This is a genomic window from Nocardia niigatensis NBRC 100131, assembly GCF_000308655.1.
In the GTDB taxonomy this organism is placed as follows: Bacteria; Actinomycetota; Actinomycetes; order Mycobacteriales; family Mycobacteriaceae; genus Nocardia; species Nocardia niigatensis.
The window spans coordinates 229,899-287,569 of sequence record NZ_BAGC01000044.1; the positions used below are offsets into that span (position 1 = coordinate 229,899).

54 protein-coding genes and 2 tRNA genes (1 of these 56 only partly in view) are annotated in these 57,671 nt (G+C 67.7%); 30 read left to right on the plus strand and 26 right to left on the minus strand.

From position 1 onward, the window contains the following. Positions 1–334: 334 nt before the first annotated feature. The 6 genes from ON33_RS21865 (at position 335) to ON33_RS42820 (ending at position 4,231) form a co-directional block, all read left to right on the plus strand. The gene (locus tag ON33_RS21865; protein ID WP_083869178.1) at positions 335–709 is read left to right on the plus strand and encodes an acyl carrier protein; all 375 of its coding nucleotides are present in this window, start codon (positions 335–337) and stop codon (positions 707–709) included. Continuing rightward, positions 706–1,221 carry an AMP-binding protein gene (locus ON33_RS43490; protein WP_157184659.1) on the plus strand — a complete coding sequence of 172 codons (516 nt, stop codon included), beginning with the start codon at positions 706–708 and terminating at the stop codon, positions 1,219–1,221. The genes ON33_RS21865 and ON33_RS43490 overlap by 4 nt, the downstream gene beginning before the upstream one ends. A gap of 17 nt (positions 1,222–1,238) precedes the next feature. Beyond that, positions 1,239–1,565 carry an MMPL family transporter gene (locus tag ON33_RS39850; RefSeq protein WP_373281054.1) on the plus strand — a complete coding sequence of 109 codons (327 nt, stop codon included), beginning with the start codon at positions 1,239–1,241 and terminating at the stop codon, positions 1,563–1,565. Further along, positions 1,562–2,659, plus strand: a complete 1,098-nt coding sequence (locus tag ON33_RS21880; protein ID WP_040860847.1) for an NAD(P)/FAD-dependent oxidoreductase — start codon at positions 1,562–1,564, stop codon at positions 2,657–2,659. The genes ON33_RS39850 and ON33_RS21880 overlap by 4 nt, the downstream gene beginning before the upstream one ends. 61 nt (positions 2,660–2,720) lie before the next feature. Beyond that, positions 2,721–3,782: a flavin-containing monooxygenase gene (locus ON33_RS21885; RefSeq protein WP_218001485.1), complete on the plus strand. Its 1,062-nt coding sequence runs from the start codon at positions 2,721–2,723 to the stop codon at positions 3,780–3,782. Further along, positions 3,773–4,231: an NAD(P)/FAD-dependent oxidoreductase gene (locus ON33_RS42820; RefSeq protein ID WP_218001486.1), complete on the plus strand. Its 459-nt coding sequence runs from the start codon at positions 3,773–3,775 to the stop codon at positions 4,229–4,231. Before ON33_RS21885 ends, ON33_RS42820 begins: the two co-directional genes overlap by 10 nt. A gap of 86 nt (positions 4,232–4,317) precedes the next feature. Here ON33_RS42820 and ON33_RS21890 read toward each other — a convergent pair. The 3 genes from ON33_RS21890 to ON33_RS21900 form a co-directional block, all read right to left on the minus strand. Further along, positions 4,318–4,391 (minus strand) — tRNA-Met (locus ON33_RS21890). A 64-nt stretch (positions 4,392–4,455) separates the two neighbouring features. Further along, a complete protein-coding gene (locus tag ON33_RS21895; protein WP_040860848.1) occupies positions 4,456–6,453 on the minus strand; it encodes a YhgE/Pip domain-containing protein in 1,998 nt (665 codons plus the stop codon). Between the two features lie 93 nt (positions 6,454–6,546). Then, a complete protein-coding gene (locus ON33_RS21900; protein ID WP_085996814.1) occupies positions 6,547–7,305 on the minus strand; it encodes a PP2C family protein-serine/threonine phosphatase in 759 nt (252 codons plus the stop codon). A gap of 370 nt (positions 7,306–7,675) precedes the next feature. On the opposite strand from ON33_RS21900, the gene ON33_RS44460 reads away from it, so the two are divergent. Both ON33_RS44460 and ON33_RS21905 read left to right on the plus strand, forming a co-directional pair. Beyond that, positions 7,676–7,984, plus strand: a complete 309-nt coding sequence (locus ON33_RS44460; protein ID WP_373281049.1) for an alpha/beta fold hydrolase — start codon at positions 7,676–7,678, stop codon at positions 7,982–7,984. A 291-nt stretch (positions 7,985–8,275) separates the two neighbouring features. Further along, positions 8,276–8,557 carry a hypothetical protein gene (locus tag ON33_RS21905; RefSeq protein WP_040860849.1) on the plus strand — a complete coding sequence of 94 codons (282 nt, stop codon included), beginning with the start codon at positions 8,276–8,278 and terminating at the stop codon, positions 8,555–8,557. Here the strand turns inward: ON33_RS21905 and ON33_RS21910 are convergent. Beyond that, a complete protein-coding gene (locus ON33_RS21910; RefSeq protein ID WP_051152609.1) occupies positions 8,554–9,486 on the minus strand; it encodes an MmyB family transcriptional regulator in 933 nt (310 codons plus the stop codon). The two genes, ON33_RS21905 and ON33_RS21910, sit on opposite strands and share 4 nt — an antisense overlap. Positions 9,487–10,060: 574 nt before the next feature. On the opposite strand from ON33_RS21910, the gene ON33_RS38410 reads away from it, so the two are divergent. From ON33_RS38410 to ON33_RS38420, 3 genes are all read left to right on the plus strand, one after another. Continuing rightward, positions 10,061–11,737 carry a toll/interleukin-1 receptor domain-containing protein gene (locus ON33_RS38410; protein ID WP_051152610.1) on the plus strand — a complete coding sequence of 559 codons (1,677 nt, stop codon included), beginning with the start codon at positions 10,061–10,063 and terminating at the stop codon, positions 11,735–11,737. Positions 11,738–11,839: 102 nt separating this feature from the next. Beyond that, positions 11,840–12,424: a hypothetical protein gene (locus ON33_RS38415; RefSeq protein WP_051152611.1), complete on the plus strand. Its 585-nt coding sequence runs from the start codon at positions 11,840–11,842 to the stop codon at positions 12,422–12,424. Then, positions 12,342–13,154: a WD40 repeat domain-containing protein gene (locus ON33_RS38420; protein ID WP_157184660.1), complete on the plus strand. Its 813-nt coding sequence runs from the start codon at positions 12,342–12,344 to the stop codon at positions 13,152–13,154. The genes ON33_RS38415 and ON33_RS38420 overlap by 83 nt, the downstream gene beginning before the upstream one ends. Before the next feature lie 73 nt (positions 13,155–13,227). Here the strand turns inward: ON33_RS38420 and ON33_RS21920 are convergent. Then, positions 13,228–13,301: transfer RNA gene (locus ON33_RS21920), tRNA-Met, on the minus strand. Positions 13,302–13,832: 531 nt separating this feature from the next. On the opposite strand from ON33_RS21920, the gene ON33_RS21925 reads away from it, so the two are divergent. Next, positions 13,833–14,372, plus strand: a complete 540-nt coding sequence (locus ON33_RS21925; protein WP_040860850.1) for a transglycosylase family protein — start codon at positions 13,833–13,835, stop codon at positions 14,370–14,372. A gap of 117 nt (positions 14,373–14,489) precedes the next feature. Here the strand turns inward: ON33_RS21925 and ON33_RS42825 are convergent, their stop codons facing one another. Continuing rightward, positions 14,490–14,750: a hypothetical protein gene (locus ON33_RS42825; protein ID WP_157184661.1), complete on the minus strand. Its 261-nt coding sequence runs from the start codon at positions 14,748–14,750 to the stop codon at positions 14,490–14,492. An 18-nt stretch (positions 14,751–14,768) separates the two neighbouring features. Between ON33_RS42825 and ON33_RS42830 the strand changes: the two genes are divergently transcribed. After that, positions 14,769–15,044, plus strand: coding sequence for a hypothetical protein (locus tag ON33_RS42830; RefSeq protein ID WP_157184662.1), 276 nt, complete (start codon positions 14,769–14,771; stop codon positions 15,042–15,044). 22 nt (positions 15,045–15,066) lie between these two features. Here the strand turns inward: ON33_RS42830 and ON33_RS21935 are convergent, their stop codons facing one another. Beyond that, complete coding sequence (locus tag ON33_RS21935) at positions 15,067–18,051, minus strand: UPF0182 family protein (protein WP_040860852.1); 2,985 nt, start codon at positions 18,049–18,051, stop codon at positions 15,067–15,069. Between the two features lie 181 nt (positions 18,052–18,232). Here ON33_RS21935 and ON33_RS21940 point away from each other — a divergent pair, with 181 nt between their 5' ends. Beyond that, on the plus strand, positions 18,233–18,841 hold the full coding sequence (locus ON33_RS21940) for a PPA1309 family protein (protein ID WP_040860853.1): 609 nt from the start codon (positions 18,233–18,235) through the stop codon (positions 18,839–18,841). A 6-nt stretch (positions 18,842–18,847) separates the two neighbouring features. Here the strand turns inward: ON33_RS21940 and ON33_RS21945 are convergent, their stop codons facing one another. Beyond that, positions 18,848–19,873 carry a YlbL family protein gene (locus tag ON33_RS21945; RefSeq protein WP_218001487.1) on the minus strand — a complete coding sequence of 342 codons (1,026 nt, stop codon included), beginning with the start codon at positions 19,871–19,873 and terminating at the stop codon, positions 18,848–18,850. An 85-nt stretch (positions 19,874–19,958) separates the two neighbouring features. On the opposite strand from ON33_RS21945, the gene ON33_RS21950 reads away from it, so the two are divergent. From ON33_RS21950 to ON33_RS21960, 3 genes are all read left to right on the plus strand, one after another. Further along, positions 19,959–21,389, plus strand: a complete 1,431-nt coding sequence (locus tag ON33_RS21950) for a zinc-dependent metalloprotease (RefSeq protein ID WP_040860855.1) — start codon at positions 19,959–19,961, stop codon at positions 21,387–21,389. Positions 21,390–21,518: 129 nt separating this feature from the next. After that, positions 21,519–22,379 (plus strand): TOMM precursor leader peptide-binding protein, encoded by an 861-nt coding sequence (locus tag ON33_RS21955; RefSeq protein WP_040860856.1) that lies wholly within the window; start codon positions 21,519–21,521, stop codon positions 22,377–22,379. Between the two features lie 44 nt (positions 22,380–22,423). Then, positions 22,424–23,812: an ABC1 kinase family protein gene (locus ON33_RS21960; RefSeq protein WP_051152641.1), complete on the plus strand. Its 1,389-nt coding sequence runs from the start codon at positions 22,424–22,426 to the stop codon at positions 23,810–23,812. Positions 23,813–23,893: 81 nt separating this feature from the next. Here the strand turns inward: ON33_RS21960 and ON33_RS21965 are convergent, their stop codons facing one another. The 6 genes from ON33_RS21965 to ON33_RS21990 form a co-directional block, all read right to left on the minus strand. Continuing rightward, complete coding sequence (locus ON33_RS21965; RefSeq protein WP_083869180.1) at positions 23,894–24,235, minus strand: WhiB family transcriptional regulator; 342 nt, start codon at positions 24,233–24,235, stop codon at positions 23,894–23,896. 113 nt (positions 24,236–24,348) lie between these two features. Continuing rightward, positions 24,349–24,711: a hypothetical protein gene (locus tag ON33_RS21970; protein WP_040860858.1), complete on the minus strand. Its 363-nt coding sequence runs from the start codon at positions 24,709–24,711 to the stop codon at positions 24,349–24,351. 153 nt (positions 24,712–24,864) lie between these two features. Next, positions 24,865–27,021, minus strand: coding sequence for an ATP-dependent DNA helicase UvrD2 (locus ON33_RS21975; RefSeq protein ID WP_051152613.1), 2,157 nt, complete (start codon positions 27,019–27,021; stop codon positions 24,865–24,867). A 171-nt stretch (positions 27,022–27,192) separates the two neighbouring features. Then, positions 27,193–27,660 carry a MarR family winged helix-turn-helix transcriptional regulator gene (locus tag ON33_RS21980; RefSeq protein ID WP_040860859.1) on the minus strand — a complete coding sequence of 156 codons (468 nt, stop codon included), beginning with the start codon at positions 27,658–27,660 and terminating at the stop codon, positions 27,193–27,195. Continuing rightward, the gene (locus ON33_RS21985; RefSeq protein ID WP_040860860.1) at positions 27,660–28,085 is read right to left on the minus strand and encodes an EVE domain-containing protein; all 426 of its coding nucleotides are present in this window, start codon (positions 28,083–28,085) and stop codon (positions 27,660–27,662) included. Before ON33_RS21985 ends, ON33_RS21980 begins: the two co-directional genes overlap by 1 nt. Further along, the gene (locus ON33_RS21990) at positions 28,082–28,504 is read right to left on the minus strand and encodes an SRPBCC family protein (protein ID WP_040860861.1); all 423 of its coding nucleotides are present in this window, start codon (positions 28,502–28,504) and stop codon (positions 28,082–28,084) included. Before ON33_RS21990 ends, ON33_RS21985 begins: the two co-directional genes overlap by 4 nt. A 150-nt stretch (positions 28,505–28,654) precedes the next feature. Between ON33_RS21990 and ON33_RS21995 the strand changes: the two genes are divergently transcribed. Beyond that, on the plus strand, positions 28,655–28,885 hold the full coding sequence (locus ON33_RS21995; protein ID WP_040860862.1) for a mycoredoxin: 231 nt from the start codon (positions 28,655–28,657) through the stop codon (positions 28,883–28,885). Positions 28,886–28,945: 60 nt separating this feature from the next. Here the strand turns inward: ON33_RS21995 and nudC are convergent, their stop codons facing one another. From nudC to ON33_RS22015, 4 genes are all read right to left on the minus strand, one after another. Continuing rightward, the gene (gene nudC / locus ON33_RS22000; RefSeq protein WP_040860863.1) at positions 28,946–29,866 is read right to left on the minus strand and encodes an NAD(+) diphosphatase; all 921 of its coding nucleotides are present in this window, start codon (positions 29,864–29,866) and stop codon (positions 28,946–28,948) included. Between the two features lie 26 nt (positions 29,867–29,892). Beyond that, positions 29,893–30,951, minus strand: coding sequence for a potassium channel family protein (locus ON33_RS22005; RefSeq protein ID WP_040860982.1), 1,059 nt, complete (start codon positions 30,949–30,951; stop codon positions 29,893–29,895). A gap of 119 nt (positions 30,952–31,070) precedes the next feature. Continuing rightward, positions 31,071–34,823 carry an ATP-dependent helicase gene (locus ON33_RS22010; RefSeq protein ID WP_083869181.1) on the minus strand — a complete coding sequence of 1,251 codons (3,753 nt, stop codon included), beginning with the start codon at positions 34,821–34,823 and terminating at the stop codon, positions 31,071–31,073. Next, positions 34,823–38,398 carry an ATP-dependent helicase gene (locus ON33_RS22015; protein ID WP_040860864.1) on the minus strand — a complete coding sequence of 1,192 codons (3,576 nt, stop codon included), beginning with the start codon at positions 38,396–38,398 and terminating at the stop codon, positions 34,823–34,825. Before ON33_RS22015 ends, ON33_RS22010 begins: the two co-directional genes overlap by 1 nt. A 107-nt stretch (positions 38,399–38,505) precedes the next feature. On the opposite strand from ON33_RS22015, the gene ON33_RS22020 reads away from it, so the two are divergent. The 3 genes from ON33_RS22020 to ON33_RS22030 are packed head-to-tail and all read left to right on the plus strand — an operon-like array spanning position 38,506 to position 40,401. Continuing rightward, a complete protein-coding gene (locus ON33_RS22020) occupies positions 38,506–39,291 on the plus strand; it encodes an alpha/beta fold hydrolase (protein ID WP_040860865.1) in 786 nt (261 codons plus the stop codon). Between the two features lie 13 nt (positions 39,292–39,304). After that, positions 39,305–39,607 (plus strand): MGMT family protein, encoded by a 303-nt coding sequence (locus tag ON33_RS22025; protein ID WP_040860866.1) that lies wholly within the window; start codon positions 39,305–39,307, stop codon positions 39,605–39,607. A 35-nt stretch (positions 39,608–39,642) separates the two neighbouring features. After that, positions 39,643–40,401, plus strand: coding sequence for a VOC family protein (locus ON33_RS22030; RefSeq protein ID WP_040860867.1), 759 nt, complete (start codon positions 39,643–39,645; stop codon positions 40,399–40,401). Between the two features lie 37 nt (positions 40,402–40,438). Here the strand turns inward: ON33_RS22030 and ON33_RS22035 are convergent, their stop codons facing one another. Together ON33_RS22035 and ON33_RS22040 are read right to left on the minus strand one after the other, a co-directional pair. Then, on the minus strand, positions 40,439–40,723 hold the full coding sequence (locus tag ON33_RS22035; protein ID WP_281033228.1) for a WhiB family transcriptional regulator: 285 nt from the start codon (positions 40,721–40,723) through the stop codon (positions 40,439–40,441). Between the two features lie 49 nt (positions 40,724–40,772). Continuing rightward, entirely contained in the window at positions 40,773–41,213 is a 441-nt protein-coding gene (locus tag ON33_RS22040) for a hypothetical protein (RefSeq protein ID WP_174391555.1), read from the minus strand. A gap of 260 nt (positions 41,214–41,473) precedes the next feature. Here ON33_RS22040 and ON33_RS22045 point away from each other — a divergent pair, with 260 nt between their 5' ends. Beyond that, entirely contained in the window at positions 41,474–42,316 is an 843-nt protein-coding gene (locus tag ON33_RS22045; protein ID WP_245550654.1) for an alpha/beta fold hydrolase, read from the plus strand. A gap of 68 nt (positions 42,317–42,384) precedes the next feature. Here the strand turns inward: ON33_RS22045 and ON33_RS22050 are convergent, their stop codons facing one another. Further along, positions 42,385–43,182, minus strand: a complete 798-nt coding sequence (locus ON33_RS22050; RefSeq protein WP_245550655.1) for an MmyB family transcriptional regulator — start codon at positions 43,180–43,182, stop codon at positions 42,385–42,387. Between the two features lie 337 nt (positions 43,183–43,519). Between ON33_RS22050 and ON33_RS22055 the strand changes: the two genes are divergently transcribed. After that, entirely contained in the window at positions 43,520–45,274 is a 1,755-nt protein-coding gene (locus ON33_RS22055; protein WP_040860869.1) for an NTP transferase domain-containing protein, read from the plus strand. Positions 45,275–45,404: 130 nt separating this feature from the next. Here the strand turns inward: ON33_RS22055 and ON33_RS22060 are convergent, their stop codons facing one another. From ON33_RS22060 to ON33_RS43495, 3 genes are all read right to left on the minus strand, one after another. Beyond that, positions 45,405–46,187 (minus strand): helix-turn-helix transcriptional regulator, encoded by a 783-nt coding sequence (locus ON33_RS22060; RefSeq protein WP_085996815.1) that lies wholly within the window; start codon positions 46,185–46,187, stop codon positions 45,405–45,407. A 626-nt stretch (positions 46,188–46,813) separates the two neighbouring features. Then, positions 46,814–47,326, minus strand: coding sequence for a hypothetical protein (locus tag ON33_RS41475; RefSeq protein WP_040860870.1), 513 nt, complete (start codon positions 47,324–47,326; stop codon positions 46,814–46,816). Between the two features lie 125 nt (positions 47,327–47,451). Then, a complete protein-coding gene (locus ON33_RS43495; RefSeq protein WP_245550656.1) occupies positions 47,452–47,922 on the minus strand; it encodes a YdeI/OmpD-associated family protein in 471 nt (156 codons plus the stop codon). 294 nt (positions 47,923–48,216) lie between these two features. On the opposite strand from ON33_RS43495, the gene ON33_RS22075 reads away from it, so the two are divergent. The 7 genes from ON33_RS22075 to ON33_RS41485 all read left to right on the plus strand — a co-directional run bounded on the left by ON33_RS22075 (position 48,217) and on the right by ON33_RS41485 (position 56,178). Further along, complete coding sequence (locus ON33_RS22075) at positions 48,217–51,936, plus strand: nitrate reductase subunit alpha (RefSeq protein ID WP_040860871.1); 3,720 nt, start codon at positions 48,217–48,219, stop codon at positions 51,934–51,936. Positions 51,937–52,129: 193 nt separating this feature from the next. Beyond that, complete coding sequence (gene narH, locus ON33_RS22080) at positions 52,130–53,902, plus strand: nitrate reductase subunit beta (protein ID WP_083869182.1); 1,773 nt, start codon at positions 52,130–52,132, stop codon at positions 53,900–53,902. After that, positions 53,899–54,075 (plus strand): hypothetical protein, encoded by a 177-nt coding sequence (locus ON33_RS41480; RefSeq protein ID WP_157184663.1) that lies wholly within the window; start codon positions 53,899–53,901, stop codon positions 54,073–54,075. Before narH ends, ON33_RS41480 begins: the two co-directional genes overlap by 4 nt. Continuing rightward, positions 54,072–54,752, plus strand: a complete 681-nt coding sequence (narJ, locus tag ON33_RS22085; RefSeq protein WP_040860872.1) for a nitrate reductase molybdenum cofactor assembly chaperone — start codon at positions 54,072–54,074, stop codon at positions 54,750–54,752. Before ON33_RS41480 ends, narJ begins: the two co-directional genes overlap by 4 nt. Beyond that, on the plus strand, positions 54,749–55,483 hold the full coding sequence (gene narI, locus ON33_RS22090; protein WP_040860873.1) for a respiratory nitrate reductase subunit gamma: 735 nt from the start codon (positions 54,749–54,751) through the stop codon (positions 55,481–55,483). The genes narJ and narI overlap by 4 nt, the downstream gene beginning before the upstream one ends. 126 nt (positions 55,484–55,609) lie before the next feature. Beyond that, a complete protein-coding gene (locus tag ON33_RS22095; protein WP_040860990.1) occupies positions 55,610–55,915 on the plus strand; it encodes a hypothetical protein in 306 nt (101 codons plus the stop codon). A 26-nt stretch (positions 55,916–55,941) separates the two neighbouring features. Next, positions 55,942–56,178: a hypothetical protein gene (locus tag ON33_RS41485; protein ID WP_157184664.1), complete on the plus strand. Its 237-nt coding sequence runs from the start codon at positions 55,942–55,944 to the stop codon at positions 56,176–56,178. On the opposite strand, the gene ON33_RS22100 is transcribed toward ON33_RS41485, so the two are convergent. Beyond that, positions 56,124–56,789: a hypothetical protein gene (locus tag ON33_RS22100; RefSeq protein WP_051152615.1), complete on the minus strand. Its 666-nt coding sequence runs from the start codon at positions 56,787–56,789 to the stop codon at positions 56,124–56,126. The two genes, ON33_RS41485 and ON33_RS22100, sit on opposite strands and share 55 nt — an antisense overlap. An 86-nt stretch (positions 56,790–56,875) precedes the next feature. Next, positions 56,876–57,671 carry the 3' portion of a DoxX family protein gene (locus ON33_RS22105; RefSeq protein WP_157184665.1) on the minus strand. 491 nt of this gene lie beyond the right edge of the window, so the window shows 796 of its 1,287 coding nt (coding positions 492–1,287); the start codon falls outside the window, past its right edge; it ends in the stop codon at positions 56,876–56,878.

The following is a 57,671-nucleotide window of genomic DNA, read 5'->3' on the forward strand; positions in this document are numbered from 1 at the left end:
CGGAGGTGAACGGCCCGGGTGTCCACCGATCGGTGGACACCCGGCCCGGGTCAGCGGTCGATCGACCGATAGCCGGGCACTATATCTCCGACCCACCTGCAGAATTGTGAGATTTCGGTTCAACCCATCCGATTGGGCAGGTTGTTCATCCGTGGATACACGAAAGATTGCAACGAGTGCGCATTGTTCGCCAGGTAGAACCTGTACTAGTTTAGGGTAACTTTTAGTCACGCGAATCGCGTGACCTTCGTCACAGTTGCAGTCGGTCGAATGCCGTGTGTAGAGTCCGCTAGGCGCCGGAAATTGACACTGAAACAAGTCATGTAATTGGGGGATGAAAGGCGACTCGTTTACGCCTTTGATGGCGCGAATAAATCTATGGATAATACGGCTTCAATTCAGCCGGGGGGTGGGCTCGATCGAAATTGATATGGCTACTGATTTGATTACTATCGACGATGTCCGGCTCATGGTTCACGAAGGGCTCAAGGGGAGCCTCTCGCCTGACTACGACATTTCTGAGACCACTCGTATCGAAGACCTGGGACTGACAAGCCTGCAGGTCGCTGAAATTATCATGAGAATCGAGGACGAGCTCGATATCGACCTCGATTCCACACTGCTCGCTGCGGTTCAAACCGTGGGCGAATTACTTGTAGCAGTGGACCTTTCTGCCTGTCACCAAGAACAACGAGGCATCAGAATTTGAACAGGATCGACGTCGAAGCCCAAGGTCCGGACCAGTTCTGGATTCGCCTTTTTGAAACGTCACTCACTTACGAGCATCGACTGTATTTCTGGGAGAGTGGCGCTTACCGGAGTTACACGCGAGCGGAGTTGATGGCCGGTGGCCGCTCGGTGGCACGCGAGCTGATCGATCGGGGCGTCCGGCGTGGCGACATCGCGGCAGTTGTCCTGAACAACTCGGCCCAGGCGGTCTCGACGCTGATGGGGTGCTGGCTCGCCGGTGTCACGCTGGCTTCGCTGCCCGAACGGGCAGTCGGCAGCGATGTCGGCACCTATAGGGAGCAGATCGAGGCGATTTGCGCCCAGCTGCGGCCGGCGGCCGCATTCTGCGCGGCGGACGTCCTGGGCAGCCTCGGACCCGAGACCATCAGCGCAGCCACGTTCACCGGCTTCGACGAGGTGCTCGCCGAGCCTGCCGACCGCGCGGTCGAGGCCCGGTTCCTCGACTACGACCAGCCGGTCTTCATCCAGTAGGCGCTGTCGCCCTGGGAATCGGGCAGACCGGCCGGGTCGTCACGGCTGCGGCATTGCTGATGGCGATCGTCTTCGCCGCACTGACGGCATCCTCGGTCGCGATCATGCGCATGCTGGGTCTGGGGCTGGCGCTGGCGGTGATTCTCGATACCACAGTGATTCGCATGCTGCTGATGCCCTCGTTCATGAAATTGATGGGCCCTGCGAACTGGTGGGCGCCGCGGCCGCTGCGGGCATTCCATGGCCGCTTCGGCCTCGACAGAGACGTGGATCCGGTGCCGCACTCCGAGCGCAGCAGCGGCGACGAGCGTATCGATGCAAATTCAGTTGGAGGACGATCGTGAACGTTGTGATAGTTGGCGCCGGCTATGCGGGGACAATCGCCGCGAACCGGTTGAAGAAGAAGTCGCCGAACGTGGCGATAACCGTGGTCAACCCACGATCGGAATTCATCGAGCGGGTCCGCCTGCACGAGGAGATCGCCGGCACCGGCGCCGCGGCGACACCGCTCGCGGCGATGCTCTCCGACGGCATCGCCCTCCGGACCGGCTCCGTGCGGAAGGTCGGCGACGGCGTGGTCACACTCGACGACGGCGAAACCCTCTCCTACGAATACCTGTTTCTCGCGGTCGGCAGCACGGTCACGCCGATCCCGGGCGCAACGCCGGTAGGCACCTGGGAGGGTGCGGTCCGGGCTCGGGAGTGCCTGGCCGCGCTACCGGCCGCGGGGACCGTCACCGTCATCGGTGGTGGACTGACCGGCATCGAGACAGCCTCCGAACTGGCCGCGGCCCGGCCGGATCTGCGCGTGCGCCTGGTCGCCGAGACGGTCGGAGCGAGTCTGTCCGCCGGTGCCCGCCGGCGGGTCCACCAGGTGCTGGAACAGTTGAACGTCACGATCGTGAACGGCTCGGTCGCCGCGGTCGAGCCGGGCGGCGTGGTCCGGCTCGAATCCGGTACCGAATTCGCCTCCGACCTCACCCTGTGGGCCGTGGTGTCCGGGATTCCCGATCTCGCCGCCAGCAGCGGACTCACGGTCAACGATGAGGGGCGCGCCGTGGTCGACCAGTATCTGCGCAGCGTCGACGATCAGCAGATCTTCGTGATCGGTGACTGCGCGGCCGTACCGGGCGCCCGATTGTGCTGTGCCACCGCCTCACCGCAGGGTGCCCACGCGGCCGACACGCTCGCGCGGATCCTGGCGGACAAGAAGCCGAAGCCGTATTCGATGGGCTACACCGGCCAGGCCCTGAGCCTGGGCCGGAAGAATGGCCTGGTACAGGCCAGCAGCCGCGACGGCCAGGTCCGCTGGCTCTACATCAGCGGCCGGATCGCCGCGGTGTCGAAGGAATACATCTCCCGGTACGCGAAATTCGGCTCGCGCACCGCGACCTATGCGTGGCTGCCCGGCAAGCGCACTCGAACGCAAAGGTCGTGACGAATCGGCGAAATGCATGGCGTACAGCGAATTCCGGGCTCTGTCGCAAGGAGATGTTTCAGTGGTTGATCGCGAAGTTGTCATCGTCGGTGCGGGGTTCCCCGGCATCGGCCTCGGCATCCAGTTACGCAAGGCGGGCTTCACCGACTTCGCGATCCTGGAGGCCGCCGACGATCTCGGCGGCGTCTGGCACCACAACAGATACCCGGGAGTCGCTGTCGACATTCCCTCGACGACATACTCCTATTCCTACGAGCCGAATCCGTCCTGGTCGCGATTGTTCGCGCCCGGCGACGAACTCGCGGCCTACGCCAAGCGTTGCGCCGCCAAGTACGGCGTCGTGAACCACATCCGGCTCAACACCCGCGTCGAGGCGGCGACATACGACGAGCGTCACCACCAGTGGAACGTACGGACGGGCAGGGGACCGCTCACGGCACGCTTCCTGGTCTCGGCGGTGGGGCCGCTCGACCAGCCGAAGTACCCGGACATTCCGGGGCTGGACACCTTCGCCGGGCGAACCGTGCACACCGCGCGCTGGGACCCGGATCTCGAGTTGCGTGGCAAGCGGGTCGCCGTCATCGGAAGCGGCGCCTCCGCGCTGCAGCTGGTTCCCGAGATCGCGCCCGAGGTGAGACGACTCCTCGCCTTCCAGCGGACACCGATCTGGGTGATCCCGAAACCGAACAGCACCATCCCACCGCCGATGCGGCGATTGTTCGAACACGCCCCGGTCGTCCAACGTGTACTGCGGATGGCGACCTCGCTGGCGGCCGAACTGGTGATGACCGCCGGCATCGCGTACCACATGCGCATACCGCTGTTCGTTCGCAGCGTCGAGAAGCTGTGCCTGTGGCACCTCCGGAGGCAGGTTGCCGACCCCGAGGTCCGCGCGCGGCTGACACCGCGGTACGGCCTCGGGTGCAAGCGCCCTTCCTTCTCCAACACCTACCTGCGAACCTTCAACCGCGACAACGTCATCCTCATTACCGACCGCATTCTGCGCATCGTCCCCGAGGGCATCGTCACCGCGACGGCCGACCGATCCTCGGGCGTGGTGACCGAGACGCTGCACGAGGTCGAGATCCTCTTGCTCGCAACGGGTTCAAGACGATGCAACTAGGAGTGGTTCCGCCGTTCCCGCTCCACGGCACAGACGGCATCGATGTCGGGCAGTGGTGGGATGAGAACCGCTACCAGAACTACGAGGGCATCTCGAGTCCGCTGGCGCCCAATTTCTGGCTGATGAGCGGGCCGTGGTCCGCCGCCGGGGCGTCCTGGTTCAGCGTGATCGAGTCCGGGAGCCGGCACATCGTGCGCTGCCTCCGCGAGGCACGGCGGCGTGGGGCCACCCAGGTGGTCGTCAAGCAAGAGCCCCACGACGCCTACATGCGGAGCATGCGCGAGAAGGTCCGGCACACCTCGTTCGCACAGCCCAGCTGCTCGCACGCCAACAGTTACTACTTCGACCGGCACGGTGAAGCACCCTTCATGCGCCCCATCTCGGGACCCGCGCTCGAGGTCGCCAGCCGCACTTTCAACCTCGGTCACTACCGGTACGAGCGGATCTGAAACCTCCGTCCCCGTCCGTCGGCATCGAGCCTCGGGTGACATGAGAACGGCCCCGGAACCAGTGGTTCCGGGGCCGTTCTCTGTAGTAGCGGGGACAGGATTTGAACCTGCGACCTCTGGGTTATGAGCCCAGCGAGCTACCGAGCTGCTCCACCCCGCGTTGGTACGGATAACATTACACACGGGTGTGGAGTGGAACCTAATCGTCTGGTCAGGACAGGTTTTCAGGGGTGCGGCGGGATGAGGTGGAGGGATCGGGGCGTGGGGGCGGCGGGGTTCGGATCGGTGGTGCGCGCGGTGTAGCGGCGGGCGGCGATCATGATCGCCAGTGCGGCGGCGAGCAGGACGAGCAGGACCGTGACGGAGGTCCAGAACATGCGGTCGTAGAGAGCGATGTCGGCGCGGATGATGGCTCGGCGGGCGAAGGTCATCGGAGCGATGTCCTTGAAGGGGCGGAACAGGAGTGGAGTGGTGCCGGCCGGGAAGACCCCGCCGAAGGCGAAGATCTGGAACATGTAGAAGGAGAAGGCGGCGATGGAACCGGCGACACGGCCGAAGAGGACCACGAACAATTGCGCGGTCACCGCCGCCACCAGGGCGACAAGGGCGATCACGGCGATCATGACCGGCCACTGTTGTGGGGACCAGCCGAGCGAGCTGCCGTAGACGGCGGTGAGGGCGGCCACGCCGAGGACGCACACCGCGCCGACCGCGGCACCGCGCAGGACCGGCGCGGCGGCGCGTCGCCAGGATGAGCGGCCGCGGGCCGTTCCGCCCAAGGGGCGCACCAGCATCCACAGAATGATGGCCGCGAGGAAGGCGCCCATCACGACCAGGACGGGGCCCGCGCCGCGGGCGATGTCCTTGTGACTGCGGTCGCCGTCGCGGACGAGCTGGCTGGGTTCCTGGTTGCGGATGTCCATGGTGACGGGCTGGGCGATGATGTCGGCCGAGGCGCCGGGGTCGGCGATGTGCGGTGCGGCGGCCGCGCCGTCGCGCAGGCCGTTGTCGAGCTGGGTTGCGCCGTCGCCCAATTGGGCGACACCGGCGCGAAGGTCGCGCCCGCCGGCGACCAGCTGGTTCAGGCCGGCGGACAGGTCGGTCGCGCCACTGCCGAGCTGCACTGTGCCGTCGCGCAATTGGGCGCTGCCGTCGGCGAGGGCGAGCACGCCGGAGCGATAGTCGGCGTTGGGGTCGGTGAGCTGACGGGCCAATTCCTTTGTGCCGTCCCGCAGCTGGGTCAGCTGACCGACGAGCGAATCCGGATCGCCGGGCCGCACCTGGCCGATGAGGTTCTTCAGCTGGGTTACCGCGTCGGCCACGGCCGGGTCCGGGTTGCGGCTCAGCTGGTCGAGCAGCGGATCCAGCTGACCCGCGAGCCGCCCCGCCGGCTGCAGCGCGTCGAGCAGCGGCGTCACGACCTGGTCCACGCCGTCGCGGATCTGCCGCGCCCCGGAGCCGAGCTGATCGGTGCCGGTGACCAATTGGTTCGCGCCGTCGGCGAGCTGGACCGCGCCGGTGTGGAGCTGGCCGGTGCCGGCGGCGAGCTGCGCCGCGCCGGTGGCGGCCTGATCGAGTCCGTCGGCGAGCCGGCCGGAGCCGTCGGCGAGCTGCGCGGTGCCCTGGGCCAATTGGGTCGCGCCCTTCGAGGCGTCACCGAGGCCGGAGCCGAGACTGTTGACGCCGACCAGGATCTGACCGGCGTAGCCGCGCCCGATGGTGGCCGCGATCTGATTCTGGGCCTCGGTGACGACACTGTTGGCCACCGCGGGTCCCAGCGTGCCGTTGAAGTCGTTGTACCAGACCATGATCCGGGCATGCTGCGGTGCGGGATCGGTGACGCTCAGGACGTTGCGGGTGAAGTCGGCGGGGATGACGACCGAGAAGGCGTACCGGCTCTCCCGCAGCCCGCGCACCGCTTCGGCGCTGCTGACCCGGTGGAATTGGAGTTCGCCGCTGGACACCAGATTGTCGAGAATCTCGGTGCCCATGTTCTGGGCCTTGCCGTCGGAGACGCCGCCGGTGTCGTCGCTGGCGACGGCGACCGGAATGTGCCTCAGGTACAGCTCCGGATCCCACATGATCCACATGTAGACCGCCGAGATCAGGGTCGGCACGACCAGCAGCAGGACGATCGCGACCCGCGTGAGCGCGGATCCCCCCGGTGCGTGGCGGACCAGGCCACCGATGCGACTGCGGATGGATGTCGATCTGTCTGCCACGGTGAACCCCGATACTGCGCACTGCCAAATTCGGGGCCCAAGCTACCTGGTCATTCGTCCAGTATGTGTGATTTCAGAGAAATGCCCGCGGGATCAGCGGGTCGCGTCGACCACGAGGGCTGTGGTGTTGTCGGTGCCGCCACGACCCAGCGCCGCGCTCACCAGGGCCTCCGCAGTGTGGCCCGCCGAAATGCTGTGGGACAGTATCGACTTGACGATCGGCATGCCGAGTTTCTTGCCGACCCCGTCGGTGCAGAGCAGCAGGCGTCCCGCACTCGATCCCGAGGCGGTGCGACCGATATCGGCCGGCTGCACGGTCCGTACCGAGGTCGTCACCAGATGCCGCATGCCGGGCAGCGGGTCGTGGCCACGGACCCGGAAATACTCGGCGACCGTGTGATCGGTGGTCATGCGATGCAGGACACGGCCGTTCCAGCGGTAGGCGCGGCAGTCACCCACCCAGGCGATATCGCAGGGGCCGTCCAGCTGACCACTGCTCGGCAGCACCGCCACCACCAGGACACTGTCGGCGCTCGACTCGGGTAGCTCGCGTAGCAATTCGCGCTGGGCCGCGAGGATTCCGGCCTGCGCGCCGTCCCCGACCGCCGCCCGCGCCGCGGTCCGGGCCACCAGCCGCGCTGCCCGGGCCGCGGCCAGATGATCCCCCACGCCGTCCGCCACCACGAAAGCGCTGCGCCCCAGCCGCGCATCGGTGAAGGTGGCGAAGGCGTCCGCGTTGATCGTGCGCCGCCCGAGCCGGCTCACCCCGGCGCCGGCCACCAGCCCGAGCCGCGCCTGCACGTCGGTGTCGACGGCGGCGGAATCTCCTACTTCGATGGCTTCGGTGTGCACGACCCGACCTCCTGGGACTCGGCCTCACGGGATGCTGTCCAGCAGCACTACCCATTCAACGGCCGAAACCCGAGTGGCGCTCCCGAATTGTCTGTGCGCTTGCTGAGGAAATCGGGCATTCACCCTATTCTGGGGGCGTGTCGCGGCGGAAACCCGGTTCCGGACCACAGCCCGGATCAAACACACCGGGGCCCGCACACACCGAACGACTGCGCAGCCCCCAGCCCGTCCTCGAGCGGCGCATGCCCTCCAAACGCGGTGCGATGGAACAACCCAACGCATGTCACGACGGCGACGCGGCGCTCACCCCGGTGTTCTGGTTCGTCCTCGGCTTGACCGGCGTCACTGCGGGCTCGGCGGAATCGCGTTGATGAGCCTGCGCTTCCACGTCGAGGCCATCGCGTTTCCGGGCACCGGGCCGCTTGTCCCACTGCCGCACGGGTTCCCGGAACTCTGGTACTCCTGGCGGCATCGGCTTCCGGCCCTCACCGCGGCGGGGTATCGCGCTGTCGCGCCGGATCTGCGCGGTCACGGCCGCACCGAAGCACCGCCGCACACCGGGGAGTCGTCTGAACGATTCGCCGCCGGGCGCGGTGCCGCTCATTACCCATCAGTCCGAAATGCCCGTTGCCACAAACGATCCCCAGCACCGGCGATAGCAGCCTTCGCCGATGGGTAGCGAACCCGCGTTCCCAGAAACCGAACCGCGGAGACCGTCCAGTGATCTAACGTTGTAGCAGCAGAGGTTTGCTGGGATCGGGAACGGGGCATCCCGCACCCTTTCCGCAATGGTTACTAGCTGATTGCTGTACGGTTTGTCTGATTTATTCAATTGGACTCGGTGACGTTGGGAAAGCGTGGGTTTCAAACACCCGAAACCGGGTAACCGGACATTTTCCCGAGTACCGACATTCGGGGTGCGGCCAGAGCCGCGGCAGCACCCCGAGGTTCGAGGGAGGTTCCAGACGTTATGACCGCTGCACTACCTTGCCCGCCAGAGTTTTCGGGCAACTTCCTGTCCCCTCTCAACGAGGACGTCCCGCCGCCGAGCTACACCGCCGACGTGCCGTGCAGCACCTACGGCCTCGAACACCACCTGCTGGTCTCGGTGCTCGCGGATGTCGCCGGCCACGACCCCTCCCTGGTCGAATTGATCGGCATCGACGGTGATCTCGGCATGACGGTGAAGGACGCCAGGACCCTCGCCAGGGCACTGTGGGCCGCGGCGGAAGCGGCGGACCGCGAGACCTAATCCGACGTCGCGGTGTTCCTCGGCCAGCCGAGGAACACCGCCCCGCCGGAAAGCCATTGCGCGCGTTCGCACCTCAGCAGGTTCGACAGCTGCGACCTCGACTGGTCCGCGGCTCGTGGCACGGCTTCGGCGGGCGGAGGCATCCACATGCCGACGAAAATCTGCACCCGATCACGCATCCCTGGACCGGGCACCAGCCAGGTGTGCGCCTGGACGGTTTTCACGCTGCCCGTCCAAGCGTCGCGCAGACGCATCGGTGCGGGTTCACGGTTGTACGCGATCTCACCGTCGTTCCATACCTTGACGAACAGCTGATCATTGCCGAACGTCGCGAACAGCTGCTTGGCCCAGGCCGTATCGGCGTCGCGGGCCGCCGACGTCCGGGCGCACCGGATCATCAGCGTGCACTCCTGCTCCCAGTCCGGCAGGGCCTCCCGCGAGCGCGGATCGTGCAGCAGCCACCGCAACAGGTTGGCGTCGGCGTGCAGCCCCGGAAACGCCTGGGCGTAGCTGGAATTGCACGCCAGTACGTTGCCGTGATGGTCGATGAACGCGGCCAGGTTCGGTTCGTGCGCGGACAGCACACTCAGCAGCTGCGGCGTCAGCAGCGTGCGCGGATCGATAACCTCCGGCTCGGCGGACACCCCGGCCGGCGGACGCGCCACCAGTTCCAGCAGATAGCGTTGCTCACTGGCCGGGATCGGCTTCACCCGCTGCAGATAGCGCAGCAGGGCCTCCACGACATCGCGGGTCGGATGGGCGCGTTCGCCCCCTTCCAGATGCGACACGTAGCTCGCGCTGACACCCGTGGCGAACGCGAGACGCTCCCGAGACAGGTGGCGGTCCTCACGCAGTCGACGCAATTCGACACCGAATGTGGGTAGTCGCAATGCCTTCGAGTCGTGATCGCGATTCGCCTTCACTGCCATCGCAAAATCCTAGTAAAGTCCGTTCGATCAGTTGACAGATTTGGAGACTTTCCCGCGAAGTCCCCGCATCACCAGTCCTGGTTACCGATTCGCCGCCAGATCCACCGACGGTTGACAGTCGGCCGGATACCGTATGCATCACCGCCACCGCGACTGCCGCAACACCAACAGCAATCATGCCGCAATCGAGCCGCCATCCATTGGTGCAACACGGTTTGCGATGGCTTCGAAGATCTCCGAGGCGAATCCCCTAACAGAGAGGGCTGGCACCACAACGGCTTTCCAGCCCAGGACCTCGGGGATCGGCCCCGCGACGACGGCAGAACACCATCCCGACCGAATGCGAATCTGTCACGCGCGCAAATATTCTGGAAACCCAGAAAGGATGCGAAAGCGCCGGCGATGAACGCTACGTCGGCGATGTCGGGGATCGCGGTCCCGCTGTACAGCGGACCGATTTCCCGGCCCGAGCGAAGTCCGTCACTTCATCACCCCATCGGTGAGTCAAGCGCCTCAAGAAAACGAGTAGTCCGGTACTCGCGAATGCACAGCTATCCGGGCGCAGTCTTGTCGCATGTACCGCGTGTTCCTGAGTCACTCCAGGCGGGACAACGCGGCCGCACAGGCCCTCTTCCGATGGCTGAACGGCGTGGATCCCAGCCTGAAAGGCCAGATCTTCCTGGACGTCAATCCCGAGACCGGGATCGCGCCGGGGGTGCGCTGGAAGTCCGAACTGTCGCGCGCGGTGGATCACTGCGAGGCGGTCGTCTGCCTGATCTCCAGGAACTGGGAGCACTCGCACGAGTGCCTCACCGAAGCCCGGCTCGCGGAATCGCTCAACAAACGCGTCTTCTGCGCCCGGGTCGACCCCGCCGCGCAGGGCCGGCAAGTGCGCGAGTGGCAGATCTGCGACCTGTTCCCCAACGGTGACAATGGTGTCACCACGGTCAATGACGACAATGGGGAACCGGTCGACCTCGCCACCGAGGGGCTGGCGCGACTACTGCGTGGGTTGCACGATGCCGGAATCGGCGCCGAACACTTCCCGTTGCCGCCGCCGGACGAGAGCACACGAGCGCCGTATCGCGGCTGGCAGCCGATGGACGATGCCGACGCTGCGGTGTTCTTCGGCCGCGACTGCCAGATCCTGCGCGGCATGGACACGCTGCGCGGGATGCGCACCGCAGGCGTGGAAGGGCTGTTCGTGATCCTCGGCCCCTCCGGTGTCGGCAAGTCGTCGTTCCTGCGCGCCGGGCTGCTGCCCCGGCTCCGCCGCGATCCCGGGAACTTCCTGGTGAGCGAGATCGTGCGTCCCGACCGCGATGCCTTGGCCGGTGATCGGGGTTTGGCCCAAGCGATTTGGCAGTTGCGAGCACAAGCCGGTCCGGGTGGTCCAGCGCTCGGCGAGGTCAAAACCGCCTGCCGCGAAGCCGACATCGCCCGGCTCACCTCGTGGATCCACGAGGCCCAACGGGAAGCGACCGATGACGGCATGGCGCCGACAGTGGTGTTGCCCATCGACCAGGGCGAGGAACTGTTCTCCGCGGAGGCCGGCACAGAAGCCACCACCTTCCTCTCGTTGCTGGGCGGACTGCTGCAGACCGACGCGATCGGCGAACTACCCCTGATCGCGGCGATGACGATTCGGGCCGATCGCTACGAATCGCTCCAGAACGCCCCCGAATTGCTGGCGGTACACACCCGGGAGTTCGGCGACCTCAAACCGATGCCGGTCACCGAGTACAAGGACGTGATCACCGGACCGGCCGCCCGCGCCACCGCGGCCGGACGACGGCTGAACCTGGACGCCGCACTGGTGGCCCGGCTACTCACCGACACGACCGGGGGTGCGGACAGCCTGCCGCTACTCGCTCTGGTGCTGTCACGGCTGTACCTCGACTACGGCAGCACCGGGCGACTCACCCTGGCCAACTACGAGGCCATGGGTGGAATGGAGCACATCGTCGAAGCCGAGATCAACACGCTGCTGGCCAGCGAACCCGCCCGGCGCGCCCAGCAGCCGGACATATTGCGCAGCGCGTTCATCCCCTGGCTGGCCACCATCGATCACGAAACCGACTCCCCCTCGAGACGAATCGCGCACTGGGACGAACTTCCACCGGAGAGCCGGACACTGATCGACGCGATGGTCGCCCGGCGACTGCTCGTGAAGGACGAGCGCGAGGGCGAGACCGTCGTCGAAGTGGCCTTGGAAAGCCTACTGCGGCAATGGGAATCGCTGGCCCAGTAGCTGGCCGAACACGCACAGGATCTCGAGGCCGCCGACAGCCTGGACCGCGCGGCCGCCGACTGGGAGCTCAACCAGCGCGGTCCGGAATGGCTGTTCGAAGGCGTGCGCCTGGCCGCGGCCGAGCAACTCGCCGACTCCCCCATGTTCCGCGAACGGGTCTGTCGCGCAAACGAATTCCTGCGGGCATCGCGGCACCACGAGGACGCCCAGGCCGAGGCCGAGCGACAACGGCAGGAGAACGAGTTACGCAATGCGCAGGAGCGCCGAGAAGAGGCCGAGGCGCACGCGGCGGCCCTGCGTTCGCGCGCCCGGGTCCTGCGCGCACTGCTCGCCGTGACGTTGACGGTGGCGCTGGTGGCCGTCACCGCATTCGTGGTGGCAGCCGTGTCCACTACGAATGCCAACGCCAAGCGCCACGAGGCCGAAGCCCTCAACCGTGACGCGCTGGCCGGGCGGCTGACCTCACAGGTACAGGCGATGCTGGCCGGCGGACGGCCTGGCACCGAACTCGAAGTGGTGACCAAAGCACTCGCGGCACACCGGCTTTCAGAGAAGGAAGGCATCGGCGCCCTGCTGAGCGTCTTGCAGAAGAAGCCGCGGACTCGTGGACAGCTCGACCGGGCGACCGTATGGCAACGCGATCGATGTCGGCGACACACGCGTGAACAGCATGGCTCTGAGCCCTGACGGACAAACGCTCGCGACGGCCACCGAGGACAAGACCGTCCAGCTCTGGGATTGGCGACACGGGAAGCCGACCGGGACGCCGCTGAGTGGCCATGAGTTCGGGGTGGAGACGGTGGCTTTCAGCGACGACGGTCGCACGCTCTATTCCCGCAGCGTCGACTCGGTGCGAATCTGGGAAACAGCCACACGGCGCTTACTCGGCACGGTGAAGACGAGGGCGTCCACCACCGCGATGGCGATCAGCCCCGATGGGCGCCGGATCGCGATCGCCGACTACAACTACATCGAGGAGTTCAACGCCAAGAGCGCCGAACCCACGGGCGCGATGATCATAAGCCGCGGCCTGCAAGCGAACGCCCTCGCTTACAGCGGCGACGGTCGCTACCTGGTCTCCGTCGGCGGCGACAACACACTGCGACTCTGGGATGTCGACTCGAAGACACAGATCGGCGAAGCGGTCAACATCGCGGCGACAGGTAGCGGCGACGAGATCCAATTCAGCCAGGACCAGCGACACATCTTCATAACAACGTATCCCGCCGTCGATCCGGACGGTGGTTCACGCGTGCACGGCGGAGGGGTCTGGACTGTACCCGCTCCCGCCGCCTGGGCGGACGAGCTGTGCACCAAGCTGGTCACGAACCCGAGCCAGGAGGAATGGAAGAAGTGGGTCTCCTCCGACCAGAGCATGGCCGCCGGATTGTGCCCGGGCAAACGTGAACCGCCCTGACCTCGCACCCGCCGGTTCTCCACTCAAAAAGGCGAAGGGCCCGGAACCTGTTGGTTCCGGGCCCTTCGCTTAGTAGCGGGGACAGGATTTGAACCTGCGACCTCTGGGTTATGAGCCCAGCGAGCTACCGAGCTGCTCCACCCCGCGTCGGTGAACACTACATTACACACGCGCTGACAGATGCTCCAAATCGCCTGATCAAGCACACTTTCGAGGACCAAGAAGTCCGGTCCAGCGAGGACGCCGGGGCGAATCAGGCCAGACGGTCGCCCGCTAAGCGGAGCAATGAAGGTGAAAATCTTCCATTTGAGAAGCTCGCGCGCACGTCGGCCACTCCAAGGGCCCTGAAACGTGACTGGTGTCACAAATTCCTGGTGAGTTGAATCACATCACGGCGAGATAACAGACCGCTCGGGTTTAGCGTTTGCAGCATAGCTAACCTGCATCAACGCCATTTTTCGAGTCATTCGCTTCATGCAATTCTTGAGTTATCAAGACGTGATCTGCCGAGATTTCCTCGTTATCGTCAGTTGCGGCCCGGATCAAACCTGAGATGGGCTCCGACCCGAACCGCTGCACTCCGGAAACCCTGTCCCGCGGTCGGGCACCCCGACTCCTGGGGACAGGGACACGGTGGAGTTTCTGCACCGGGCCGGTCGGCACAGGGAGGGAAAAGACATGAAACAGAACCGGAAGATCAACACCCGCGCCCTCGGCTTCGCCGCCGTCACCGGCGCACTTGTTGCCGTCCCGTTCGGCTTCACCGCAACCGCTTCCGCCGCCCCGACTCACGACTGGGACGGCGTCGCCCAGTGCGAGAGCGGCGGCAACTGGGGCATCAACACCGGCAACGGCTACTACGGCGGTCTGCAGTTCTCGCAGAGCACCTGGGCCGCCAACGGCGGTGTCGGCAACGCCTCCAATGCCAGCAAGGCCGAGCAGATCCGCGTGGCCGAGAACGTGCTGGCCACCCAGGGTGCCGGCGCCTGGCCGGTGTGCGGCCAGTACCTGCGTTCGGGCACCTCCGAGCCCGAGCCCCAGGCCGCGCCGGAGCCCGCAGCCCCCGCTCCCGCCCCCGGCGTCCCGAGCGACCGCCAGGCCGTGATCGACCAGGCCAAGAGCGTCGCCGGCGGTCTCGCCGAGCAGTTCGGCGTGCAGGACCAGTACAACCAGGTCCTCCAGTCCAACGCCGCCCTCATCGAATCCTGGGGCAAATAACCCGAAACTCCTTCCCATACCGGAAGAAATCAGAAAGGTGCTGCGTCAATGGCGACGCAGCACCTTTCGCCATTCAAGGGTCGCAATTCTCATTGCGCGACAGATAATTTCGCACGATTATCGAACCCCATTCCTGAAAGGTTCGCGGTGACCGCTCCGTGATGGCGGCGACATCGGGTGCACCACCGAGGCGAAGGACTCGAGCGCCGTGCCGCGCGGCGCCATGATGACGGCGGCCGGCTCCGGCGCCACGCCGAACCGCCGCCGATCCGCCCGCGGTTGCTCGGCCGAGATCCCCTCGAATCGCAATGGGCGGCTGACGATTTCGGTCAGGGTCTCGGTCTGCTCGCCGGGCGAGAGCGTCTGCGGACCGGTCACCGTACAGAACTGCCCGGCATGGTCGGCCGGCGCGGCGAGCTCGACGCGGTCACCGAATCCCTGTCCCAGCACGAGGAATTGGCCTTCGTCGCGGTCACCACCGGCCGCATCGGTCTGATCGCCGAGGCGCTCTGCCCGGATCCGGCAGCGCTGCAACGCTATCCGACCCGGAGCCTGGGCTCCTTCGATGTCATTCACGCGCTGGAACCACTCCGGTGGCGGCGGCGGTCGAGGCGACCACGGCCCGGGCCCGCCGCCCCTGACACGCGAAAGGCGCTGTCACCCAGTGGGTGACAGCGCCTTTCGCGCTAACGGGTCAGTTACCTGTCTTCTGGTAGTTGTTCACAGCGGTCTGCAGTTGCTCGAGCGCCTTGCCCAGCTGCCCCAGGTCGCCGGACTTCTGCGCGTCCTGCACCGCTTTCAAGGCGTCGTCCAGCTGTTTGACCGCCGCGTCCTTGCCGCCCGATCCGGTGGCCGGAGGCGTCGCCGGGGTGGTCGGCGGGGTCGCGCCCTGGGTCGGCGGGGTCGCCGCCTGCCCGGGTTGATCGGTTGCGGCGCTGCCGGTTCCGGGCAGCACCTGGTCGAGGGCTTCCTTGACCGTCGATCCGTAGCCGACCTTGTCGCGGTAGCTGGCCAGCACCTTCACCAGCTGCGGGAACGACGGGGCGTTGGGTCCGCCGGTATTGCGTTCCAGGTACCAGGGCTCGACATACAGGATGCCGCCGTCACCGACCGGCAGGGTCAGCAGATTGCCGTATTTGATCTTGTTGACATTGCCGCCGGTCAACAGGTTCCGGTCTCGGGACACTTGATCGGCCGTCGTCATGGACGTCTGCGTCTGCCCCGGGCCCGGCGTCTGTGAATCCGCAGGCAGCTTCAAAACGGTGATCTTGCCGTAGTTGTCGGGATCCGAGTGCGCCTGGATGTAAGCGGACAGGAAGTTCCGCTTGTAACCCACCATCACACTGGTCAGATTGAACTGCGACTTACCGGTCTTCGTATCACCGAGCAGCACGTAATACGGCGGTTGGTGCGCCCCGCTCGCCGCGCCCTCCTGGGTCGGATCGTTGGGTACCGACCAGAAGGCGTTGTTGGTGAAGAACTCTCGCGGATCGTCCACGTGGTACTTCGCCAGCATCTCGCGCTGCACCTTGAACAGGTCCTCCGGGTAGCGGAAGTGCGCGCGCAGCTCGTCGGAGATGGCGCTCTCCGGCTTCACCGTGTTCGGGAACACGCCCATCCACGCCTTGAGCACCGGATCGGTCTTGTCCACCTGGTACAGGCTGACGGTGCCGTCGTAGGCATCGACGGTGGCCTTCACCGAGTTCCGGATGTAGGAGACCTCCTTGCGGGGTAGTAGACGCCCCGTGGTCTGGTCGATGGAGTCCTCGACGACGCCGTCCAGCGAGGTCTTCTGTGCGTACGGATAATTGTCGAGGGTGGTGTAGGCGTCCACGATCCAGACGATGCGGCCCTTCACCACGGCCGGGTACACATCGCCGTCGGCGGTCAGCCACGGCGCCACCTGGGTGACGCGGTCGCGCGGATTGCGGTTGAAGATGATCTTCGAATCCGGTCCGATGGCGCCCGAGAACAGGATGTTGCGCTCGGCGTACTTGGCCGCGAAGGCCAGCCGGTTGAACCAGTTGCCGATCGGCACGCCGCCCGCACCGTTGTAGGTGAACTGGGCGTCGGGCTTGTCGTATTCGCGCGCCGGTCCGCCATTGGCGCCGACGATGGCGTAGTCGGAATCGCTCTTGGAGATCAGCTCGCCATAGTAGATGCGCGGCTCATCGACCGGTACGGCCTGCTCTTCCTTGGGCGTGAACAGGTCACTGACCGTCTTCTTGTCGCCGACATTGAACACCGGGTAGCCGTACCCGCCACCGGAATCACTGCCCGCGGACTGCCCCGCCTGCTGGGATTCCTTGGGCGGAGCCGCGTTCACCTTGTTGGCGGGCGAGGCCACGAAGCCGTTGCCGTGCGTGTACACGGTGTGCTTGTTGATCCAGTCGGTCTGGTTGCCGGACAGGTTCTGCGGCTGCAGCTCACGCGCGGCCACGATGTAATCGCCCATCTCACCGTTGATGGTGTAGCGGTCGATGTCCAGCGGATCCGGGAAGCCGTAGAAGTTCTGCAGCTGCAGATTGCGCTGAATGAACGTCTGGGTCAGCAGGTTCGGGTCCAGCAGCCGGATGTTCTTGATGGTCTGCTGGTCGGCGGGCACGGTGACCGGGTCCTTGGTCGCCTCGCCCTTGTAGTCGACGTACTGGACCTTGTCCTGGGTGAGCCCGTAAGCCTCGCGGGTGGCCTCGATATTGCGCTCGATGTAGGCCTGTTCCTTGGTGGCCGCGTTCGGGCGCACCGAGAACTGCTCCACCAGCAGCGGCCACACCGCGCCCACCAGCACCGAGGACAGCACCAGCAGCGCCGCCGCCATGGCCGGAATCCGCAAGTCGCGCAGCACGACTCCGGCGAAGAAGGCGATGGCGCAGATGACCGCGATGGACAGCAGGATCAGCTTGGCCGGCAGCACCGCATTGATATCGGTGTAGGAACCACCGGTGAAGGTCGGTTCCTTCCGGGTGCTCGACAGCAGCGCGTAGCGGTCCAGCCAGTACGCGACGGCCTTGAGCAGCACGAAGATTCCGGCCAGGATGGCCAGCTGCACACGCGCCGAGGTGCTCAGCGTGCCCTCGCGGCCCGACAGCCGCAGCCCGCCGAAGACGTAGTGCGCCACCAGGTTCGCGAAGAAAGCGATCACCACGGAGACGAACAGCCAGTTCAGCACCATCCGATAGAACGGCAGGTCGAAGGCGTAGAAGCCGACGTCCAGGTGGAACTGGGGATCCTTGACCCCGAACGAGCCGCCGTGCAGGAACAGCTGCACCGTCACCCAGCTCGACTGCGCCACCAGACCCGACAGCACGCCGATGAGCACCGGGATGCCGATGCCGAACAGGCGCAGCCGGCTCATCACCGTGGTGCGGTAGCGGGCGATGGGATCGCCGGGTCCGCTCACCGGCACGAACACCGGACGCGAGCGGTACGCCAGCAGCAGCGCCAGCCAGATGATGGCCGCCACGACCACCGCGACGACCAGGAACAACAGGATCCGGGTGAGCAGCACGGTGTGGTAGACGTTGCGGAAACCCACCTCACCGAACCACAACCAGTTGGTGTAGGCGTCGGTGAGCCGGGGCCCGACCAGTAACAGGGCGGCCAGCACCAGTGCCGTGACGAGCAGAATGCGGCTGCGTCGCGACAGCGAAGGTAAGCCGGTCGGGGGGCGCATGCCCACGATGCCACTCTCCCAGGGTCCCGGCGACGCCCCGGCCGGGATACCGGCACGCAGCGTCGCAGTCCGATGATGCGAGTTGGTCCCAGGGGACCGTTCGCGCCCCACTCTACGTAAAACGCCCGCCGCGCGGCCCAACACCTGCCGCGCGGGGCACACCCGGGCGGGATGCGAGGATTGCCGGGTGAATCCAGAGCAGTGGGCGGCCTCGGCCCTGTACCGGTGTATCCGGGAAGTCGCGGAATATGTGGACGGCGAGGGCTGGGACCGCCCGCCGCAGATGTTCGCGCTGGTACCGACGGCCGACCTGGTCGCCGCCGAACCCACCCTGCTGGATCAGCTGGACGAGCAGGACGCCCTGACTCCCATTGCGCAGGAGCCGTTCCCGGAGGACATCGCGGGCGAGGCCGACGCCATGGCGCTCGACGAGTTCCTGGCCACCACCAGCTGGCCGCCGTCGGTCGAGGGCTGCGTTCTCGTCCAGCAGATCGTGGTGCTGCCGCCCACCGCAGAGCAGAGCCTCGACGATGCCATCGCTCCCCTGCTCGCCGACCGCGATGCCGCCGACCAGGCCGGCCGCCGCGCGGCCATGACCCACGCCGAGCGCCGCGACGCCCGGCTTTTCGTCGGTGTGCTGCGCGACGGCACCTCGCTGTCGCTGCTGCAGGTCCGTCCCAGCGAGGAGGACGAGGACCCCTTCGGCGATCTCGATCTGCGTACCGCCCCGAACCTGGCCCCGAATCTGGTCGAGGCGCTGCGGCACACCTTGGAGAACGACCCCGACGAGTTCTGACGGGGCTCAGCTACAGCTGGTGACTTCCTTGCCGGCGTTGATGTCCTCGAGCGATTGCACTGCGCCGGACAGGTTCTCGACCTTGACCAGGCGCAGGCCCGCCGGGGTCCGCTGCGCGGCCTCGTTGCAGTTGGCGGCGGGGACCATGAAGGTCTCGGCGCCGGCCTCGCGGGCGGCGATCATCTTGTACTGGATACCGCCGATCGGGCCGACCTTGCCGTCGGGGTCGATGGTGCCGGTGCCAGCGACGAACTTGCCGCCGGACAGGTCGCCGGTGGTGAGCTTGTCGACCAGGGCCAGGGTGAACATCAGGCCCGCCGAGGGACCGCCGATCTCGCCGAGATTGAAGTCGACCTTGATCGGGCCCTTGTTGACCTCGTCGGGTGTGATGCCGAGATAGCCCTTGCCGGAATCGTCGGGGCGCGCGCCCAGGGTGATCTCCGCGGTCTGCTCGGCGCCGTCGCGACGCACGACCACCGGGATCGTGGTGCCCGGCTTGGCCGAGGAGACCGCGGTCACAACATCTTTGGTGGTGGCGATCGGCTTACCGTCGACGCTGACGATTTCGTCGCCCTTCTTCAGCATGCCCTTGGCCGGGCCGTCGTCGGCGACATTCGCCAGCTGCACCGCGGTCGGCAGCTTCAGATAGTTGAGGGCCGCCAATTCCGCGGAGTCCTCGGAATCCTTGAACTGCTGCTGATTGGATTTGTCTACATCGTCACGCGACTGCCCCGGCGGATAGACCTCGGCGCGCGGCACCAAACCGTGCTGACCGTCGATCCACAAGCCGATCGCCTCGAAGATATTCAGCCGGTCGCGAACGGAGACGGTCGTCATATTCAGATTGCCGGAGGTCGATTTCACCGGCGCGCCCTTCACGTCGACGACCTGTTTTCCGTCGACTTCGCCCAGCGTATTGAAGGTCGGCCCCGGTCCGAGCGCCACGAACGGGACAGTGACGACACTGCCCAGTATGCCCAGCGCCAGAATCGGGACGAGAGCGGCGAGCAGGGTGAATATCCGACGGTTCACGCGGCCAAGGGTACTGGTCATCGAGGCCATTGCCGCGCTCCGCTCGGCGGTTCGCGTGCTTCGTGGCTCCAGTACCGTAGTGGGTATGAGTGATTTTCCGTTCGGATTCTCGAATCGCGATGACGACCCGGAGCGCAAGCCCGGGGACCAGTCCAGCGGTTCTGGTGCGAACAACCCGTTCGGATTCGAGATGGGCGGTCCGGGCGGCGGCGGATTCGATCCCTCGCAACTCGGTCAGATGCTGTCGCAGCTGGGTGCCATGTTCTCGAGCATGGGACAGCCGGGCACGCAGACGGGTCCGGTCAATTACGACATCGCCAAGCGGCTGGCCCGCCAGCAGCTCGGGGCCAGCGTCCCGCCCGTGTCCGCCGGCGCGCAGAGCGCCGTCACCGACGCGGCGCACCTGGCGGAGCTGTGGCTCGACGCCGCCACCACCTTCCCCGCGGGCGCGAGCAAGACCGTCGCGTGGACTGCCAACGACTGGATCGAGGAGACGCTCCCCACATGGAAGCGGCTGTGCGACCCGGTGGCCGAACAGGTTTCGGGCATGTGGACCGCCACCCTCCCGGCCGAGGCCAAGGAATTCGCGGCACCGATGTTCGGAATGCTCGGCCAGATGGGCGGACTCGCGTTCGGTTCGCAGCTGGGCCAGGCCCTGGGCCAGCTCGCCAAGGAGGTGCTGACCTCCACCGACATCGGATTGCCGCTGGGTCCCGACGGCACCGCGGCACTGCTGCCCGCGGCCATCTCGGAATTCAGCGCCGGGCTCGAGCAGCCGGAGAGCGAGATCCTGGTCTTCCTGGCCGCCCGCGAGACCGCGCACCAGCGGCTGTTCGCGCACGTGCCGTGGCTGCGCCAGCAGGTGCTGGCCGCAGTCGAGGACTACGCGCGCGGCATCAAGATGGACTTCTCCGCCATCGAGCAGGCCGCCCAGAACCTGGATCCCATGACGCTGGTGCAGGATCCGTCGAAATTGGAAGAACTGCTGTCGCAGGGCACCTTCGAACCGCAGACCACCCCCGAGCAGAAGGCCGCGCTGGAGCGGCTGGAAACACTGCTGGCCCTGATCGAGGGCTGGGTGGAGACCGTGGTCGCCGACGCGGTCGGCGATCGGCTGCCCGGCGCGGGTGCGCTGGCCGAGACCCTGCGCCGCCGCCGGGCCACCGGCGGACCGGCCGAGCAGACCTTCGCGACACTCGTCGGCCTGGAGCTGCGTCCGCGCAAAGTACGTGAGGCCGCGGCGCTGTGGCGGCGGCTGACCACCGACGCCGGGCTGGAGAAGCGCGACGGCGTGTGGGCGCACCCGGACCTGTTGCCCGACTCCTCCGATCTGGACGCCCCGGCGGGCTTCATCGATTCGGTGCTGGGCGGCGGCGCGGGGGTGTTCGACGATCCACTGGCGCAGCTGGCCGAGACGGAGGCGCGCGAGCGCGCCGAGAAGGAAGGCCACGCCGAAAAGGACGGCGAGGGTGAGGATTCCACGGGCGGCGAGCCCGAGGGCGACGCCACTGCCTGACCGATGACGGCAACCTGACCTGTGGATGGACGCAAGGCCCTGAACCGAGTTGTGGATAACCCACGAAAGCGCTGATGAACAAGCGTTTTCGTGGGTTACCGCGTTTCCGGCGGCGCGCAGGCTGATGGCATGACGACTGTGATGCCGGCCCGTGGCCCGATGCTCCATCCCCGAATCACCGTGCTGCTGCGCCCGAATGGCGCGATCCAACTCGGCTGGGATCCCGAGCGGGCGGTCATACTGCGACCGCCGGGGCCGATCGAGGCGATGCCCGCGCTGCTGAGGCTGCTGGACGGCTCCCGCACCGAGGCCGAGATTCTCTGGCAGGCCCGGGAATTGGGGTTCGGCACCGAGGTCGCGCAGGCGCTGCTCGATCAGATGGCGGCCGCCGATCTGCTGGCCGCCGACGCGCCCCGGGCGCGGCTGCGGACGGTGCATGTGCACGGGCGTGGCCCGCTGGCGGACGCGCTGCTGGCGGGTCTGCACCGAATCGGGCTGCGGGCCAAGCACTCCTGCGAACGGCCCGGCGGGACGGGGGCCGAGGCGCTGCAGGCGGAACGCCCGGATCTGCTGGTGCTCTCCGATGCCCTGGTGCCGGACCCGGGGCTGGTCGCGAGCCTCATGCGCCGCCGCATCCCGCATCTGCAGGTCCGCATTCGTGACGGGCGCGGCATCGTCGGCCCGCTGGTGCTGCCGGGCGAAACCGGTTGCCTGCGTTGCGCGGATCTGCGCCGCACCGAGGCCGAGCCGGCCTGGCCGCAGCTGGCGGCACAGCTGCTGGGGCGGGTCGGCTGCGCGACCCCGGCGGGGACCGCCATGACCGCGGCCCTGGCGCTGCGGGAGATCGAGATCGTGTCCTCCGGCCGCGCGGATCACCCACCCGCCACGCTCGACGCCACACTCGAGGTGGATCTCGATAGTCCGCACCTGGATCGGCGGCCGTGGCCCGCCCATCCGAACTGCGGTTGCGGCGAAGGCGCGGGAGTGTGATGGAAACCACTATCCCCCCTCACCCGGAAGAACACCCCAATCCCATGGCGGACCGTCTGGGACATCGGCATGATGGGAACGTGTCAGAGATTGTGAGCAAGCGCTCTTCCCGCAATGCCAAGCTGGCCAAGATTCCACTCGGCATCGCAGGGCGGGCGGCCGTGGGTTTCGGCCGCAAACTGGCCGGGGGAGACAAGCAGGAGATCAACGCCGAGCTGAATCAGAAGGCCGCCGAACAGCTCTTCGCCGTCCTCGGTGAGCTCAAGGGCGGTGCCATGAAGTTCGGCCAGGCACTGTCGGTGATGGAGGCCGCCGTCCCGGAGGAGTTCGGCGAGCACTATCGCGAGGCGCTCACCAAGCTGCAGGCCGCCGCGCCACCCATGCCGGCCGCGGCCGTGCACCGGCAGCTCGACCAGCAACTGGGGACCGGCTGGCGGCAACGCTTCCGGGAATTCGACGACGCGCCCACCGCCTCGGCCAGCATCGGCCAGGTACACAAGGCGATCTGGTCCGACGGCCGGGTGGTCGCGGTGAAGGTGCAGTACCCCGGCGCGGACGAGGCGCTGCGCGCCGATCTCAAGACGCTCAACCGGATGGCGGGCATGATGAGCGCGCTCATACCGGGCGCCGATGTGAAACCGATCCTGGCCGAGATCAGTGAGCGCACCGAGGAGGAACTGGACTACCGGATCGAGGCCGGTCACCAGCGCCAGTTCGCCCGGGCCTACAACGGTCACCCGCGCTTCCTGGTGCCGAAGGTGGTGGCCAGCGCGCCGAAGGTGATCGTCACGGAATGGCTGGACAATGCCACCCCGGTGTCGAAGATCATCCAGCGCGGCGCGGAGGATCCGGCGGGCACGGTCGAACTGCGCAACCGGACTGCGGCGCTGATGGGCGAATTCCATTTCAGCTCACCGTCGATCGCGGGCCTGCTGCACGCCGATCCGCATCCGGGCAACTTCATGGTGCTCGAGGACGGCCGCCTCGCGGTCATCGATTACGGCGCCTGCGCTCCGCTGCCCAATGGCTTCCCCAAGATCCTGGGCCAGATGGTCGCGCTCGAGGTTCAGGAGCGCTACGACGAACTGACAGCGCTGCTGCACGACAATGGCTGGGTCATCCCGGGCAAGACGGTGAGCATCCAGGAGATCCAGGATTACCTGCGCCCTTTCACCGACCCCATCAAGACCGAAACCTTCCATTTCACCCGCCGGTGGATGCAGCGCGTGGCCGGCAAGGCCACCGACATCTCCAACGCCGAGATGATGAAAACCGCTCGCTCCCTGCAACTTCCGGCCGAACATGTGATGATCTTCCGGGTCCTCGGCGGTTCCGTCGGCATCTGCGCCCAGCTCGACGCCGAAATCCCCTTCATGAAGCTCATGAACGACTGGGTCCCCGGCTACGCCGAAACCCTCCGCGCCGCCAGCTGAATTACCCTGTGACGCAAAACGACCCGCCTACCGTCTGGTAAGCGGGTCGTATGCGTTCTACTCCCCCGGATGCTGGGGCGGTCATGCCACCGCGACCTTGCGCGGGCGGCCACGCGGGCGCTTGCGGGCGATCACGACACCCTGGTCGAAGATCTCACCGCCCCAGACACCCCAGGGCTCACCGCGATCCAGGGCGGCCGACAGGCAGCCCTGACGGATCGGGCAGGAAGCGCACAGCGCCTTCGCCTCTTCCAACTGGGCGGGGGCCTCGGCGAACCAGAGGTCCGGGTTGCCAACTCGGCAGGGCAGGGTGATGGTGACTCCCCGGCGGACGCGGGTAGTCGTGTTGGCCACGGTGTTGCGGCATGTCACTCGTTCACGGATGACCGTGGTTGACACGTCGGGCTCCTTCAGCTCGTGCATCGGTCGTTCGGTGTTTCGCGAAACCGGTGCCGGTGGCTGGAGGGCCGGATAAAACTATGGCCACGGTTTCGCGGGGTTCGCGATCCGTGGCCAGGAGGTCTGGGAGGTATTCCCTACCTGAGTCGACTTCGGTGTCGACTCCTGATCACGGTCGCTGGGTCGGTGGTGCGGGGACGGGCTGCCAGCAGATGCACCGGACGCTCGGTTCCGGTTGCGACTGCGAGGGTTTCGACGGCCGCATACACGGCTGCCGGGTGCCAGTCACTCTTGGGCTTGTCCTGCTTGATCACGATCTGCTGATCCGCTTGGGCTTTGCTTGCAAAGACCTGAAGACCAAGATCGCCATTGACGCCGGACATACGAATCCCCTTGGGCGCGAGGATCCCCCGGGAGACGGACACGACGGACATGACGCACGCCGTCGCCTGACGGCCGGCGAAACTGCCGGTCGACACGAAGCTCGAAATGTTGTTCATCGGTCTGCCTCCCTCCTTCACTCGTATGCGATCAGTACTTTGTGCGCGCGGGTTCTTCCCCGGTGCCGAGAACCACAGTAGGTATCCATACGGATGCGCACAACCTATTTTTGACCTGCGGTTTTCGGGGCTTGCTCGCATTCTTCGCAAGCACTAGGAAGAGTCCCGGGCCCGCGATCGGACGATCGCGAGGACATCCGCGCCGTATGTGCGCAGCTTCTTGGCCCCGATGCCGGGGATCGCCACCAGGGCACTGTCATCGGCCGGGCGCTGTTCGGCGATGGCGATCAAGGTCGTATCGCTGAACACCACAAAATGTGGCAGTGACAGCTCCTCGGCCTTTTCCTTGCGCCATTCCCGCAGCGCCGCCAGCAGTTCCGGGTCGATGTCGGCGGGGCAGCGGGAGCAGCGGCCGAGCATGGTGGCCTGGGTATTGAGCAGCGGACGGCCGCAGACCCGGCAGGTTGGATGAAGTCGCTTGGGGCCGTTACGGCGCTCGGTGGTGTGGTTGGCGATGCGCGAGGCCGGGGAGTCCTCGGGGACCAGGCCGATGAGGAACCGGGAGCGGCGGCGCACCTTGCGACCACCCGCGGAACGGGCCAGGGCCCAGGACAATTGGAGGTGCTCACGCGCGCGGGTGACGCCGACGTAGAGCAGCCGGCGTTCCTCCTCCAGCGCGGCCTCGTCGGAAACCGTTGCGTCCGGGCCGAGTACATGCTGGATGGGCAGTGTGCCGTCGGCCAGGCCGACCAGGAAGACGGCGTCCCACTCGAGTCCCTTGGCCGCGTGCAGCGAGGCCAGGGTGACGCCCTGCACGGTCGGTGGGTGCCGGGCCTCGGCGCGGGCGGCCAGCTCGCGCAGCAAGCCGGTCAGTTCCAGGTCCGGATCCTGTTCGGCGAGTTCCTCGGTGAGCTGGACCAGCGCCACCAGCGAGGCCCAGCGCTCCCGGGCCTGAGCGCCGACCGGCTCCTCCTTGGTTAGCCCGACCTGGGCCAGCGCCGCGCGCACCAGGGTGACCAGCTTCTCGCCGCGGGCGTCGGGTAGATCATCGCGATTGGCGGCCGTGCGCAGCGCCGAGACCGCCTGCCGCACCTCGGGGCGATTGAAGAAGCCCTCGCCACCGCGTACCTGATAGGCGATGCCCGCCTCGGTGAGCGCCTGCTCGTAGACCTCCGACTGCGCGTTGATGCGGTAGAGGATGGCGATTTCCGCTGCGGGAACACCATTTTCGAGGAGTTTGGCGACCGCCTTGGCGACGGCGGCGGCCTCGGCGGGTTCGTCGTCGTACTCGGCGAACAGCGGTTCCGGGCCGTCGGCGCGCTGGCCGATGAGCTGCAGCCGGGTGCCGGCGATGCGGCCGCGGGCCGCGCCGATCACCCGGTTGGCCAGCGACACCACCTGTGGGGTGGAGCGATAGTCGCGCTCCAGGCGGACGACAGTGGCGTCGGGGAAGCGGCGGGAGAAGTCCAGCAGATAGGCCGGGCTGGCCCCGGTGAAGGAGTAGATGGTCTGGTTGGCGTCGCCGACCACGGTCAGATCGTCGCGGTCGCCGAGCCAGGCGTCGAGCACCCGCTGTTGCAGCGGGGTGACGTCCTGGTACTCGTCCACCACGAAACACCGGTAGCGGCCGCGGAACTCCTCGGCCACCGAAGAGAAGTCCTCGAGTGCGGCCGCGGTGTGCAGCAGCAGATCGTCGAAATCGAGCAGCAGCCCGTCGGGGGTGTTCTTCAGCGCCTCGTAGTAGGTGTAGACCGCCGAGACCTTCTTCGCCTCGTAGGGCACGTCGCGGTGGCGGCGGGCCGCCTCGCCCGCGTAGTCCTCGGGCGCGACGAGCGAGCCCTTGGCCCATTCGATCTCACTGATCAGATCGCGCAAGCTGTCGGTGTCGGTGGGTAGCCCGGCCCGGCCCGCGGCCTGGGCGACGATGGGGAACTTGCCGTCGATCAGCCGCCACGGCACATCGCCGACGACCTGCGGCCAGAAGTACTTGAGCTGCCGCAGGGCCGCGGCGTGGAAGGTGCGCGCCTGCACCTGCCCGGCCTCGCCGCTCAAACCCAAGGCGCGCAGCCGGTTCCGCAGCTCCCCTGCCGCGCGGGCGGTGAAGGTCACCGACAGCACCTGGTCGGCGCGAACGTGCCCGGCCGAGACCAGGTGCGCGATGCGGTGGGTGATGGTGCGCGTCTTGCCGGTGCCCGCGCCCGCCAGCACACACACCGGTCCCCGGGGCGCGCGCACGGCCGCCGCCTGCTCGGCATCGAGGTCGTCGAGCCGGAGCTGGGCCTGGGTGGTCGCGGCAGTCACGCGCTCCATCATGACAGCGACCTCCGACAGGCCGGGCGGCCCTCGGCGTGGCGGCGCGGAAACCGGGCCCGGGCCGGGGCGGGCGGTCAGCGTGCGGACGTGGTCGACGAGAGCCCGGGACAGGCGGCAGCGCACCGGCGGATGCCGGCAGCGGGACGCCCGGGCGGGAGAGCGGGATGGTCAGTCCTGCTCGCGGTCGCGGAGTCGGCGCAGTGCCGCGGTGAAGCCGGAGGTGCGGTCGCCGAGCGGGGCGAAGAAGTCGTGGTCGCAGGTTTCGACAGCGCCGATGGCCCGATTGACCAGGGCCGCACCGGTTTCGGTGGGGACGAGGGATTTGGCGCGGCGGTCGGTGGGGTGATCGCGACGTTCCAGCAGACCCTTCTGTTCCAGGGTGCGCAGCACCTGGGAGGTCATCATGGGGTCGGTGGCGGCGTGGTCGGCGAGGTCGCGCTGGGTGACGGGTTCGCCACCCGACCGGCTGGTGAGCCAGGTCAGGGAGGCGAGCAGGACGAATTGCACGTGGGTCAGGTCGAAGGGCGCCAGGGCCGCGCGTTGCGCGGCCTGCCATCGATTGGTCACCTGCCAGAGCAAGAGACCGGGACTTTCGTCGGCGTGCTCGAATTCGGTGTGTAGTCCGTCATTGGCCATCACTGCCCGACCATAGCGCGGGAGATGAGGCCGAAATCGTGGGCGGTGAGCTCGACCAGGCCGCGACGCAGCACGATCCCCCAGTTGGGGACGCTGGTCAGGTCGAGTTCGCTGCGCAGATCGTCGATGGGGACCTGACGGGCCGCGCGGTCGTAGTCGACCGCGCGCCGCCAGGGGCGGAAGCAGCCGCCCTGTTCCTCGACCTGCCAGGACGGGCCATCGGCGACGGTGCCGATGGCGGTGAAGGATTTGATCGGTTCGCCCTCGCGCATGCCGGTGCGGGGCGAGTAGTAGACGAGGCCGTCACCGGCCCGCATGCGTTCCACGGCGGCGCGCTTGCCGTGGTTGGCCTGGGCGAACCCGAGTTCCACGCCGCGGCGGACATGGTCGCGGGAGACGACCGCGAGCCAGTACCCGGTGCTCATACCAGCGCCGCCTCGGCGGCCGCGACCAGCGCGTCGACATCGCCCTGCAGGGACTTGGCGAGATTGCCGCCCATGATCTTGGTCCAGAGCCCGCGCAGCGGACCCTCCATGGAGATGCTGACCCGCACGGTGGTGATCGTGCCGTCGGTGGTGACCTCGTGGGCGAAGATCAGCCGCGCGCCGATCAGCTTGGACGAGTCGATGAATTCGGTGTCGGTGAGCTTGGTGACGACGAACTTGGTCTTGGGGCCACCCTTGGGCTTGAGGGTGCCGGTGGCGCCCTGTTCGAACGGGCCGTCGAGGGTGACCCACTCGGTGTCCTGGTTCCACTCGGGCCAGGTGGCCATGTCGGCCCACTTGGTGAAGAAGGCGGCGGGGGCGGCGGTCGAAGTGGCGGTGGCTGTTGCGATCTGCGTCATGCAATTAGTATGCGCGCTTATTACTTCTGCGTCAACCCCCGATTTTCGGGAGATTCGGAAGGGGGTCGATCGGCTCACAACCGACCCTCCGCGGGGAACACGATCAGCGGCGGGTATGTTGCACCGACCGTGACTGCTACCGATCTGACCATGTACTCGACGACCTGGTGCGGCTACTGCCGTCGTCTGAAGAAGCAGCTCGACGAGGCCGGCATCACCTACGAGGTGATCGACATCGAAGAGCACCCCGACGCCGCCGAATTCGTGGGCAGTGTGAACAACGGCAATCACGTTGTGCCGACCGTGAAGTACCGCGACGGCTCGACCGCCACGAACCCCACCCTGGTCCAGGTGAAACAGGCCCTGGCCGCCATCGGCTAGCCCCGGGGCCGAAGAAAGAAGCCGCACGCCAGCAGGTGTGCGGCTTCCTGTTGCGTCCGTTCAGTTTTCGGCGGCCCAGGATTCGACGATGGTCCGGGCGATCGAAATCGACCCCGGCAGCAGCAGTTTCGCCTCGCCTCCGGTGGCGCCGGTCGGCGATCCCCACGCGCCCGCGGCCAGCGCGTCCCGCACCTCGTCGCGAGTGAACCAGTACGCCTCGGCGATCTCGCCGTCGTGGAAGGCCAGCGGCTGATCCGGGTCGGCGACCGCGGCGAAGCCGAGCATGAGCGAGCGCGGGAAGGGCCAGGGCTGGCTGCCCAGATAGCGGATCTCGCGGACGTCGACGCCGACCTCCTCCTTGATCTCGCGTTCGACACAGCGTTCCAGGGACTCCCCCGCCTCCACGAAACCGGCCAGCAGCGAGAACAATCCCTGCGGCCAGGTGTGCTGGCGGCCCAGCAGTACGCGGTCGCCGCCGTCGTGGATCAGGCAGATGACGGCCGGGTCGGTGCGCGGGAAATCCTCGTGCCCGGTCTCGCTGATGCGAGACCAGCCGCCGTTGGCGGCGGTGGTGGGGGTGCCGTCGACGGCGCTGAAGGCCGCCTTGTCGTGCCAGTTGAGCAGGGCGATGGCGGTGGAGAGCAGGCCGGTGCCGAAATCGTCGAGGTCGAGGGTGGAGCCGAAGGCACGCAGGTCGGCCAGTGTGCCCTCGATGGTGTTGTCGCGCACGGCCCACAGGTGGATGCCGGCGTCCACGCCGAGGAACACGGCATCGGGCGCGCGCTCGGGGGCCAGGGTGAGCGCGGCCTCGAGCACGACGGTCCCGTTGTCGACGCGGACCTGGCCGCGCTTGTTCATCCGCAGGAGTTTGGCCTGGGCCCAGCCCTCTTCGAGGGCCTGTTCGTCGGAGCGGAGGTCTTCGGCCCGGTCGAGTGAGGTACGGGACAGCACCGGAACGGCATTCAGCTGGAAACCTGACACACCCCGAGACTAGACGGGCACGGTGCTCAGCCGTGGACGCGGCGGAGATAGAGGAGTCTGTCCCCGGTTTCGAGGGCGTCGGTCTCGGGGTCGCCGACGCGGATGAGGCGGGTGTCGCGGACCACGCCCAGCACGATGTCGCGCAGGTGGCGCGGGGATCCGCCGATCTCCTCGGTCTCCACGTCGCGTTCGGCGATGGCGAAGCCGGCCTCGGGGGTGAGCAGATCCTCGATCATGTCGACCACGGCCGGGGTGGTGGTGGCGATGCCGAGCAGGCGGCCGGCGGTCTCGGAGGACACCACCACCGAGTCGGCGCCGGACTGGCGCAGCAGGTGGGTGTTCTCGGCCTCGCGAACGGCCGCGGAAATCTTTGCCCTGGGGTTGATTTCGCGGGCGGTGAGGGTGACCAGGACGGCGGTGTCGTCGCGGTTGGCGGCGACCACGACGGCCGAGGCGTGCTGAACTCCGGCCAGCCGCAACACATCCGACTTGGTGGCCGAGCCGTGCACCGTCACCAGCCCGGCGTTGGCGGCGAATTCCAGGACCTGCTGGTCGGTGTCGACCACCACGATGTCGCCGGGCTGCACGCCGTCGGCCAGCATGGCGTCCACGGCGGTGCGGCCCTTGGTGCCGTAGCCGACTACCACGGTGTGATTACGCACGGTGCGCCTCCATCGCTGAATCTTGAACGCCTGCCGGGATCGTTCGGTGAGCACCGCCAGGGTGGTGCCGACCAAGACGATGAGGAACAGGATCCGCAGCGGCGTGACCACGAGAATATTGATGAGCCGTGCGGTGGGGGTGACGGGTGTGATGTCGCCGTAGCCGGTGGTCGACAGCGACACCGTGGCGTAGTAGGCGCAGTCCAGCAGGCCCATCTTGTCGCGGGCGTTGTCGTGGTAGCCGTCGCGGCCGAGGTACACCACCACGGTGGCGCCCACCAGCAGCAGCACGGCCAGGCCGAGCCGGCGCACCAGCGAGTACCAGGGGCTGGACTGGGCGGACGGGACCCGGAGCACGCCGACCAGCGCGAAGTCGGGCCGCCCGGTGAGGCCGGCCAGTCCGCGCGAGGAGTCACCGAACACGCGAATCACCGATCATTTCGGGCACTTCTGGCTGCGGCACGGTCCGGAGCGTACCGGGCAAAACGGCGTGCGGCGGTTTCGGCGGGCGCGCGTCGCGAAGTCCCGCGAGAGTTCGCAGATCAGTGCAGCGGGTCCGGCGGCAGCCACTCCGGGTCGGGCGGCGGTTCGAAATCGGGCGGGAAATCGATGCCGGGCACGGGATCCCAGTGCGGGCCAGGGTGGGAATCGGCGCGCTCGGCGGACGCCGGCGCGGGGATCGGCGGCGCATCGGGGCCGGGTGGCGCTTCTGGGTCGGGCGGCGGTTCGAAGCCGGGTCCCGGGCTGTTGTCGAATCCGGTGGGCCCGGGTCGCCCCGAAGCGGCCGGGAGACGCAGCATTTCGACATCGGTGGGCTCGGCGGGGCCTGGATCGTCCTCGTCCGGTTCGGGCGGCAGCGGCGGCTGAGGCGGGGTCGGCGGGATCCGGATGGGGGCCGCGTCGGTGATGATGGCGGCGAGTTCGGCTGGTCCGGGCAGGTGTTCGGGGGCGATGGTGCGGCCGGTGCGGACGTAGTGGAAGGCGGCGACCGTCTCGGCCAGCAGGTCGGCTTCGGGGCGGCCGCTGCGAGCGGCCTCCAGGCGGGCCCAGGCCAGCCGGTAGACGGCGAGTTGGACGACGACCGAATCCTCTTCGGCGCGTTTGGGTTCCGCTCCGGTCTTCCAGTCCACGATGACCCAGGCACCGTCGGGGCGGCGGAAGACGGCGTCCATGCGGCCGCGAATCACGGTGCCCGCGATGGTGGTTTCGAAGGAGATCTCCACCTCGACGGGATTGCGGTCGGCCCACGGGGACGCGAGGAAGGCCTCCTGCAGGCGCATGAGATCGGCGTCGGTGTCGTTGATGTCGGCCGCGCCGGGCAGTTCCTCGAATCCGAGCAGGCGCGCGCCGCCGAACCAGCGCTGCAGCCAGGCATGGAAGGCGGTGCCGCGGCGGGTGTACGGGCTGGGCGGGTACGGGAGCGGGCGACGCAGGCGGGCGGCGAGTTTCGCGGGATCGGCGCTCAGGTCGACGAGGGCGGTGGCGGCCAGCTGGCCGGGCAGTTCGACCTCCCGGACGGCCTCTTCGGCGGCGCGGTGCTCGGCGATGAGGGCGCTGACATCCTCGGCCCAGCCTTCGGGATCCTCCTCGTCCGCGGGCTCGGAATCGGCTGCCGTGCCGCCGAATTCGGGGCCGAAGTCGAGTTCGGTCTGCTGCGGGCGGGATTCGTCGCGCAAGGTGTCGAGTGCGGCTTTGACCAGGGTCGCGCCCTCCTCCACGAATTCGCGGCGGGAGCCCAGCGGGTCACGCGGCCAGGTCGCGGTCTGCGGGTTGTCGGTGAACGGGTTGGGGGTGTCGGGCAGGGGCGGATCGTCCCAGCGGTCGATCTCGACGCCGTTCGCCAGTCGCGAGCCCGGGGACTCGGTCTCGCGTTTGAGTTCGAGCAGGAAAGCGGAGGGGCCCTTGGGTTTCGAGCCGGTCTCCGACCAGTGGTGGGCAGAGACGAACAGGGCGCGCTCGGTGCGGGTGAGAGCCACGTAGAACAGGCGGCGTTCCTCGTCGAGGCGGCGGGCGGCGAGGGCCTTCTTGTGCTCGTCGAGGGCGCGTTCCAGGTCGGCGCGATCGTAGAGATCGTCCAGACCGAGGACGGGGACGCCATCGGTGGCGTCCTCCTGCTCGCGGTCGCCGCGCAGCGCGGTGGGGAGTTCGGCGAGCGCGCCCATCCAGGTGGCGGTGCCGGTGCCGGACGGGAAGGTGCCGTCCACCACGTGCGGAACCGCTACCACCTCCCATTCCAGTCCCTTGGCGGCGTGCACGGTGAGCACCTGCACGCGGTCGTGGGCAACCTCGACTTCGCCCGGCTCCAAACCGTTCTCGACTTCTTCGGCGGCGGCGAGGAAGTCGAGCAGGCCGGACAGGGAGGAGCGGTGGTCGGCGGAGTATCCGGCCACCACCTCGGCGAAGGCGTCGAGATGCTCGCGTCCGGCGGCGGCGTGGGTGCGGCGGGCCTGGGTCTCCACGCCGACGCCGATGGTGCGTTCCACATCGGCGACCAGTTCGGCGAGCGGCTGCCCGGCCCGCTCGCGCAGCGCCGACAGTTCCCGGCCGAGGGCGGTGATGCGAGCGAAGCCCTGGGCCGAATACTCGTCCGGCTCACCGGGATCGGCGATGGCGTCGCCGAGTCCGGCCTTCTCGGCGGGTTCGGGCGCGACCTCGCGCAGCGCCTCGTCCAGGGCGGCGGTGTCGGTGATGGCGTCGGTCTGCCCGGCCGGGCGGCGGATGGAGAGTTCCCGCGCGCGGCGGGACAGCGCCGCGATATCCGAGACGCCGATCCGCCAGCGCGCGCCGGTCAGGAGGCGCACCGCCGCGCTGCCCGCCGACGGGTCGGCGACCAGGCGCAGGGTGGCGACGATATCGGCGACCTCCGGTGTGTGCAGCAGTCCGCCCAGGCCGACGATCTCCACGGGCAATCCGCGATCCCGCAGGGCTTCCGCGAGGGGGGCGGCGTCGGCATTGCGCCGCACCAGCACCGCGGAGGTGGGTGGCGGCTTGTCCGCTTCGTCCGCGGCCTGCCATTCGGCGGCGATCCGATCGGCCACCCATTCCCGTTCCACCGCAACGGTTTCCGCCAGCGCCAAGGCGACCAGACCGGCCGTGGCGTCCGGCCGTGGCCGCAGGGCGTCCACCGTCACTCCCCCACCCCGTGCCGCTCGTTCGCGGAGGGGATCCGACACCAGGTTGGCCAGATCCAGCGCCTCCGGCGGATTCCGCCAGCTGGTGAGCAATGGCAGGATCGGCGCCGGAACCCCTGGCGCACTGGGGAAGTCGGTGGCGAAGCGCGGCAGGTTGGCGGCCGACGCCCCACGCCAGCCGTAGATGGACTGCATGGGGTCACCCACCGCCGTGACCGCGAGCCGGAGATCACCGTCCGGTTCGCTCTCCGCCGGGCGGGCGGCGCCGAAGAGGGACGACAGCAGGATGCGCTGGGAATGGCCCGTGTCCTGGTACTCGTCCAGGAGGACCAGACGGAAGCGATCCCGTTCGGCCGCGCCGACTTCCGCGTGGGTCGAGGCGAGGCGGGCGGAGAGTGACATCTGCGCGCCGAAGTCGAGGGCGCCGCGGCGGCGCAGTTCCTCGGCGAGGCGATCCACCAGGGGTAGCAGGGCGACGCGTTCGTGCTGGGCTTCGATCAGGTCGAGCAGGGCCTTCTTGGGGCCGCCCTTCTGGCGGGGGCCGGCGGGCAGGGTGTGGACCAGGCGCTCCAATTCCAGGTGGGCCGCGGCCAATTGCTGCGGCTCCACCAGGTGTTCGGCGAGCTGGCCGGAGAGGGCGAGCACGGCCTCGGTGACGCCGACGGGGCTGCGGTCGGTGTCGAGGTCACCGTCCCAGGTGGAGACGACACGGTAGGCGAGCTGCCACAGCTGGGTCTGGGTGAGCAGGGTGGCGGTGGGTTCGACCGGCAGCAGCAGGCCGTATTCGGTGAGCAGACGGCCCGCATACGAGTGGTAGGTGCTGATCTCCGGTTCGGAGGAGGTGAGCTGGGCGCGCAGGTGGCCGGTGGGGTCGATATCGCGCACCACCGGGGCTCCGGCCAGGCGGGCCAGGCGGGTGCGGATGCGCTGGGTGAGCTGCTGGGCGGCCTTGCGGGTGAAGGTGAGGCCCAGCACCTGTTCGGGTTCGACCAGGCCGTTGGCCACCATCCAGACCACGCGGGCGGCCATGGTCTCGGTCTTGCCGGCGCCCGCGCCCGCCACCACCAGGGTCGGACCCTGGGGTGCGGAGATGACGGCGGCTTGCTCGTCGGTCGGTGGCGGCAGGCCCAGCGCGTCGGCGAGCTGACGCGGGGTGATGCGCACTAGTCCGTCACCTGCCGGCCGGTGTCCTGCACGGGGCAGCTGCCGGCGACCTTGCAGTGACGGCACCCGTCATTGCGCATGGCGAGATAGCTGGGGCCCTTGGAGGCATCGGCGGCATCGTGGATGATGGTGCGCCAGGTGTCGATACCGTCGGCGTCCAGCGGCGGCTGAGTGCGCTGGGTCGCACCCTCCTTGCTGCTGGGCTTGGCCACGTAGACCAGGCGCGCGCCACCGGGTTCGCCCTCGCCGAGCGCGCCTTCGGCGGCGGCGACCTGATAGGTGGCCAGCTGGGCGTGCTCCTCGGCGGCCTGCTTGGAGATGGGGGTCTTGCCGGTCTTCACGTCGACGATGACGAAGCGGCCCAGGGCATCCCGCTCCACCCGGTCCACCCGGCCGCTGATCCGCACCGGCTGTTCACCGGGGCCACGGGCGGGCAGCACACAGTCCACGGGCACCTCGACGCCGATGGCGGTGAGTTCGTCGCGGGTGTTGCGCAGCCAAGCCAGGAAGGTGTCGACCATGCCCTCGGTGCGGCGCAGTTCCGCGCGCGAGTGCCAGTTATCGCCGTCGCGCGCGGTGGGGTCGACCTTCTTCCATGCCTTGGCCAGGGCCTGCTTGACCTGGTCCTCGCTGACCTGCCCGGCCAGCGCCTGCACCAGCGTGTGCACCAGATTACCTTTGAGCGCGTGCGGGTTCTCGCCGTCACCGCCGCCGTGGCGTTCCAGCGCCCAGCGCAGCGGGCAGGTCTTCAGCTGGTCGACGGTGGACGGCGACAGCGAGATCGCCCCATCCTCGCTGTCCCACAGCGGATTCGCGGAGGAGAGCTCCGCGGTGCCGTACCAGTCGTCCGGGTGCGCGCCCCGGACTCCGGCCTCGGCGAGTCGTGCCAGCTGCCGGGCCGCGCGCAGGCGACGCTCCGGCGTGGTCTCGGGATCGCAGGCGGCGGAACGTAATTCGGCGATGAGGGCGTGCATGGCCAATGCGCGACCCGGGTCCACCGGCGGCGGAATCCGGCCCGGCTGCCCGTCGGCGGCCTCGCGGTCCATTTCGGCCAGGAACCGGGACGGCACCAGATCCTGGTCCCCCGTGACGGATTCGACGGCGGTCACCAGCAGCGACCGGCGGGCCCGGCTGCACGCCACCAGCAGCAGCCGCCGCTCCTCGGCCAGCAGCGGCGCGGCCCGGCTCACCTTCTCGCCCGAACCGCCCACGCCCGCGAGCAGATCCACCAGCTCCTCGACACCCAGCAGGGTGCCGCGCGGCCGCAGATTGGGCCAGACGCCCTCCTGCACGGCCGCCACCGCCACGGTGTCCCATTCCCGCCCGGCGGCCGCGTGCGCGCTGCAGATGGTCACCGCCTCGCCCGGATCGGTGACGGGTGCGTTGTCCTGCGGAATCACCTGCTGCTCCAGGTATTCCACGAATCCCTCGATGGTGGCGCGCGGCAGCCGATCCACGTACGCGGCGGCCGCCTCGAACAACCCGACCACGGCGTCGAGATCCCGATCGGCCTGCATTCCGGACGCGCCCCCGCGCTCGGACTGCCCGACCCACCGCCGCTCCAGCGTCGAGCCCCGCCACACCCCCCACATCACGTCTTCCAGCCCGCCGCCGTCCCGCCGTACCTTCCGCGCCCGCCCCAGCGCCTCGAGCACCCGCCGCAGCGGCGCGGCCTCCACCGGCGTGAGCTTCTCCAGCATCACCCGATTCCCAGCCCCCACCAGCAGATCCCGCAGCATCTCCGCCGACGAGCGATCGAGGTCCGCGAATCGCGCTGCCTCCTCGTCGAATTCACCGACCGCATCGTGCTCGTCCGCGCCGCGCTCCGGGTAGCCGAGCTCCATGACCGTGCGCCGGATACCGCGCCGCAGCCGTCGCAGGCTGATCTGATCCGCACCACCCAGCGGCCCGGCGAGCAGATCGAGCGCATCGTCTGCGGTGAAGGAGATCGGCCGGGGGCGTCGGACCGATGTCGGATCACCCGCGGTCACGGCCCGCAGCGCCAGCAGCATCCACATCGCGCCCCGCCGCCGCGCGAGCGGAACATCGGCCGGCGGCTGCCGCACCGGAACTCCCGCCGCCAGCAGCGCCCGCCGCAGCGGTGCGAGCGACAACGGCACCGATCGCACGATCACCGCCATGCGGGACCAGGGCACTCCGTTGATGAGATGCGCACGCCGCAGATGGTCGGCGATGAGCGCCGCCTCCTTCGCGGGCGTCGTCAGCACCTGAACCCGTACTTCGCCAACGGATTGCGAAGCGCCCCAGTCGGTCTCGGCCGCACGTCGGCCGCCGGCCCGGCTACGTCCCGCACCGCCACGGGCGAGTGCGCTGTCCGGCGGCGGACCGGCGCCGTCGATCCGTCCATTCGGGCGATGTGTTCTGCCGTCGGCGCCGCCCGGTTCCGCGCCGAGGTCACCGTTTTCCCGCGGCCGGTCCGCGACGAGGTCGTGGAGGAAATCAGTGGCCGTGGACGTCGTGTGATCGGTCGGTGGTGTGCGGTGCGTGGCGGCCCCCGGAAGGCGGGCGGCGATGCGGTCGGCTACTTCCTGGATAGCTACGGCGCAGCGGTGGTTGTGGCGCAGGATGATTCGACGGTCGGCGGGGGCGTCGGGGTCGGCGGCGAAGCGGGGGTCGGCGCCGCGGAAGGTGTAGACGGCCTGATCGGGATCGGCGGCGATGACGGTGGTGGCGGCGCCGCCGCCCAGGGCGCGGATGAGCTGGGCGGCATGGGGATCGAGATGCTGGGCGTCGTCCACGAGAATGCAGTGCAGCCGATTACGTTCGGCGGCAAGGAGTTCCGGATCAGCGTGGAAGGCGTCGAGGGCGGCCGTGACAAGTTCGGCGGCGTCGAGCGCGGGGGCGCTGGCCTCGGGCACGTCCATGCCGACCGACCAGCGCAGCATCATGATCTGTTCGTAGCGTTCGGCGAAGCGACCGGCGGCGACCCATTCCGGACGCCGGTGCGCGCGGCCGAGTTCGATGAGATCCTCGGGGCCCAGACCGCGTTCGGTGGCGCGCAGCATGAGGTCCCGCAATTGTTCGGCGAATCCCGCGGCCGGCAGTGCGGGATGCAGCCGTTCGGGCCATCCCGCGGCGCCGTCGGCGAGGTCGCCGCGCAGCAGTTCCCGCACCACGATGTCCTGCTCGGATCCGGTGAGCAGCCGCGGCGGCGGATTGCCGTGCGCCGCCGCGAAGGAGCGCAGCAGCCCGAAGGCGTAGGAGTGGATGGTGCGCACCAGCGGACCGCGGGTGGCGCCGGGCACGCCGCCCAGGTCCGGATCGGCGGCGGCGACGCGGGCGGTGATGGCGGCACGCACGGCAGTGGCGGCGCGCTTGGTATAGGTGAGCACCAGCACCGATTCGGGTGCGGCGCCGGCCAGGATGCGGGTGGCGGCCAGATCCGCCAGGAGTGCGGTCTTGCCGGTCCCGGGCCCGCCGAGCACCTGCCAGGGCCGCCAGCCGGGGTCGGCGCCGAGGTCGTCGAACAGCGGCCGGAGGGCGGCGTCCCACTCCCGTGAGGGGGTCTCCGCCTCGGCCCGGCGCACCAATTGCACCGAGCTATCCGATCGCATCACGTCGGCTATTTCAACAGACCGCCCTGACAGATTTCGTTTGCCATGAGTTGGCCGTGCCGCCGATCACAATCCGGAAGCTGTTCAAATCGGGTGCAGGCAGCAGAATGGGCAGCGTGGTTGAGCTTCATTGTCATCGTTTCGGTCCCTCGACCGGTCCGGTCGTGCTGGCGTTGCACGGGTTGACGGGCCACGGCCGACGCTGGCAGGCGCTGGCCGACGAGCATCTCCCCGATGTCCGGATCATCGCACCGGATCTGCGGGGGCACGGGAGGTCGCCCGGCGTGCCGCCGTGGGATTTCGAGACTCTCGTCGATGATCTCGCGGAGCTGCTGGAGCGGGAGACGAGCGAACCCGTGGTGGTGCTCGGGCATTCGTTCGGCGCGGCGATCGCGGTGCATCTGGCGCATCGCCGGCCGGGCCTGGTGCGCGGGCTGGCGCTGCTGGATCCGGCCATCGGCCTGGAACCCGAGCGCATGCTCACCATCGCGAATTCCATGCTGGCGGCACCGGATTACGAGAGCGTCGAACAGGCTCGGTTCGACAAGCTGGAGACCGCGTGGGGCGAGGTGGACCCGGCGGTCCTGGACGCCGAACTGGCCGAGCATCTGGTGCCCACCGCGAACGGCCGTGTGGGCTGGCGCATGACCCTGCCGGCGATCATCGCCTTCTGGGGTGAGATCGCCCGTGACTTCGTGCTGCCACCGGCCGGCCTGCCGACGGTCATGGTGCAGGCGATGAAGGTGGATCCGCCCCTGGTGGCGCCCGGCTTCCGCGCGGCGCTCACCGCGCATCTGGGTGAGCGGCTCACGGTCCACGAATTCGATTGCGACCACATGGTCGCGCAGGCGCGACCGTCGCAGACCGCCGCGCTGGTCCGTACCCTGCTCTGACCGGAGAGGCGAAATGCCAACCACCGACGCCGAAGTCGAGCGAGTGCGGGAATTGGTCGCGGCCATTCCACCCGGCCGAGTCGCCACCTACGGCGATATCGCGGCCGCGGCGGGCCTGTCCACGCCCCGCACGGTCGGCTGGATCATGCGCACCGATTCCGCGGACCTGCCGTGGCATCGGGTGCTGCGCGCAAACGGCACGCCCGCACCACATTTGGCGCATCGGCAGCTGGCCGAACTGGCCGCCGAGGGCTGTCCCGTCGTCGACGGCCGAGTGGACCTGCGACGTGCCCGTTTCCGGTTCGCCGAAACCTGATACGCGCCACCCCGCCCGGCGGTTACCGTGAAAAGATGTCCACCCGTCTGGCGTGCGTGGTGTTCGATGCGGTCGAGCCCGCAGCGGCGGCCCGTTTCTGGGCCGAGCTACTGGGCTGGTTGGTGACGATCGATCGGCCCGGGTGGGTCGAGGTCGCCGCACCGGACCCGGACGGTCCGGACGTGGCACTCACTTTCCTCCGGGCGCGGCGGCCCAAGACCGCCAAGAACCGCATCCACCTGGATCTGTGCAGCCGTTCGCTGGACCACCAGGAGATGCAGGTGGACCGGGCGCTGTCGCTGGGCGCCCGCCGGCTCGACATCGGTCAAGGCGCGGTGCCGTGGGCGGTGCTGGCCGATCCCGAGGGCAATGAGTTCTGCGTGCTGGAGCCGCGTGAGCAGTATGTGGATACCGGCGCGGTCGCGGCCATCGTGATGGATACCCGGGACCCGTTGCGGCTGGCCGAGTTCTGGTCCGCCGCCTCCGGCTGGCCCCTCGCCCACCGGACCCCCCGCTACGCGGGTATCCGGGCCGCCACCGGGCAGGGCCCGTGGCTGGAATTCCTGCTCGAGCCGGCAGCGGCGGGTGCGCGCAGCCGTCTCCATCTGGATCTCGTCGCCTTCCCCTTCGACGATCCCGTCGAGGAGGCGGCCCGATTGCGGGCCGCGGGCGCGGTTCCGGTCGGCCCCGATACGCCGTCGTTCGGCGGCGAATCACCGGCTGATGAGCCGGTCCTGGTCCTGGCCGATCCGGAGACCAATGAATTCTGTCTGTTACGAGCGACTCTCGATTGACGCTACTGATGCCGACCGCTTCCCCACGGTGTATCGCTCAGGCCGCGCCGCGGTCGTAACGGCGGCGCTCGCGCGGCGAGAGGCCGCCCCAGATTCCGAAACGCTGATCATGGGTGAGCGCGTAGTCGAGGCATTCCTTACGGACCTCGCAGGAGGAGCAAATGCGCTTGGCCTCCCGGGTGGAGCCACCCTTGTCGGGAAAAAATGCCTCGGGATCGGTTTGGGTGCACAGCGCCTGCTGATGCCAGGATTCGTTCTCGGATCCGTCGCGGCGGGCGAGGGATTCGAACATGGCGTCGAAATTGGTGAAAAGCAGCTTCACTTCCTCTATCCCTTCAATAAGTTTCAGAAAGAAAAACGCGCGGTATGTTTTACGCGCGGCTCATTCCGCAGTCACCACTGACAGCGGCGAGACGGGCCTGCTCCCCATTGACGAAGATTCGACGAGCGTGAACGGCGGCCGGCGCACCCGACCATGGCGCGAGCGCGGTGGTGAACATGAGTTCGCACCAGCTCAATGCCGGAACCTCGCCACACGCGAGGGTATTCAACAGAGACAGTTCCTGATCACTGTCATTCCAAGCGGCGAACAGCCAGGCGGCATCCAGCCGGCCCAGGAATTCTTCGGCGTCTTCCGGAAGACCGAGCGGGGCGTCCACGGCGAGATGAACCACGGCGGAAATCGCGTGGCGCATCCGCGCATCCAGGCCGACCCCGTCGTGCAGCAGCAGGCCTTCGAGCGACTCCCGCAATCCCGCGCCGCGATCGATCCGGAAGTCGTTGCGTCGGGCTGCGGTGGTGACGTCGAACATTTGTTTCCTCCCTTGAAATTGCGCTTGTCCCAAAAGCGCCACGGCCTGATTTAAGGCGGCGCGTGATCTTGTTGTCCAGTTTTGAGGCAATCTGGGGCAAACCCCTAGCAGTACTGACACTGGCCAGTGTGGGTACCGGTCGGGAACGTCACCGAACGGTGCCTGGCACCACGCGGGCAAACGTATATGGAGTGGCCACTTCCGCCGTTTAGGGTCTGACCATGCCTTATGTGCGATCAGGTTCAGCAACAGTTCATTACGTGACCAGTGACGTCAACGGGCCGACCCTGCTGCTCGCCCATGGGTTCTTCATGGACGGGTCGATGTTCGAGCCGATGCGCGAATCCCTGGCAGACGCCGGTATCAATCTCGTAACGGTCGATGCACGGTGCCATGGCCGCACTCAGTCACCTGATGGCGAACCGTTCAGTTATTGGGATCTGGCGGCCGACGGATTGGCCGTTCTCGACGAACTCGGAATCGAGAAGGCCGTCGTGGGCGGAATGAGTCAGGGCGGCTATGCCGCATTGCGCATGGCATTGCTGGCGCCGGAGCGGGTACAGGGCCTGGCACTGATCGATACCGAGGCCACCGCGTGCAGTCCGGCCGAATTGGCTTACTACCGTGAATTCTTCGAGCGCTGGTCGGGTCCGGAACCGATGGCCCCGCTGGTCGCCGAATTGGCCCCGCAGCTCATCGGCGGCACCGATCCGCGGCTGTGGCGGGCCTGGACCAGCCGCTGGTACGACTCCGACCGCCAGAGCATCATGCCCGCCGCCCGGTGCCTGATGGACCGCCGCTCGGTGTTGCATCGGTTACCCGAGATCACCGCGCCGGCGCTGGTGGTGCGCGGCAGTCACGACACCAGCAGCACCGCCCAGAAGTCCGAGGCGCTGGCCACCGGACTGGCCGGGGCGGCCGGCGTGGTCACCATTCCGGGCGCGGGGCACGGCGCGGCCTGGACTCATCCGGAAGTGGTTGCGCCGCTGCTGATCCGGCTGGTCGAACGAGCCAATGCCCGGCGGGAGAACCGGCTGACGCGGGCGCTGTCGGCGCCGTGGCCGCGGATGCGCGGGGGACGAGAGATCCTGGCCGCGCAGTGACGGGAGCCCTCCAGCGGGAGGGTGCGCGGGGGAAGGCCGTGCCCACGGCGGTCACGGCCGGCCGGGACTCACCCGGCCTCGTGCCAGCTCGGGATGCCGAGGAAGATCTGAATCTGGCTGGGGTAGGCCGCGTTGAAGACGCTGAACAGCTGGACCGCGATATCGAAGCGCCGGTTCGTCTCGCGTTCGCGCAGGCGCATGGTGGCGCGGGGCCGTCCATATGCCGCGACACCCTCATCCCACATTTCACGGAAAAGTCCGAAACGTCCGAGTTCTGCGAGGAATTCAACCGACCAGGCGGTATCTCCAGAGCTCGCAATCAGACCGCGCAGCCAGTGCACGGTCAGCCGGACCTCCTCCTCCCACTCGACCATCACCTCGCGGGCGGCCTCGTTGCCCAGAAACCAGCGCAGAATATTGATATCCTGCTCCAGCCCGGGGAAAGCGCGAGAGTAGCTTTCGTTGCAGGCCAGCACATTCCAGCGGGTGTCGACGTAGGCGGCGAGATTTGGTTCGTGCAGCTCCAGGGCGCGGTGCATGTCGTCGGTGATTTCGCCGCGCAGTTGTTCCACGGAGGGGAATTCGCTCACGCCGAGTCCGGCCAGATCGAGCAGATGCCGGCGCTCGACGGCCGACAGCGGGGTTATTCGGTCCAGATATCGCAGCAGCGCATCCACCACTTCGCGGGTGGGATGGCCGCGATCACCCTTCTCCAAGTGGCTGATGTAGCTGGCGCTGACGCCGGCATTGAACGCCAGCCTTTCTCGTGATACGCCTCGTGCATCACGCAGGCGGCGTAGCAGCAGTCCGAATGTCGGCGGCTTCAGATCGTCGGAGTCCCTATCCGCTTTCACGCCCAGCACCACGCCGTTCCCTCTCCACAAACATTCAGCAAACCAACCTTCATCGGTCTGAATCCTCCCGGTACCGGACAGTGGGACCCGGTGTGACGCCTGGTGTGAACTGTGACGAACGCCGCATACTCCGCCAGTTCTCAGGTCGGATACTGCCATATGAGATTGTTCTCAAGGTTAAAACAAGACCATTTCTACTATGTGTCGCGCCACATCTCATAACGTGACGACTATCCGCAATTGCTTAGCAAGCGCAGGTTTCCGGGCGCGCCCAACAAGCTCCGAACAGCCTGCCACTACGATCTTCAACCATGCGCTGTGAACGTGGGACACGCCCCTACTCCGGATCATGCTCGTGACACCCGTCGACGCCATCGTGCTGGCCGGAGGCAAGGCCAGCCGGATGGGCGGGGTGGACAAGCCGGCCCTGGTGGTCGGCGGGCAGTCCATGCTGGACGCGGCCCTGGCGGCGGTCGCCGGCTGCGCGCGCACGGTGGTGGTGGGCCCGCATCGGCCCGAGCTGCCGCCGGAAGTCCTTCAGGCACAGGAGATACCGGCCGGAGCGGGCCCGGTGGCGGCCATCGCCGCGGGTCTGGGCGCTCTGGCCGGGTGCGATTTCCCCGCGGGGCTGATCGTGGTGCTGGCCGCGGACATGCCGTTCCTCAGTGCGGCGGCGGTGAACGAACTGCTGTCCCATGCAAGGGATTCCGGCAGTGACGCGGTCTTCGCCGCGGACGCGTCGGGCCGCCCGCAGTACCTGGTCGGCGTGTGGCGGCGCCCGGCACTGACCGCGGCACTGAAAGACCTGGATTCCCTGGTGAATCGGCCGATGAAGGCCCTGGTGCCGGTGGACACCGTGATGGTGACGCTGCCCGGCGTGGAGGACTGCGACACCCCCGAGGACGTGCGCCGGGCCCGGGCCGGGGCGGCCCGCACGGCCGCGCCGCTGTGGCTCGACGAGGCCCGCGACGTGCTGCGCGGCAGCATCATCCCGCTGCCGGTGCGCCGGACGGTGCTGCGCGCGGCGCGCGGCGCGACCCTGGCCGCGCCGCTGGCCGCCGCGGACGCCCTGCCGCGCTTCGACGTGTCGGCCATGGACGGGTACGCGGTGAGCGGCGACGGGCCCTGGCAGCTGCGCCGCGATATCGGCTTCGCGGGTGGTCAGCGGCCGGTGGGGCTGCTGGACGGCGAGGCGGTGCGGATCGCCACCGGCGCACACGTGCCCGACGGGACCAGTTCGGTGGTGCGCGACGAGTTCGTCCGCGTCGACGACGACGGCACGCTGTACCGGCTACCCGACACCCCGGTGCGCGAGGATGTGCGGCGCCGGGGCGAATACTGGCTTCCCGGTGCGGAAGTCGCGGCCGCGGGCACCGCGGTGACGGCGGCGCTGATCTCGGTGGCGGCCAGCGCGGAGGTCGCGGCGGCCGACGTGCGCGGACCGGTGCGCGCTCGAATCGTCATGACCGGCGACGAGATTCGCGGGGACGGGCCGCTGCACACCGGCCAGACCCGGGACTCGATCGGTCCCATCCTGCCCGACGTGCTGGCCTGGCACGGGGTCACCACCATCGATCGGGTGCACCTGCGCGACACCGCGAACGCCTTCGACGAGGTGCTGGCGGCGGCCGGTGATTGCGATCTGCTCGTCATCGTCGGCGCGACCGGCGGCGGGGCGGCCGATCAGCTGCGCTCGGCGCTGGATCGCTCCGACGCCACCATGCTGCTGCGGCGCCTGCGCCTGCGTCCCGGCGGTTCCACGGTGGCCGCTCAATTGGCCTCCGGCACCGTTGTTCTGGGCCTGCCGGGCAATCCGTTCGCGGCGATCGCCACCCTGCTGGCGCTGATCGGCGCGACCGTCGAGGGCATGACCGGCGCGACCCCGGCCCGCCCGATCATGGCCCCACTGGTCAATGCCGCCGAGCTGACCGCGCCGGTGGCGCGCATCGTCCCGGCCCAGGCACTGCCCACCGGCGGCTTCCGCGGCGACCTGAGCTTGCGCACCGCGCACCTGGCGGATCTGCTGCATCGCGAGGGCCTGGTGGTGGTCCCGGCCGACGCCGAGGACGGCGCGATGGCCGAATTCATCCCACTGCGTGGCTGATTCGGCCCGGTGGCACAGGGCCTCGATGACCATGGCGCCGGCCCGTACCCCACCCCGCTAGGCAGCGCAGAACCGCTGTACTCCAACGGATTTGCAGTGGTGATGCTCATCCGATCCGGGGGAGGCGGGTTCAGCCGGGGAGCCCGAGAATTGTCAGCAACTGACCCGGGTGAGTGGCGCTGTCCAATCGGCCGTGCTGGGCGTACATCTTGCGCCGGAGCCCGGTCACCGGATTCCGCAGATGCAGGGTCCATACGTGCGGCGCGAACTCCACGCCGCCCTCTGACCAGGCCTGACGGAATTTCGGGAATTTCCCTAGTTCGCGAATGAGATCGGCGAATCCGTCGGTATTACCCGACCGCCCGATCAATCCGCGCATCCAGCGGGCGACCCGGCGCGCGTCGGAATCCCAGTTCACCATCACCCGGGTCGCCAGGTCATTGGCGAAGAACCAGCGCAGCATATTGCCGTCCGCGACCAGGCCGGGGAAGGTGTCGTTCCAGGCGTCATTGCTGGCCAGCAGATTGGCCCGGATGTCGAGCAGGGCGGCCATATTCGGGCTGTGCAGCTCCAGGGCCCGGACCATCTCCGGGGTGACCGCGGCGCGCAGTTCCCGCACGCTGGGGAAGACGCCTGATCCCAGGCCCGCCAGGTCGCCGAGCTGCCGGCGGTCCTCGTGCGACAGCGGCTCCAGGCGGTGCAGGTAGCGGGTGAGCGCCTCGACCACTTCCCGCGTGGGGTTACCCCGGTCACCTTTCTCCAAATGCGTTATATAACTGGCGCTTACACCGGCGTTGAATGCCAGGCGCTCACGGGAAACACCGCGATTGTCACGGAGTCGGCGGAGCAGGTTTCCGAAGGTGGGTGCCTCGAGTTCCGGAAAATCCTGTCCACATACCGGTCTCGCGCCCACCTGGGTTCCTCCTTCACGGAATCCCGGTGGCCCACCTAGCCTCCCCGTGGAGGCACCGCCGAGATCTCCTTCGAGACGGATACTTACACAGGGTTGGACACCAACCGTTCAGCGGCGCAAATCCAATCAGTATCACCGGATACTCCTATTGGTATAGGTCCGGTGTGTCCGCGGCGCCGCTGCGGAATGCCTCTCCCCAAATTACTCTCATACCCCCAATGCCAGGGGCGGTTGGACGGACACGTTTTCGTCTCGACACGCGCGGGCCGGATCCGGGGCGGGGACCGCCGCCGGCGGGCGTCGCGGGTATCCGCGCGCGGATGCTGGAAACGACTGCGACCGAACCTGATTCGACGATTCGCCGGGCCGAGCCGGTGGCGGTCGCACCGGTGCGGAGCAGGCCCAGCACGGCGCGTGCAGTGAGGGACTTGCCGGAGCCGGATTCGCCGACCAGCGCACCGGTTTCGCCCCGCGCGGCGCGGATGCCGACGCCGTTCACCACGGTGCGTTCACCGAAACGCACGACGGGGTCCCGAATGTCTAGCAAGGTGTCGTCTGTCATCCGATCCACCGGGCACGGCCCAGCGCCTGGGCGACCCCCAGGGCGGCATCTGTCGACTACGGCTTCACCCTTCAAGCCAGCCACATAGTCCGGGACCGACATCCACATGCAGGTTCAAAGGTGAGGGGGCGGACCCGGCCCTTGGGTCGATCATCGTCGAGTCGACCAGCAATCTCGATGCCAATCCGGCCATGGCCGTCGGCCCGCTGCTGGTGGTCTCGGCGCTCAGCCTCGGCAGGTGCCCGGTCGGCTCGAAGAACTCCCCGCACTGCAGGGCGATCTTCACCCGCACCGACGCGTCGTACCTCGACAAACCCAGCGTCTGACGCAAGAACGGTACGACATCCTTCGCCGCACTGCCCTTGGGCAGGGAACGGTCGCAGGCTTCGATGATCAGCCGTGAATCCAGTGCGGACAGTTGGCGTTTGCAGGTTTCCAGGCGCTGCATCAACTCCACCACATCGCCATCGGCGAACGCGTCGAGGTTTGCGTGGAGGACGGAATTCGACAGGGCCTCGACGGCGGTAGCCAGTTCGGCGATACCGCACGTGTCGAGTGTCACCCCCATCGAATTCATGTGCTAATTCTATCGCCAACGGCAGCATGTCCGAACCCGAGATGTCCTGTATGCCAAGGTAATTCGGAAATCAATACTTCGAATCATCACCCTCTCAAAGAATTTCAGCGAACATAGCATTAAGCTCAGGCCCCGCCTGCGAGGGAATCGACAATTTTGACGATCCGCAGGGTACGGGTTTCCGGATTCTTCGCGTTTATAACGGCAGTGACGTGTTCACAGCGGTTGGTGCACGAGAGACGGTCGAAAGCGGCCCGCACACCCGGCCGCCCTAACGCGTCGGCGAGATCGTCGGGGACGTCTATGGTGCGTGGAGCGGTGTCACGTTCGACGGCGACCGCGACCTGGTCGCGGGCCCCCCTGCCGAGTTCGGTGCGGATCGCCTTCAGCGGGCCGAGGCACGGCCCTGCGCCCATGTTGGCGATGGAGCCGCGGTACGGGATGGCGTCGAAGGTTGGCCTGGACTGGGATGCGGCCTCCGCCGCCGAAGGCGGCGACGACGGGGGGATGGGGATGTATGCACCGCCGTTGACAGTCGGTCTCGATGACGCCGACAAATCGTTGCGTAGGTGAACGATATAGCGATCAACCAGCAATCCGAAAGTGTGTTAACAAATATTAAGTAACCGAGAACCAACCGTTTCGTAAGCTTCACCGCCACTGGCCCGGAACCCACTTCCGGGAACATGTTTCACCCCCTGCGAAGAGGTTTTCCCAGGTCGCGACCGGAAGGTGTGACCTCGGCCGCTACCCCGCAGTGACCGGAACATTGCGGCGATCTCACAGCTCACAAATGGCCTCCGAGCATTGTGAGCAAATCGTTTTGATGCCTCCCCCGGCGTCCCTACAGTCGAGCCAGCAGCCCGGTTTTCCAGCTCGAAGGGGGCGTTATGGCTATTACGCAGAACGGACACTCGTCCGCCGATGCGCTGCTTCGACTGGGGAAGTATTTCAACCGCGGCGAGGTATCCGGTGACCTGCGCACCCTGCACAAGGTGGGCGGGCGCGAGGCCGACGAGTTCTACCGTGATCGGTGGTCGCACGACAAAGTGGTGCGGTCCACGCACGGCGTGAACTGCACCGGTTCGTGCTCGTGGAAGATCTACGTCTCCGACGGTGTGATCACCTGGGAGTCGCAGCAGACCGACTACCCGAGCGTGGGCGCCGACAAGCCGGAGTACGAGCCGCGTGGCTGTCCGCGTGGCGCGTCCTTCTCCTGGTACACCTACTCCCCCGCGCGCATCCGCTACCCGTACGTGCGTGGCACGCTGCTGGAGTTGTACCGCGAGGCCAAGACCCGGCTCAAGGATCCGGTGCTGGCGTGGGAGTCCATCGTCGAGGACGCGGACCAGGCCAAGGCCTACAAGTCCGCGCGCGGCAAGGGCGGGTTCGTGCGCGCCGAATGGTGGGAAGCCGCCGAAATCGCCGCCGCCGCACACGTTTACACGGTCAAGAAGTACGGCCCGGACCGGGTGGCGGGGTTCTCGCCGATTCCGGCCATGTCCATGGTCTCGCACGCCGTCGGCGCGCGGTTCATCTCGCTGATCGGCGGCTCGATGCTGTCGTTCTACGACTGGTACGCCGACCTGCCCGTGGCCTCGCCGCAGGTCTTCGGCGACCAGACCGACGTGCCCGAGTCCGCCGACTGGTTCGACGCCGGCTACCTGATCATGTGGGGCTCCAATGTCCCGGTCACCCGAACCCCGGACGCCCACTACATGACCGAGGCCCGCTATCGCGGCCAGAAGGTCGTGGTGGTCTCCCCGGACTACGCCGACAACACGAAGTTCGCCGACGAGTGGGTGCCCGCGCGCCCGGGCACCGATGCCGCCCTGGCCATGGCCATGGGGCACGTGGTGCTGCGAGAGTTCTTCGTGGAGAAGCAGACTCCGTACTTCAACGACTACGTCAAGCGCTACACCGACCTGCCCTATCTGGTCGTGCTGGACGAGCACGAGGGCGGCTGGTCGACCGAAGGCGAATACAGCGGTCACACCTTCACGCCCGGCAAGTTCCTCACCGCCGCCGATCTCGGCCGTAGCGGTGAAGGCGTCGAGCATCAGACCGTATTGCTGGACTCGGACGGTGTTCCGCAGGTGCCCAATGGCTCACTGGGCCACCGCTTCAACGAGGCGGGCAAGGGGCGCTGGAATCTGGATTTGGGGGACACCGATCCCCTGCTGACCCTGCACGGACGCACCGATGACGTTGCGGCCGTGCAGTTCCCCCGCTTCGACGGGCCCGTCTCGGATGTCCTCACCCGCGGCGTGCCGACCACCGTCATCGCGGGGCGACGGGTGACGACGGTGTTCGACCTGTTGCTGGCGCAGTACGGCGTAGCCCGGTCCGGCCTGCCCGGCAGTTGGCCGACCGGCTATGACGATGCGACCCAGCCGTACACTCCCGCCTGGCAGGAGTCGATCACCGGCGTCCCCGCCCAACAGGCCGAACGTCTCGGCCGCGAATTCGCCGACAACGCCGAACGTTCCAAGGGCCGGTCCATGATCCTCATGGGCGCGGGCACCAACCACTGGTTCCACTCCGACCAGATCTACCGCTCCTTCTTCACCCTGACGCTGCTCACCGGCTGCCAGGGCGTGAACGGCGGCGGCTGGGCGCATTACGTGGGCCAGGAGAAGTGCCGGCCCGTGACCGGCTGGGCCACACTGGCTTTCGCCTCCGACTGGCAGCGGCCGCCGCGGCAGATGCAGGGCACCGTGTTCTGGTACCTGGCCAACAACCAGTGGCGCTACGACCCGTTCACCAGCGAATCGTTCGCCTCGCCGCTGAGCAAGGGCGCGTTCGCGGGGCGCACGGCCGCCGACAATATCGCGCTCGCTTCACGTCTGGGCTGGATGCCCGCGTACCCGACGCTGAACCGCAATCCGCTCGACCTCGTCGAGGAGGCCGAGCAGGCGGGCAAGACGCCCGCGGACTATGTGGTGGACGGCCTGAAGTCGGGCGATCTCCGCTTCGCCTGCGAGGACCCGGACGCGCCCGAGAACTTTCCGCGCGTGCTGACCGTGTGGCGCGCGAACCTATTGGGTTCGTCCGGCAAGGGCAACGAATACTTCCACAAGCATCTGCTCGGCGCTGACTCGAACCTGCAGACCACCGAGACCACCGGTGTCCGCCCGCAGGAACTGGAATGGCGGGACGAGGCCGCCACCGGCAAGCTGGACCTGCTGATGTCGATGGACTTCCGCATGACGTCCACGACCCTGTTCTCCGACATCGTGTTCCCGGCCGCCACCTGGTACGAGAAGCACGACCTGTCCTCCACCGACATGCACCCGTTCGTGCACGCCTTCTCCCCGGCCATCTCCCCGCCGTGGGAGGCCAAGACCGATTTCGAGGCCTTCCACCGCATCGCCCGCGGGTTCTCCTGGCTGGCAGAGAAGCACCTGGGCGTGCGCCAAGACCTGGTCGCGGTGCCACTGCAGCACGACACCGCCGACGCGATGGCACAGGCCGGCGGACGCGTACTGGACTGGAAATACGGCGAATGTGAACCCATCCCGGGTGTCACCATGCCGAAACTCGTTGTCGTCGAACGTGACTACCCGAAGGTCGCGGAGAAGATGGCCGCGCTCGGCCCACTCGTCGAAACACTGGGACTCACCACGAAGGGTGTCACCACCCTGCCCGATGCCGAGGTAGATTACCTGCGCGGCGTGAACGGCACTGTGGTTTCCGGTGTCGCGCAGGGCCGTCCGTCACTGGCCAAGGACACCCACGCGGCCGAGGCGATCCTGGCACTGTCCGGCACCACCAACGGCCGGCTCGCGGTGGAAGGGTTCCATGCGCTGGAACGGCGCACCGGAACCGAGCTGGCCGACCTGGCTGCCGAACACGAGGGAAAGCGAATCACCTTCGCCGACACGCAGGCCCGGCCCGTTCCGGTGATCACCTCACCGGAATGGTCCGGGAGCGAGACGGGCGGACGCCGGTATTCGCCGTTCACCATCAATGTGGAGCGGTCCAAGCCCTGGCACACCCTGACCGGACGGCAGCACTTCTACCTCGATCACGACTGGATGATGGAGCTGGGCGAGCAGCTGCCGATCTACCGGCCGCCGCTGGACATGACGGCGCTCTTCGCCGAACCCGGTATCGGCAATGTCGGTGAGGGCGGCGTGACCGTGCGGTACCTGACGCCGCACTCGAAGTGGTCGATCCACTCCGCCTACCAGGACAACCTGCACATGCTGACGCTCTCGCGCGGTGGTCAGGCGATCTGGATGTCGGACAGGGACGCCGCGAAAATTGGTGTCGCCGATAATGATTGGATCGAAGCGATCAACCGCAACGGCATCGTGGTGGCGCGCGCGATCGTGTCGCACCGCATGCCCGAGGGCACGGTGTTCATGTATCACGCCCAGGACCGCGCCGTGAACGTGCCCCGTATCGAGGGCACGGCGGAGGTCAAGCAGGGCAAGGGCAAGCGCGGCGGTATCCACAACGCGCTGACCCGGATCATGATCAAGCCCTCGCATCTCATCGGTGGCTACGCGCAGCAGTCGTTCGCGCTGAACTACCACGGCCCCACCGGAAATCAGCGCGACGAGGTCACCACGATTCGCAAGCGCAACCAAGAGGTGGAGTACTGACATGACTCCGACGAGGTCACCACACGGCATCCGATTGCGCAACCAAGAGGTGGAGTACTGACATGACTCCGACGAGGTCACCACACGGCATCCGATTGCGCAACCAACAGGTGGAGTACTGACATGACTCCGACGAGGTCACCACACGGCATCCGATTGCGCTCGCAGGAAGTGGAGTACTGATATGCGCGTAATGGCGCAACTGGCCATGGTCATGAACCTGGACAAGTGCATCGGCTGCCACACCTGCAGCGTCACCTGCAAGCAGGCCTGGACCAACCGTTCGGGCACCGAGTACGTGTGGTTCAACAATGTGGAAACCCGTCCGGGACAGGGTTATCCGCGGCGCTACGAGGACCAGGAGAAGTGGAAGGGCGGCTGGACCCTCGACCGGAAGGGCCGGCTGACCCTCAAGTCCGGGTCGCGTCTGAAGCGGCTGCTCAGTATCTTCGCCAACCCGGATCTGCCCACCGTGTCGGACTACTACGACCCGTGGAGCTACGACTACGACAATCTGCTGTCGGCGCCGCAGATGGACACCACGCCGGTGGCGCGGCCCAAGTCGCTGATCACCGGTGAGGACACCAGCGTCACCTGGGGCGCGAACTGGGACGACTCGCTGGGGTCGGGGCCCGAGCAGGTGGGTAAGGACCCGTTGCTGGCCAAGCTCTCCGAGCAGGTCAAGCTCGAGTTCGAAGAAACGTTCATGTTCTACCTGCCCCGCATCTGCGAGCACTGCCTCAACCCCTCCTGCGCCGCGTCGTGCCCCTCAGGCGCGATCTACAAGCGCGCCGAGGACGGCATCGTGCTCGTCGACCAGGACAAATGCCGCGGCTGGCGCCAATGTGTGACCGGATGCCCGTACAAGAAGATCTACTTCAACCACAAAACCGGCAAAGCGGAAAAATGCACCTTCTGCTACCCGCGCGTGGAAGTCGGCATCCCCACCGTCTGCTCCGAAACCTGCGTCGGACGACTGCGCTACATCGGCGTCATGCTCTACGACGCCGACAAAGTCCTCCAAGCCGCCTCCGTCGAGAACGACCAGGACCTGTATCCCTCGCAGCTGGGGGTGTTCCTCAACCCGCACGACCCGCGCGTGATCGCCGAGGCCGAACAGGCCGGGATCTCCCCGGAATGGATTCAGGCCGCGCAGGATTCACCGGTCTACAAACTCATCGTCGACTACCAGATCGCGTTGCCGCTACACCCGGAATACCGGACCATGCCCATGGTCTGGTACGTGCCGCCACTGTCACCGGTCGTGGACACCCTGACCCAGACCGGGCACGACGGGGAGAACCACAACAACCTCTTCGGCGCCATCGACGCCCTGCGAATCCCGTTGGAGTACCTGGCCGAGCTGTTCACCGCCGGTGAGATCGGACCCGTCCGCGCCTCGCTGCAACGGCTGGCCGGAATGCGGTCGTTCATGCGCTCGATCAACCTCGGCCAAGAACCCGACCTCACCATCCCGGACGCGGTCGGCCTCGAACCCGAAGAAATCGAAGCCATGTACCGGCTGCTCGCGATCGCGAAATACGAACACCGCTACGTGATCCCCTCGGGCGCGACTTCCCGCGCCCACGAACTGGATTCCCTCGCCACCGGCTGCTCCCTCGACACCGACGGCGGGCCAGGCATGACGGCCTTCGACTACATGGCCGACAAGTTCCACCTCACCGACACCAACGACGCTTCCCCCGACCAGAAATCCAACCGGATCAACCTGTTGAACTGGGACGGCAAGAGCACGAAAGGCTTGGTGCCCACCGAAAACGGCACCAATGGCTCCGGTGCCAATGGCCATGGCGGGAGCGGAGCGAACGGCAGCGGCGCCGTCGTCTCCACCGCCACGTCCGGCAACGGCAACGGCAACGGCAATGGCCACCATGGTTCCGGCATCGACGGCGTCAGCAATGGCGCTACCGCCGCCGAGCCGGAACCCACCGGAGCCACACGATGAACCTGCTGAGACTGCGCCGGCGCCCCGAACCCGCCGTCAGCGCGCATGAGGACGATCGACGTCAGGCGTGGCGGCTGAACGCCCTGTCGCTGGATTACCCGCACCCGCGGACCCGCGCCCGGATCGACGAACTCGACGCCGCCGCACCGGACTCCACCGGAGCGCCGCGATGAGCCTGCTGAAACTGCGGCGCCGGCCCGAACCAGCCGTCGCCATGAGCGAACGCGATCGCCGGCTGGTGTGGCGGCTGGGTGCGCTGCTGCTCGACTACCCGAGCGCGCAGACCCTGGGCATGCTCGACGAACTCGACGCCGCCGCAGCGGAATTGCCGGACTCGGTGCGTCCGCTGCTGGCCGGGTTCCTCGAACATCTGCGCACCGGCGATGCCATCGCGCTGGCCCAGGAGTATGTCGAGACCTTCGACATGCGCCGCCGGGCCAGCCTGCACCTGACCTTCTACGCCTACGGGGACACCCGCAAGCGCGGGATGGCGCTGCTGCGGTTCAAGCACGCCTACCGGCACGCCGGTGTCGAACTCGGCGACGAGGAACTGCCCGACCACCTGCCCGTGCTGCTCGAATTCGCCGCCACCGTCGACCCCGTCGGCGGCGAACGGCTGCTGGGTGAACACGTCCCGGTGCTGGAACTGCTGCGGTTGTCGCTTTCCGACAGCGGATCTCCCTATGCCGGGGTGCTGGCGTCGGTGGTGGCGACCCTGCCACCGGTCACCACCGCCGACCGCCGGCGCATCGCCGAACTCGCCGCCCAGGGCCCGCCCGAGGAAGAAGTCGGATTGGAGCCCTTCGCCATGGACCCGCTCGCCTTCACCGGATCGGAGGCCCGCCGATGAGCTCCGCGCTCTGGCTGATGCTGCCCTACATCGCGTTCACGTCCTTCGTGCTCGGGCACCTGTGGCGCTACCGCACCGACCAATTCGGCTGGACCACACGGTCTTCGCAGGTCTACGAGTCGCGGCTGCTGCGTCTGGGCAGTCCGCTGTTCCACTTCGGCATGCTCGGGGTGATCGGCGGGCACGTGCTCGGCGTGCTCATTCCGCAGTCCTGGACCGACGCCGTCGGCATCTCGGAGGAGATGTACCACGTGGTCGCGGTCTCGGCGGGATCCGTTGCGGGCGTGGCCGTCATCGCCGGCATCGGCATTCTGCTCTACCGCCGCGTCACCGTTTCCGCGGTCCGTCAGGCCACCACCACCAATGACAAGGTGATGTACATCCTGCTGGCCGCCGCCCTGATCACCGGGCTGCTGAACACCCTCGGCAGCAACCTGCTGTGGGGCACCTACAACTACCGCGAGACCGTCTCCCCCTGGTTCCGCAGTCTGTTCACCCTGCATCCGCACCCCGACCTCATGGTCGGCACGCCGTGGACCTTCCAGGCGCACGGCCTGATCGTGTTGTCGCTCATCGCTTTCTGGCCGTACACCCGCCTGGTGCACATGTTCTCCGCCCCCGTCGGCTACCTGGTCCGCCCGTATGTGGTGTACCGCGCCAAACCGAAGAAGTCCGCGGACAAGACGCGCTACGCCCGCGCCTGGGAGACCCCCGCCATTCCGCGTCGCTGAGACACGGGCCGTTCAGCGGGACACCGGGCGCCATCGATTTATCGATGGCGCCCGGTTCCGTCCGGTGTTACTGTTCGGCCCGGCCGAGCCGAGCGGTTGGGCCTGGAATTGTCTTCGGGGGAAATCGTGTTCAATTGGTATGTCGGCCTGCTCGCGCTCAGTGGCGTCATCATGCTGGTACTGGCGGCCGTGCGGCAGGGGCAGAGTAGCGCCTCACGCACCGTCAACGGCATTTTCGGCGCGGTCTATCTCGGCTACGCGTTCTATCTCGCCTTCCTGTTCGACGGCGGCTCCTACCTCATCTTCTTCCAGGCGTTCATTCTGCCGGTCGTGATGGTGGTCAATTACTTCCGCAATCGCACGCCGAAGCCGAAACTCACCGATACGCAGAAGGCGTGGCGTGAATACCAGCGCTCCGCCGGGCAGCATTAGGCGCTCTTCCGAGCGACAATAGCGCGGTGTTCTCGAAAAAAACCGAGCCCGAACGGGTTACGCCTCCCACCACGCCCTGCCCCGACTGCGGGGAACGCCGCGTGACGCTGAGCGCGAATATGGATACGTATCTGATCCTGCGCAATGGCGGGCGGGCCCTGTCGGACCTGCTCGCCCTGCTCTGCCTCGGCTGCGGACGGGTGTTCTTCTACGCGGAACGGCTCGACAGGGTGCGGGCCGCGATGAAGTCGACGACGTCCTGAACGCTGCCGGGCTGTTCCCGCGTCGCGCGCGTCAGGTGTTCCAGCGCGTCGTCGAGGCGGGAGCTCGGTCCGTGCTCGGCGAGCAGGACGGCGATGGCCTCCCAGGTGGCGGCGGTCGGATTCGGTTGCGCCAGCAGCTCTTCGAGATAGCTGTCGGGGTCCAGCAGGCGTAGGGCGCGGCGGGCGTGGGCGTGCACGCGCCGGGGCAGCTCCGCGCGGATGATGTCGATGTCGCGAGGTTGGACGTGACCGGGCTGGTCGGGGTCGAGGCGCACCGACCACATCAGGTCCGGGTCCTCGGGCAGTCCCTCGCCGGTGAGCAGACCCGGCCCCGCCGCGGTCTCGATCGCGAGCGGCGCGCGGCCCAGGCGCTCGTTGCGCCAGTTGCGGAATTCCCACCACGCGGTCGGGGTCGCCCAGGCCCCCAGCCCGAATCGGAGCATCTGCTGCCCACCGGTGAAGGTCCGGAAGGTCCGCGTCCGCGCCACCGTGGCCACTCCACCCGGCAGCACCCGCACCCAGGTGGGCTCCGCCCCCTCAAAACCATACGGCTGCAGCAGTTTTCCCGTATCGCGCATCAAGCGGCGCAGCGCCGACTCCGGTTTGACCATCCCCGCAGAGTAGCGGCGCGAGCCGACAGGACGACGTAGCCCGCCATCCGCCCAGCGTGCGGCGCGTCTCGACGAACACGCCGCCACTAGCGGAGGTACGGGACAGGCTGGACCCAGTGGAATCCGCGAGAGATCACGCGGAAGCGGTCGAGATCGACACGGGTCAGGCGCAAGTGGACCGGACGCCCGGCCAGCTGACCATCCAGATTCAGCTGATCGGCCTGAGGCTGGTCATAGTTCAGAATGGCGAGCTTCCACTGATGCGACAGGTCCTTCGTGATGGTCACCGTGTGCAGATCGGCGTCGATCTCCACTGGGAAGGACACCAGCGAGTCGTCCATACGCTGCGCGGTCACCCCCTGCGGGACGTCGAAGATGAGGCGGCGAAATCGGTCCGTCGGGCCGATGAGCTGTCCCTCCGGGGGCGTGGGCCGGAAGTCGACCAGTGCGGGGACCTCCTGGCCCGCGACCGTGTACTCGGTGACATCCCAGATCCCGTACAGCGCCGAGTGCGGCCGGCCGTTACCGTACGTCCGCCAGGCGTCATGACCCTCGGTGAGGGTGGTGAACAGCACCCACAACCCCAGCATCGCCTGCGCTGCCACCAGGATTCGCCGCCCACGCGGGGACTGGACCAGCGCCTCGGGCCCGCGCCCGGGCACCGCGTGACCGGTCAGTGCCCGGACGACGCGCACGATCTCCGGGGCCGCCAGCACCACCGCGTACACGAGCAGCTGACCCGAGAGGATCTTCACCGGCACGTCGAAGGTGAGATTCAGCAGGAAAACCTGGAGCGTCACCACGACCGCCAGGACCGCGCCCAGGCCGGCGGTGAACGGCAGGATGAGCAGCACGCCTGCGGTGATTTCCGCTGCGCCCAAG

Coding starts and splice junctions, on each gene's coding strand:
- ON33_RS21975 (WP_051152613.1), bottom strand. CDS start 27,021: ATGGAGCGCGTGACTGCCGCGACCACCCAGGCCCAGCTCCGGCTCGAC.
- ON33_RS42830 (WP_157184662.1), top strand. CDS start 14,769: ATGGTCGGCCGGCGCGGCGAGCTCGACGCGGTCACCGAATCCCTGTCC.
- ON33_RS21950 (WP_040860855.1), top strand. CDS start 19,959: ATGAGTGATTTTCCGTTCGGATTCTCGAATCGCGATGACGACCCGGAG.
- ON33_RS21960 (WP_051152641.1), top strand. CDS start 22,424: ATGGCGGACCGTCTGGGACATCGGCATGATGGGAACGTGTCAGAGATT.
- ON33_RS21995 (WP_040860862.1), top strand. CDS start 28,655: ATGTACTCGACGACCTGGTGCGGCTACTGCCGTCGTCTGAAGAAGCAG.
- ON33_RS41475 (WP_040860870.1), bottom strand. CDS start 47,326: ATGAATTCGATGGGGGTGACACTCGACACGTGCGGTATCGCCGAACTG.
- ON33_RS38410 (WP_051152610.1), top strand. CDS start 10,061: ATGTACCGCGTGTTCCTGAGTCACTCCAGGCGGGACAACGCGGCCGCA.
- narI (WP_040860873.1), top strand. CDS start 54,749: ATGAGCTCCGCGCTCTGGCTGATGCTGCCCTACATCGCGTTCACGTCC.
- ON33_RS22100 (WP_051152615.1), bottom strand. CDS start 56,789: ATGGTCAAACCGGAGTCGGCGCTGCGCCGCTTGATGCGCGATACGGGA.
- ON33_RS21965 (WP_083869180.1), bottom strand. CDS start 24,235: ATGCACGAGCTGAAGGAGCCCGACGTGTCAACCACGGTCATCCGTGAA.
- ON33_RS42820 (WP_218001486.1), top strand. CDS start 3,773: ATGCAACTAGGAGTGGTTCCGCCGTTCCCGCTCCACGGCACAGACGGC.
- ON33_RS21980 (WP_040860859.1), bottom strand. CDS start 27,660: ATGGCCAATGACGGACTACACACCGAATTCGAGCACGCCGACGAAAGT.
- ON33_RS22055 (WP_040860869.1), top strand. CDS start 43,520: ATGCTCGTGACACCCGTCGACGCCATCGTGCTGGCCGGAGGCAAGGCC.
- ON33_RS21905 (WP_040860849.1), top strand. CDS start 8,276: ATGACCGCTGCACTACCTTGCCCGCCAGAGTTTTCGGGCAACTTCCTG.
- ON33_RS21925 (WP_040860850.1), top strand. CDS start 13,833: ATGAAACAGAACCGGAAGATCAACACCCGCGCCCTCGGCTTCGCCGCC.
- ON33_RS22025 (WP_040860866.1), top strand. CDS start 39,305: ATGCCAACCACCGACGCCGAAGTCGAGCGAGTGCGGGAATTGGTCGCG.
- ON33_RS21985 (WP_040860860.1), bottom strand. CDS start 28,085: ATGAGCACCGGGTACTGGCTCGCGGTCGTCTCCCGCGACCATGTCCGC.
- ON33_RS21865 (WP_083869178.1), top strand. CDS start 335: ATGAAAGGCGACTCGTTTACGCCTTTGATGGCGCGAATAAATCTATGG.
- ON33_RS21910 (WP_051152609.1), bottom strand. CDS start 9,486: ATGGCAGTGAAGGCGAATCGCGATCACGACTCGAAGGCATTGCGACTA.
- ON33_RS21970 (WP_040860858.1), bottom strand. CDS start 24,711: ATGAACAACATTTCGAGCTTCGTGTCGACCGGCAGTTTCGCCGGCCGT.
- ON33_RS41480 (WP_157184663.1), top strand. CDS start 53,899: ATGAACCTGCTGAGACTGCGCCGGCGCCCCGAACCCGCCGTCAGCGCG.
- ON33_RS22015 (WP_040860864.1), bottom strand. CDS start 38,398: ATGCGATCGGATAGCTCGGTGCAATTGGTGCGCCGGGCCGAGGCGGAG.
- narH (WP_083869182.1), top strand. CDS start 52,130: ATGGCGCAACTGGCCATGGTCATGAACCTGGACAAGTGCATCGGCTGC.
- ON33_RS22020 (WP_040860865.1), top strand. CDS start 38,506: ATGGGCAGCGTGGTTGAGCTTCATTGTCATCGTTTCGGTCCCTCGACC.
- narJ (WP_040860872.1), top strand. CDS start 54,072: ATGAGCCTGCTGAAACTGCGGCGCCGGCCCGAACCAGCCGTCGCCATG.
- ON33_RS22040 (WP_174391555.1), bottom strand. CDS start 41,213: ATGTTCGACGTCACCACCGCAGCCCGACGCAACGACTTCCGGATCGAT.
- ON33_RS44460 (WP_373281049.1), top strand. CDS start 7,676: ATGAGCCTGCGCTTCCACGTCGAGGCCATCGCGTTTCCGGGCACCGGG.
- ON33_RS22075 (WP_040860871.1), top strand. CDS start 48,217: ATGGCTATTACGCAGAACGGACACTCGTCCGCCGATGCGCTGCTTCGA.
- ON33_RS22030 (WP_040860867.1), top strand. CDS start 39,643: ATGTCCACCCGTCTGGCGTGCGTGGTGTTCGATGCGGTCGAGCCCGCA.
- ON33_RS21955 (WP_040860856.1), top strand. CDS start 21,519: ATGACGACTGTGATGCCGGCCCGTGGCCCGATGCTCCATCCCCGAATC.
- ON33_RS21990 (WP_040860861.1), bottom strand. CDS start 28,504: ATGACGCAGATCGCAACAGCCACCGCCACTTCGACCGCCGCCCCCGCC.